56 protein-coding genes (1 of these 56 only partly in view) are annotated in these 53,720 nt (G+C 29.0%); 6 read left to right on the forward strand and 50 right to left on the reverse strand.

All coding sequences use genetic code 11. The annotated features are described in order from the left end of the window. From BUB34_RS03800 to BUB34_RS03820, 5 genes are all read right to left on the reverse strand, one after another. Positions 1 to 275 carry the 5' end (the start) of a DUF975 family protein gene (locus tag BUB34_RS03800; protein ID WP_084120151.1) on the reverse strand. 595 nt of this gene lie to the left of the window's left edge, so 275 of the gene's 870 nt are visible here — the first part of the coding sequence; it begins with the start codon at positions 273 to 275; its stop codon lies off the left edge, out of view. Positions 276 to 332: 57 nt separating this feature from the next. Next, the gene (locus tag BUB34_RS03805; protein WP_073124404.1) at positions 333 to 1,334 is read right to left on the reverse strand and encodes a DUF4003 family protein; all 1,002 of its coding nucleotides are present in this window, start codon (positions 1,332 to 1,334) and stop codon (positions 333 to 335) included. 173 nt (positions 1,335 to 1,507) lie between these two features. Beyond that, positions 1,508 to 2,383 carry a DUF4097 family beta strand repeat-containing protein gene (locus tag BUB34_RS03810; protein ID WP_073124406.1) on the reverse strand — a complete coding sequence of 292 codons (876 nt, stop codon included), beginning with the start codon at positions 2,381 to 2,383 and terminating at the stop codon, positions 1,508 to 1,510. A 2-nt stretch (positions 2,384 to 2,385) separates the two neighbouring features. Beyond that, the gene (locus BUB34_RS03815) at positions 2,386 to 3,069 is read right to left on the reverse strand and encodes a permease prefix domain 1-containing protein (RefSeq protein ID WP_242948821.1); all 684 of its coding nucleotides are present in this window, start codon (positions 3,067 to 3,069) and stop codon (positions 2,386 to 2,388) included. A gap of 18 nt (positions 3,070 to 3,087) precedes the next feature. Next, a complete protein-coding gene (locus BUB34_RS03820) occupies positions 3,088 to 3,408 on the reverse strand; it encodes a PadR family transcriptional regulator (protein ID WP_073124408.1) in 321 nt (106 codons plus the stop codon). 287 nt (positions 3,409 to 3,695) lie between these two features. Here BUB34_RS03820 and BUB34_RS03825 point away from each other — a divergent pair, with 287 nt between their 5' ends. Then, on the forward strand, positions 3,696 to 4,283 hold the full coding sequence (locus BUB34_RS03825; RefSeq protein ID WP_073124411.1) for a hypothetical protein: 588 nt from the start codon (positions 3,696 to 3,698) through the stop codon (positions 4,281 to 4,283). Positions 4,284 to 4,385: 102 nt separating this feature from the next. On the opposite strand, the gene BUB34_RS03830 is transcribed toward BUB34_RS03825, so the two are convergent. The 13 genes from BUB34_RS03830 to BUB34_RS03890 all read right to left on the reverse strand — a co-directional run bounded on the left by BUB34_RS03830 (position 4,386) and on the right by BUB34_RS03890 (position 17,327). Then, positions 4,386 to 5,141 (reverse strand): phosphate ABC transporter ATP-binding protein, encoded by a 756-nt coding sequence (locus BUB34_RS03830; RefSeq protein WP_073124413.1) that lies wholly within the window; start codon positions 5,139 to 5,141, stop codon positions 4,386 to 4,388. Then, positions 5,141 to 5,971, reverse strand: a complete 831-nt coding sequence (locus tag BUB34_RS03835; RefSeq protein WP_073124414.1) for a PstA family ABC transporter permease — start codon at positions 5,969 to 5,971, stop codon at positions 5,141 to 5,143. Before BUB34_RS03835 ends, BUB34_RS03830 begins: the two co-directional genes overlap by 1 nt. A 6-nt stretch (positions 5,972 to 5,977) precedes the next feature. Further along, on the reverse strand, positions 5,978 to 6,850 hold the full coding sequence (gene pstC, locus BUB34_RS03840; protein ID WP_073124415.1) for a phosphate ABC transporter permease subunit PstC: 873 nt from the start codon (positions 6,848 to 6,850) through the stop codon (positions 5,978 to 5,980). Positions 6,851 to 6,913: 63 nt separating this feature from the next. Next, entirely contained in the window at positions 6,914 to 7,804 is an 891-nt protein-coding gene (locus tag BUB34_RS03845; RefSeq protein ID WP_073124417.1) for a phosphate ABC transporter substrate-binding protein, read from the reverse strand. 224 nt (positions 7,805 to 8,028) lie between these two features. Beyond that, on the reverse strand, positions 8,029 to 9,432 hold the full coding sequence (locus BUB34_RS03850) for an alanine/glycine:cation symporter family protein (RefSeq protein ID WP_073124418.1): 1,404 nt from the start codon (positions 9,430 to 9,432) through the stop codon (positions 8,029 to 8,031). Positions 9,433 to 10,035: 603 nt separating this feature from the next. After that, positions 10,036 to 10,806 (reverse strand): formate/nitrite transporter family protein, encoded by a 771-nt coding sequence (locus tag BUB34_RS03855; RefSeq protein ID WP_073124420.1) that lies wholly within the window; start codon positions 10,804 to 10,806, stop codon positions 10,036 to 10,038. Between the two features lie 20 nt (positions 10,807 to 10,826). Next, entirely contained in the window at positions 10,827 to 11,795 is a 969-nt protein-coding gene (gene asrC, locus BUB34_RS03860; protein ID WP_073124421.1) for a sulfite reductase subunit C, read from the reverse strand. A gap of 12 nt (positions 11,796 to 11,807) precedes the next feature. After that, the gene (gene asrB / locus BUB34_RS03865) at positions 11,808 to 12,599 is read right to left on the reverse strand and encodes an anaerobic sulfite reductase subunit AsrB (protein WP_073124423.1); all 792 of its coding nucleotides are present in this window, start codon (positions 12,597 to 12,599) and stop codon (positions 11,808 to 11,810) included. Then, positions 12,600 to 13,604: an anaerobic sulfite reductase subunit AsrA gene (gene asrA / locus BUB34_RS03870; protein WP_073124424.1), complete on the reverse strand. Its 1,005-nt coding sequence runs from the start codon at positions 13,602 to 13,604 to the stop codon at positions 12,600 to 12,602. 141 nt (positions 13,605 to 13,745) lie between these two features. Then, positions 13,746 to 14,411 (reverse strand): Crp/Fnr family transcriptional regulator, encoded by a 666-nt coding sequence (locus BUB34_RS03875; RefSeq protein WP_073124426.1) that lies wholly within the window; start codon positions 14,409 to 14,411, stop codon positions 13,746 to 13,748. 35 nt (positions 14,412 to 14,446) lie between these two features. Then, complete coding sequence (locus BUB34_RS03880) at positions 14,447 to 15,667, reverse strand: EAL and HDOD domain-containing protein (protein WP_073124427.1); 1,221 nt, start codon at positions 15,665 to 15,667, stop codon at positions 14,447 to 14,449. Between the two features lie 167 nt (positions 15,668 to 15,834). Next, a complete protein-coding gene (locus tag BUB34_RS03885; RefSeq protein ID WP_073124428.1) occupies positions 15,835 to 16,554 on the reverse strand; it encodes a sensor histidine kinase in 720 nt (239 codons plus the stop codon). Positions 16,555 to 16,565: 11 nt separating this feature from the next. Then, complete coding sequence (locus BUB34_RS03890) at positions 16,566 to 17,327, reverse strand: MEDS domain-containing protein (protein WP_073124430.1); 762 nt, start codon at positions 17,325 to 17,327, stop codon at positions 16,566 to 16,568. A gap of 385 nt (positions 17,328 to 17,712) precedes the next feature. Between BUB34_RS03890 and BUB34_RS03895 the strand changes: the two genes are divergently transcribed. Continuing rightward, positions 17,713 to 18,687 carry an aromatic acid exporter family protein gene (locus tag BUB34_RS03895; RefSeq protein WP_073124431.1) on the forward strand — a complete coding sequence of 325 codons (975 nt, stop codon included), beginning with the start codon at positions 17,713 to 17,715 and terminating at the stop codon, positions 18,685 to 18,687. Positions 18,688 to 18,785: 98 nt separating this feature from the next. Here BUB34_RS03895 and BUB34_RS03900 read toward each other — a convergent pair whose 3' ends face one another. From BUB34_RS03900 to BUB34_RS03985, 17 genes are all read right to left on the reverse strand, one after another. Next, complete coding sequence (locus BUB34_RS03900; protein ID WP_073124433.1) at positions 18,786 to 19,199, reverse strand: hypothetical protein; 414 nt, start codon at positions 19,197 to 19,199, stop codon at positions 18,786 to 18,788. Further along, positions 19,193 to 19,636, reverse strand: a complete 444-nt coding sequence (locus tag BUB34_RS03905) for a LytTR family transcriptional regulator DNA-binding domain-containing protein (protein ID WP_073124434.1) — start codon at positions 19,634 to 19,636, stop codon at positions 19,193 to 19,195. Before BUB34_RS03905 ends, BUB34_RS03900 begins: the two co-directional genes overlap by 7 nt. 152 nt (positions 19,637 to 19,788) lie before the next feature. Next, positions 19,789 to 20,595 carry an ABC transporter ATP-binding protein gene (locus BUB34_RS03910; RefSeq protein ID WP_073124436.1) on the reverse strand — a complete coding sequence of 269 codons (807 nt, stop codon included), beginning with the start codon at positions 20,593 to 20,595 and terminating at the stop codon, positions 19,789 to 19,791. Beyond that, positions 20,595 to 21,626: a FecCD family ABC transporter permease gene (locus tag BUB34_RS03915; protein WP_073124437.1), complete on the reverse strand. Its 1,032-nt coding sequence runs from the start codon at positions 21,624 to 21,626 to the stop codon at positions 20,595 to 20,597. Before BUB34_RS03915 ends, BUB34_RS03910 begins: the two co-directional genes overlap by 1 nt. Next, positions 21,623 to 22,621 (reverse strand): FecCD family ABC transporter permease, encoded by a 999-nt coding sequence (locus BUB34_RS03920; protein ID WP_073124439.1) that lies wholly within the window; start codon positions 22,619 to 22,621, stop codon positions 21,623 to 21,625. Before BUB34_RS03920 ends, BUB34_RS03915 begins: the two co-directional genes overlap by 4 nt. After that, complete coding sequence (locus BUB34_RS03925) at positions 22,621 to 23,646, reverse strand: iron-siderophore ABC transporter substrate-binding protein (RefSeq protein ID WP_073124440.1); 1,026 nt, start codon at positions 23,644 to 23,646, stop codon at positions 22,621 to 22,623. Before BUB34_RS03925 ends, BUB34_RS03920 begins: the two co-directional genes overlap by 1 nt. Positions 23,647 to 24,041: 395 nt before the next feature. After that, positions 24,042 to 24,377, reverse strand: a complete 336-nt coding sequence (locus BUB34_RS03930; protein WP_073124442.1) for a cupin domain-containing protein — start codon at positions 24,375 to 24,377, stop codon at positions 24,042 to 24,044. Positions 24,378 to 24,380: 3 nt separating this feature from the next. After that, entirely contained in the window at positions 24,381 to 24,719 is a 339-nt protein-coding gene (locus BUB34_RS03935; RefSeq protein WP_073124444.1) for a cupin domain-containing protein, read from the reverse strand. A gap of 222 nt (positions 24,720 to 24,941) precedes the next feature. Next, the gene (locus BUB34_RS03940) at positions 24,942 to 26,156 is read right to left on the reverse strand and encodes a tetratricopeptide repeat protein (protein ID WP_073124445.1); all 1,215 of its coding nucleotides are present in this window, start codon (positions 26,154 to 26,156) and stop codon (positions 24,942 to 24,944) included. A 47-nt stretch (positions 26,157 to 26,203) separates the two neighbouring features. Beyond that, complete coding sequence (locus BUB34_RS03945; protein WP_073124447.1) at positions 26,204 to 26,713, reverse strand: DnaJ domain-containing protein; 510 nt, start codon at positions 26,711 to 26,713, stop codon at positions 26,204 to 26,206. A gap of 155 nt (positions 26,714 to 26,868) precedes the next feature. Further along, positions 26,869 to 28,635, reverse strand: coding sequence for an Hsp70 family protein (locus BUB34_RS03950; RefSeq protein ID WP_073124449.1), 1,767 nt, complete (start codon positions 28,633 to 28,635; stop codon positions 26,869 to 26,871). 13 nt (positions 28,636 to 28,648) lie between these two features. Then, positions 28,649 to 29,074, reverse strand: a complete 426-nt coding sequence (locus BUB34_RS03955) for a nucleotide exchange factor GrpE (RefSeq protein WP_073124450.1) — start codon at positions 29,072 to 29,074, stop codon at positions 28,649 to 28,651. A gap of 350 nt (positions 29,075 to 29,424) precedes the next feature. Continuing rightward, entirely contained in the window at positions 29,425 to 30,177 is a 753-nt protein-coding gene (locus BUB34_RS03965) for a hypothetical protein (RefSeq protein WP_073124452.1), read from the reverse strand. Further along, complete coding sequence (locus BUB34_RS03970) at positions 30,170 to 31,012, reverse strand: ATP-binding cassette domain-containing protein (protein WP_073124454.1); 843 nt, start codon at positions 31,010 to 31,012, stop codon at positions 30,170 to 30,172. Before BUB34_RS03970 ends, BUB34_RS03965 begins: the two co-directional genes overlap by 8 nt. A 56-nt stretch (positions 31,013 to 31,068) precedes the next feature. After that, complete coding sequence (locus BUB34_RS03975; RefSeq protein WP_073124456.1) at positions 31,069 to 31,434, reverse strand: GntR family transcriptional regulator; 366 nt, start codon at positions 31,432 to 31,434, stop codon at positions 31,069 to 31,071. Between the two features lie 321 nt (positions 31,435 to 31,755). Continuing rightward, positions 31,756 to 32,256 carry an OsmC family protein gene (locus BUB34_RS03980; protein ID WP_073124458.1) on the reverse strand — a complete coding sequence of 167 codons (501 nt, stop codon included), beginning with the start codon at positions 32,254 to 32,256 and terminating at the stop codon, positions 31,756 to 31,758. Positions 32,257 to 32,354: 98 nt separating this feature from the next. After that, entirely contained in the window at positions 32,355 to 33,017 is a 663-nt protein-coding gene (locus BUB34_RS03985) for a Crp/Fnr family transcriptional regulator (protein ID WP_073124460.1), read from the reverse strand. A gap of 369 nt (positions 33,018 to 33,386) precedes the next feature. Between BUB34_RS03985 and BUB34_RS03990 the strand changes: the two genes are divergently transcribed. Continuing rightward, positions 33,387 to 34,697, forward strand: coding sequence for an NCS2 family permease (locus BUB34_RS03990; RefSeq protein ID WP_073124462.1), 1,311 nt, complete (start codon positions 33,387 to 33,389; stop codon positions 34,695 to 34,697). A gap of 104 nt (positions 34,698 to 34,801) precedes the next feature. On the opposite strand, the gene BUB34_RS03995 is transcribed toward BUB34_RS03990, so the two are convergent. The 5 genes from BUB34_RS03995 to BUB34_RS04015 all read right to left on the reverse strand — a co-directional run bounded on the left by BUB34_RS03995 (position 34,802) and on the right by BUB34_RS04015 (position 39,725). After that, positions 34,802 to 36,211, reverse strand: a complete 1,410-nt coding sequence (locus BUB34_RS03995) for a sensor histidine kinase (protein WP_073124464.1) — start codon at positions 36,209 to 36,211, stop codon at positions 34,802 to 34,804. Positions 36,212 to 36,213: 2 nt separating this feature from the next. After that, entirely contained in the window at positions 36,214 to 36,933 is a 720-nt protein-coding gene (locus BUB34_RS04000) for a response regulator transcription factor (protein ID WP_073124466.1), read from the reverse strand. Between the two features lie 120 nt (positions 36,934 to 37,053). Beyond that, on the reverse strand, positions 37,054 to 37,812 hold the full coding sequence (locus tag BUB34_RS04005; protein WP_073124468.1) for a hypothetical protein: 759 nt from the start codon (positions 37,810 to 37,812) through the stop codon (positions 37,054 to 37,056). Between the two features lie 2 nt (positions 37,813 to 37,814). Continuing rightward, positions 37,815 to 38,702, reverse strand: a complete 888-nt coding sequence (locus BUB34_RS04010) for an ABC transporter ATP-binding protein (protein WP_073124471.1) — start codon at positions 38,700 to 38,702, stop codon at positions 37,815 to 37,817. A 12-nt stretch (positions 38,703 to 38,714) separates the two neighbouring features. Then, positions 38,715 to 39,725, reverse strand: coding sequence for a hypothetical protein (locus BUB34_RS04015; RefSeq protein ID WP_073124473.1), 1,011 nt, complete (start codon positions 39,723 to 39,725; stop codon positions 38,715 to 38,717). A gap of 261 nt (positions 39,726 to 39,986) precedes the next feature. Here BUB34_RS04015 and BUB34_RS04020 point away from each other — a divergent pair, with 261 nt between their 5' ends. Continuing rightward, entirely contained in the window at positions 39,987 to 40,379 is a 393-nt protein-coding gene (locus tag BUB34_RS04020; RefSeq protein ID WP_073124474.1) for a (deoxy)nucleoside triphosphate pyrophosphohydrolase, read from the forward strand. A gap of 30 nt (positions 40,380 to 40,409) precedes the next feature. On the opposite strand, the gene BUB34_RS04025 is transcribed toward BUB34_RS04020, so the two are convergent. Beyond that, positions 40,410 to 43,220, reverse strand: coding sequence for a DEAD/DEAH box helicase (locus BUB34_RS04025; protein ID WP_084120159.1), 2,811 nt, complete (start codon positions 43,218 to 43,220; stop codon positions 40,410 to 40,412). A gap of 369 nt (positions 43,221 to 43,589) precedes the next feature. Here BUB34_RS04025 and BUB34_RS04035 point away from each other — a divergent pair, with 369 nt between their 5' ends. Then, complete coding sequence (locus BUB34_RS04035) at positions 43,590 to 44,024, forward strand: hypothetical protein (RefSeq protein WP_073124480.1); 435 nt, start codon at positions 43,590 to 43,592, stop codon at positions 44,022 to 44,024. A gap of 303 nt (positions 44,025 to 44,327) precedes the next feature. Beyond that, entirely contained in the window at positions 44,328 to 45,029 is a 702-nt protein-coding gene (locus tag BUB34_RS04040; protein ID WP_073124482.1) for a Fic family protein, read from the forward strand. A gap of 145 nt (positions 45,030 to 45,174) precedes the next feature. Here BUB34_RS04040 and BUB34_RS04045 read toward each other — a convergent pair whose 3' ends face one another. From BUB34_RS04045 to BUB34_RS04070, 9 genes are all read right to left on the reverse strand, one after another. After that, on the reverse strand, positions 45,175 to 45,489 hold the full coding sequence (locus tag BUB34_RS04045; protein WP_073124484.1) for a hypothetical protein: 315 nt from the start codon (positions 45,487 to 45,489) through the stop codon (positions 45,175 to 45,177). Next, positions 45,458 to 45,580 carry a hypothetical protein gene (locus tag BUB34_RS13735; protein ID WP_278276663.1) on the reverse strand — a complete coding sequence of 41 codons (123 nt, stop codon included), beginning with the start codon at positions 45,578 to 45,580 and terminating at the stop codon, positions 45,458 to 45,460. Before BUB34_RS13735 ends, BUB34_RS04045 begins: the two co-directional genes overlap by 32 nt. Positions 45,581 to 45,728: 148 nt before the next feature. Continuing rightward, complete coding sequence (locus BUB34_RS13205; RefSeq protein WP_159430050.1) at positions 45,729 to 45,890, reverse strand: hypothetical protein; 162 nt, start codon at positions 45,888 to 45,890, stop codon at positions 45,729 to 45,731. A 187-nt stretch (positions 45,891 to 46,077) separates the two neighbouring features. Continuing rightward, positions 46,078 to 46,839 (reverse strand): EFR1 family ferrodoxin, encoded by a 762-nt coding sequence (locus BUB34_RS04050; protein ID WP_073124486.1) that lies wholly within the window; start codon positions 46,837 to 46,839, stop codon positions 46,078 to 46,080. Between the two features lie 96 nt (positions 46,840 to 46,935). Continuing rightward, positions 46,936 to 47,202, reverse strand: coding sequence for a phospholipase D-like domain-containing protein (locus tag BUB34_RS13860; protein WP_073124488.1), 267 nt, complete (start codon positions 47,200 to 47,202; stop codon positions 46,936 to 46,938). 2 nt (positions 47,203 to 47,204) lie between these two features. Beyond that, on the reverse strand, positions 47,205 to 47,360 hold the full coding sequence (locus BUB34_RS13865) for a phospholipase D-like domain-containing protein (protein WP_330392739.1): 156 nt from the start codon (positions 47,358 to 47,360) through the stop codon (positions 47,205 to 47,207). A gap of 210 nt (positions 47,361 to 47,570) precedes the next feature. Next, entirely contained in the window at positions 47,571 to 48,992 is a 1,422-nt protein-coding gene (locus BUB34_RS04060) for an EVE domain-containing protein (protein WP_073124490.1), read from the reverse strand. Between the two features lie 532 nt (positions 48,993 to 49,524). Continuing rightward, on the reverse strand, positions 49,525 to 52,860 hold the full coding sequence (locus BUB34_RS04065; protein WP_143153305.1) for a DEAD/DEAH box helicase family protein: 3,336 nt from the start codon (positions 52,858 to 52,860) through the stop codon (positions 49,525 to 49,527). 262 nt (positions 52,861 to 53,122) lie between these two features. After that, the coding region (locus BUB34_RS04070; protein WP_200787851.1) for a restriction endonuclease subunit S at positions 53,123 to 53,720 on the reverse strand (598 nt) is incomplete at its 5' end.

Consider the following 53,720-nt stretch of genomic DNA (forward strand, 5'->3'; position numbering starts at 1 on the left):
AATTTATTAAGTATACTACCCATTCTTCCAGCAAGGGTATTTTTTTCTACATAGTTATTAAGTATTTCCTTTGTTCCGTTAGTATCTTCTGGAGAAATATTTTCTGTAACATTATAATTTTGTTGATTTATATTACTCACACTACCTGAAGGGTTCTTCCCTCCATCTAAAATAAAACCTAACAATGATACTATAAGACAAACTATGACTGAGCTAGTATAAACTCTCTTAAAACTTCGTTTTCCATTTTCCTTTAACTGTGCTCTACTCCACACATTGATCACCTCTTTATTAATTTGTATATTTTTAAAATAAACTAATCACTACATTACCTAATTAATATATGTCGCACTTGCAGTAGATGCCGACATAATAACTAACATCATTGCAATATCAATGGCTATAATGATCTCCAAGAATATATTGTTGCTTATCGTATCTATATTAGTTTCTTGGCTAAAGTAATCAACATATGAAGATGCCACAATAACAGCACTTATCATATTTCTATTGTTTTTGCCTAAAGCCCAATTACCAAAACCTTTTACTTCTTTTAATTTATCTGATACGTTCTTTATTTGTTCTACTAATTGATTTTCATCACAATCTAATAAAGATATCGCTCCTATCAAAGGGTAACCATACCCATCTATCTTGCATCCTTTTGACTCCAATAGCTTTTTAATTTTTACTACTCTATCTAGACTCTCTTCGTTTTTATTTTCATTAAACACCATTATATGTGATAGTGATTGGAGATCATTAGATTTATAAAATCCTTTTGAATTTAGTGCTTCGTAACTTTCTTCCATATACTTCAAGTCATCTTCTAAATTTTTTGAATTTATAGCGATAAGTGCTGACCTACAATAATCATCACTAGATGTTAGGAATGGGTGGTGTTTTTTCATAAAATCATATACATACTTTGTCCTATCAATGGCTGTATCTATATCCATCTTATCTCTATTCTCATAAATTATAATAGCTAAAAATGGCAAATATGCATCATTGAAAAATTTATCTTTTTTTAACTTTTCATATGTATCTAATATTACTTTAAATGATCTTCTCATTTCAGGCTTATACGATAATAGATTTGCCACGTAAAATAAACTATATCCTCTAAAATTTGAAAACATACCTGTGCTTTCTTTTATAATATTTATACCTTCTTCTACCCTAATTGGATTTATATTCTGATTTTTTATAGTGGATGATAAAATACAACTATATTGCATCATCCCCATTTGCCACGATCCTTTTACTTCTTTTATTTTTTCATGATTTTTTATAAATAAATCTAGTTTATTTTTTATATTATACTGCCACATAATATTTTAATCCCCCTTAAACAACTAAATTTGTAGTACTTTTTTTTAGCTCATATATTATTTAAAGTTTATCATAAATCATTATTTTATATATAAAAAGACTATTATTGTAACTACTTTGAAATAAATAAAACTATACTGAACAATTAATTACAGTATAGTTTCATAATTTTCTATCTCTGTTTTAAAGTTATATCTCCTACATTGTTTGATATGTTCAAATTGCAATAAGGCTCTTCTCCTATACTACCTTTTATACTACTACCGTCTTTATCTGTATTATAAATGTCTACATTGCATTCAAACTCTCCTACCGACCATCTTGTAATCAAATTATATCCACTATCATCTAATAATTCTACATCTACATCTCCTGTTTTTCCCTTTATATTTATTGTGCCACTTGGATTTTCTAGACCGCATTCTATATCTCCTACAGAAGATTTTACATTTCCACTTCCTGATAATCTGTCTATATTTATATCCCCTACAGATCCATTTATATCATATCTACTTGCCATTATGTTGTCTATTTCTATATCTCCTACCTTCATATTCAATATAAGTTCATCAACCTTTAAATCTGAATATATTTTTAAGTCACCCACATTAGATTTTATTTCTAAATCTGAGTTGAAATTTTTAGGCAGATATATTTCTGTGGTTTTTGTTAGGTTTTTGATTTTAGAGATCAAATTTCTCTTTTGTGTTAAAGCTGAGTATACTTCTACCTCATTACCTTTTTGGTATATTTTTATTGAATCATACTCCTTCGATTGTTTATTAGAACTTTCTATTATTTTCAATTTATCGTCATCGCTTTCTTTTATTATTACATCGCTAGAATACAAATTGAATTTAATCTTGTCTGTGCCTTCAATATTTACACTATGTTCATCTACTGATTTAGCACTTCTATTTATTATATTTCCACTAAATAAGTTTATCTGGCTATCTCTATTTAAAATAAGGTTTATTAACATCCCTGTAAGTGCTAGCGCTATAAGTGACCAAAGTAAAATTCTAAGCTTGATCTGTTTTCTACCCATGCCTAGTTATCCTCCTTTAGATCAAAATATGCCTTTATAATTTGTTCAATAGCTGATCCTATCAAAAATATTACCCACGAAAATGCCCATGCTCCAAACAAAAAGCTTACCACAAAATATAGTGCTACTGTTATAGACCACATTGCAGAAATAAGAGATTTTCTAGCCCTATGTTTATTCTGACTTTCACTTTTCCATTCCTTAAACTCCTCGACCATAGAACTATCTTCCCCTATATACTTTGGTTTTGACATATAATTATAAACTAATAACCCTGTAGCTAATGCCACAAGTATTAATAATAGTATTACACCTACTTCGTTTTGAATAGTTAAAACACACACAGGACTAATTATATATATCATCACTGCTATTGCAGTTATTTTTGCAGACTTTATTCTTTGACGTTTTTCTTCCTCTCTATATTCATCATCATAATCAATAAGATCATCTATATTTCCTATATTTGCTATTACCTGATTGTACGCATAATCACTATGCATTCCCCCATCTATAAGGTCATTGTACTTTTCAATTAAATTAGCTATTATTTCTTCCTTTAATTCTTTTGTTTTACTTGTTTTAGGCGCATTCTCAAATAGCTTTTTTACATATGCTTCTATTTTATTATGCATTTCTTTATATTCCTCTGATAATTCCCTTTTTAATAGCTTATCTCTATCCATTTTACTCTCTCCCTTACTTTAGATTAAAGTATCTATTAATTTCTTAGATTCTTCCCAATCTTTTTTATTTTTTTCATACACTATTTTTCCCAACTCTGTAATAGAATAGTATCTCCTTCTAGCACCTTTATTTTCACTTCCCCAATAGGATGTTATCATCTCCCCTTGTTCTAATCTTCTAAATGCAGAGTATAATGTTGCTTCTTTTAACTCATATTCATTATTGGTTTTTTGTTTTATGGCTTTATTTATTTCGTATCCGTAACTATCGCCTTCCATTAAATGAGCCAAAATAATAGTCTCTGTATGTCCTCTTATCAAATCAGAAGTAATTGACATATGCTGCTCCTCCTTTTTAAGTACATACCATAAAATTATATTTACTTTTAAAATTATACTTAATTATTTTATATGCTTTATCTCTTTAATTATATATCATTTTAATATACCTCACCTGTAAAGGTATATAAAATAAAAATGTATGTATTCTATTTTTAGAATACGTTATTTTTTAGAACGGATTATTTTTTTGCGAATATTATAAGTATATATCTATTCTTGTATTCACTGCTTAGTTAATATGTTATAGAAAAGTTATATAAACCAAAATTTTAGGGGGTATACCATTGAGTTTTAATACAGAAAATAGGGTTAGAGTAAATTCAAAGTTTATCGATTCATCAGATGTTTATAACGCCATAAAAAAATGTAATAGCAAAAAAATCAATATAACTTACTGTTCATTAGAAATTGACAATGAATGTATAAATACTAGGAGTGTAACTATACAAATAAAAAAAATGCACCAAAACTGTAACTTTATTGAGGGTACTATAATAAGAAATAATAAACCAGTTGAAGATATTATTTTGAAATCTAGTTCAATTTATAGTATAGAGTGTATTTCTGATTTAGAACCTGAGGATACTATGTCCATATACGATACAATAAATTATTGTGATGGCCTAGTAAGAATGACTGTATGCAACAAAATTGAAAAGGGGAAATGTATCCAAAAAATATCTTTTCCTTTTTTAGCTACTTCTGTAGATAGAAGAAACAAACTTATAAAAGGCTACAGAATAAGGGCTAACCAACCTCCAGAGTATATAGTACTGGATGAACGAGTTATACTTGATGTAGATTGTATTACCAGCAAAAACACACCTAATTTCCCATGGTGGATATTACCTGCGTTAATGAAACAATACTAAGTAAAATAGTTAAAGACTATAAGTAACTATGCATATATAGTTTTTTTCTATACACCTCTAGTTAAATATAGCCTTTATACAACCTAACTTAATTTATTTTTTCTAACATCCTCTTAGATATTCTAAAGTTCTGTTATCAAGCGGGTTAGAGAATATATCTTCTCCATACTCAATAATCTCGCCTTCCATCATAAATGCACAATATTTGGAAATTTTTTTAGCTTGAGATAAATTATGTGTAACTATGACAATAGTATATTCACTGCTTAATCTCATAAGAAGATTTTCTATCTTTTCAGTGTTTTTGACATCAAGAGCTGAGCAGGGTTCGTCCAAAAGAAGTACCTTAGGATTTATTGTCAAAGCCCTAGCTATACATAATCTTTGCTGTTGCCCCCCCGATAATCTAAGAGCTGACTTGTTTAAATCACTTTGCACCTCATCATATAAACCACAAATTTCAAGTGTATCCACAACCTTCTTTTCTAAAGTATTTTTATCCTTGATGCCATGATACTTTAGAGCGTAAGTCATATTCTTTATTATAGAAAGTGGAAATGGTGCTGGCGATTGGAATACTATACCTATATTTTTTCTAACCTCATCTAAATCCATATTGTTTATATTTATACCATTAAATAATATATCCCCTTCTACCTTAGCATCTTCCTCTTCTTTTAACATGGCATTTATAGATTTTAATAAAGTTGATTTTCCACACCCAGAAGGACCGACAATTGATGTTATGGTGTTTTTCTTTATATTCAAAGAAATATTATTTAGTATTTTCTTATCTCCATAAGATACATTCAAGTTTTTAATTTCTAGTATATTTTCTGATTTTGATCCAACATCCATTAATATTTTCTCCTCCTAAAAGCATAAATTGTGGCTACAAAGTTTATACCTAATATGATTATCATAAGTAAAAAAGCTGTTTTATAGGCATTTTCTACAGATATTCCCTCATTTATTAAAATATATAAATGATATGCCAACGACATAGATGGCTCCATTACAGTTTTTGGGACTGGTGATACTAAAACTGCTGATGTAAACATAACTGGTGCCACAGCCCCCATAGCAAAACATCCTCCTTGGCATATAGCTGGTATTATATCTCTTTTGCAACTTGGAAGAACTACCTTAAATATAGTATATGTTTTTGAAACTCCAAGTGCGTAAGATGAATATACAACTTCTTTAGATATTTCTCTCAATGATTTTTCCACCCTGACTGCTATAAATGGGAAAATCATAATCGCAAGAACTATTCCTCCTACTAGTGTCGACTTTCCTAGATTAAATTTTAAAACTAGCAATGAGTAACCAAAAAGTCCTAAAACTATTGAAGGTATCCCTGCCGTACACTCTATTACTAGATGAATTATTGCATCAACTTTAGAGCTTCTACAATAGAATACCAAATAAATAGAAGTTGATAATGCCAGTATAGATGCAAATATACTAGCTATAATAAAAAGGTAGATACTCCCTATTATAGCTGGAAAAACTCCTCCATCTACACCTATAGGCATTCCACTTGGAGTAGATAAAATAAATTCTGTAGAAATAGATTTTCCTCCATTTATAAATATAAAAGCAAATATAAAAACTATTATAGACAACACTAATGCTATACTAGATATAGCCCAAAACCTTATTAATAATTGATTTAGTTTTTTCATCCCTAATTACTCCAAATCCAACAATTTTTTCTTAACTATATATAAAATAGAATTTATTATAAGTATCAAAACCATTAAAATAAATCCAGATGCGAATAACCCATGGTAATGCAAGCTGCCTACCTCTGCTGTACCCATTTCCAGTGCTATAAGACCTGATATAGTCTGGACTTTGCCTAATAATTTTGGCATCATCGGGCTGTTTCCTATAACCATCATAACTGCCATAGTCTCCCCAAGAGCCCTCCCTAGTGCTAAAACTACAGAAGCTAAAATACTTCTAAACGAATTTCTAAGTATTATTTTACTGATCATATATTCTTTAGAAACCCCCAAAGCATATGAATAACTTTCATATTTTAATCTTATTTTTAGCATAGACTCATCACAAGTAGATATTATAAATGGTACTATCATTATCGATAATACTATCGCCCCGCACAGAAGTGATTCCCCAGATGCCATTTTAAAATTCGCTTCGAAAAATTTTACTACTATTAGCAGTCCCATAAATCCATAAATCACAGATGGTATTCCAGTGAGTAAATCCAATACAGGCTTTAGTATTTTTCTAGTGTTTTCTGTAGCAAAGCAAGATAAAAATACCGCACACCCTACCCCTATAGGCAAAGATATTATTATCGATAAAACAGATATATATACTGTTGATAATATTACAGGAAAAATTCCTAAAGTGGGTGATTTCGCCAACGGCTTCCACCCTTTTCCTAATACAAATCTGCTCGCACTTATATTTTCAAATAAAGGAGAACTTTCTTTTGCTATAAATACAAATACAAAAAACAATATAAGAATTGATAAAATAGTTAATATTTTTATACTATTTTCAAAAATTTTATCTAATATCTTGTGCTTCAAATCACGACCTCACTTTCTAAAAACACAAAATCTCAGAGAAGAAAACTCCTCTGAGATATTAGTTTATTTAACTGCTATATATCCATTTTCTTCTACTGCTTTTTTACCTTCTTCAGATAATAAAACATCCATGAACTTTTGTTCTTGAGCTGTTAAATCTCCTTTTTTAACTATTAATAAAGGTCTTTGTATTTTATAAGAACCGTCTTTTATTTTTTCAACACTTGGCTCTACCCCATCTACTTTTAATGCAGACATTTTGTTGCTATTTTGGTTTAACATACCTAGTGAAGCATACCCTATAGCATATTTATTTTCTACTATCTTAGTAGCTAATGCACCCATTGATGGAGCTTGTATAACATCTGATTTTACTTCTGTATCGCCCATTACATTTTTTTGGAATACCTCATGTGCCCCTCCACCAATATCTCTTGTAACAACTACTATTTCTTCTTTTGGTAAAGATGCTTCTACTTCGTTCCAGTATTTATATTCTCCAGAGAATATTTTTGCTAATTCCTCTGTAGTTATGTCATCCTTTACTTGTAATATAGGATTCTCTTTATTTACTGATATTGTAAGTGCATCATATCCTATTTGAAACTCTTGATAGTTTTCTATTTTTTCTTTTTCTTCATCCTTAACTTTTCTAGATACCATTCCGAAATCAGAAGTTCCTTCTATAACACTTTTTACTCCCGCACTTGAACCCCCTGATGATACATAAATTGATATATTTTCCTCTGGAAAGCTTGAATCTATTTTATTCCATGTTTCGTTATCTTCTATGTACTTTGTTGAAACACTAGATACTATAGGTGCTATTGTTGATGACCCATTAAACATTATTTGGCTTTTAAACTCATCTGTTTTTTCCTGTGTACTACTACATCCAACAAATACTAAGAATGATGTCAATACAATCCCCATTATTATTGATAATTTCTTCATTCAATATTTCCCCCTTATGATAAATTTTTGTTAAATTTTCAATATAATTGTAGCATAATAGAGAAGAGTTTATATAAGTATAGATAAAGATTATATATCATTATATTTTAATAGTTTTTATCTATAACTAATATTAAATTTTATATTTTAATTTTCCTTTTATATTCTAATTAAATGTATAACAAAATAGAGGTAGCAACTCAAGCTACCCCATAATCAAATATTTATGCTGTGTGATTTTTTTTCTTTTTCTTAGAACTTATTCCACCGTTCTTCTTAATATAGTCTTTATGTATAGACTTAACAGTTCCAGTAAGTGCAAGTAGTGCAACTAAGTTAGGTATAACCATAAGTCCATTAAACATATCAGACATAGTCCATACAATAGACACTTCCCCTAATGTCCCAAGTAATACACAAACACATACTATTACTCCATATATCTTTACAGCTTTTGATCCAAATAAATATTTTATATTTGCCTCTCCAAAGAAATACCATCCAATAATAGTAGAAAATGCAAAGAAAAACATACAAATTGCTATAAATACATCTCCTGACTTTCCAAATACTGATGAAAATCCTGCTTGAGTAAGTGCTGTACCTATAATAGAACCATCTGGAGTTACTGAACGAGTTGTAATTATAACTAAGGCTGTTAGGTTTAATATAACAAAAGTATCTATAAATACTCCCATCATAGCAACAAACCCTTGTTCTGATGGGTGCTCAACTTTCGCAATTGCATGTGCATGAGGTGTAGAACCCATACCAGCCTCATTAGAGAATAGTCCACGTGCAACCCCTTTGCTCATTGCCTTTTGAATAGTAGCTCCTACAACCCCACCTGCTATTGATTGAGGTGCAAATGCTCCTACAAATATTTCCTCAAATGCCAAAGGAATATTTTGGTAGTTTACAAATATAACAATCAATGCTCCTATAATATAAAACAATGCCATGATAGGTACAATTGTTTCGGTAACTTTAGCTATTCTTCCAATACCACCTGAAAACACTAAAAAAGCTAGTATTGCTAGTATTATACCAATTATAAGTGGGTTTATACCAAAGGCAGTATCAAATGCAGCAGCAATAGAATTTGATTGTACTGCATTTCCCATAAATCCTAACGCTAGTATAATAAATATAGCAAATGAACCTGCCAGTATTTTACCGAATTTACCTTTAAAAGCTGCTTCTATATAGTAAACCGGTCCACCTGTTACTGTATTATCCTTACCAACCTGCTTATACTTTTGCGCTATTGTAGCTTCTGCGTATATTGTTGCCATACCAAAGAATGCACTGACCCACATCCAGAATATAGCACCTGGCCCACCAACCGCTATAGCCGTTGCTGCACCTGCTAAATTACCTGTACCAACCTGGGCGGCTATTGCTGTGGCTAATGATTGGAATTGAGACATTCCACTTTCATCAGCCTTCTCACTTTTCTTAAATAACCCTCCAAAAGTTCTTCTGAATCCTTCTCCAAAACCTCTTATCTGGATAAATCTTAGTTGGAATGAATACCAAATTCCTGTTCCGACAAGTAAAAATAGTAGGATATTCTTATCCCATAGAATACCGTTTACTGCACTTACAATCTTCGATAGTACTTCCACTACAAACTCCCCCTTATTATTGAATTTAGTTTGTCTGAGCTTTTTTAAGTTAATTACCCAGCAGGACTTACATTTATATCAAAGAGTTTTTTATAATTATACAAAAACTCTGAGATAGCATAAAACTAATATTCTCTAATTTAATGAATTACCTTGACGAGTTGAATTATGAAGATATGTCTAAGTTGATTTTTAAGTACAAGGAAATTTGATACACCAAAATCTATGTATAACCAATTGGATCTAGTAGCACTAATGTAGCAGTATTTGTAATCTGAATTGACATTGTTATAAATTCTACATACTATTTATATTTATATTGTATATTGTTTTACCAATATATACAATATAAATATAGATAATATCTATATATAAAAATAAATTTTTTTGGTATTTTTTGATAAAACAATAAAAACAAGCTAAATATACTATATTACTAAACAATATTTAAACATTTTCATATTCTTATTTAATATGTTAGCTATATTCTCATTAGACATAATTTGTAATATTAGCTTTATCCAGAATTCTTGTTAATAATATTACAATTATACTCAACAAAATAAGGGCCTAAAATAAGCCCTTACTTTATAATTAACATTTCTATTTTTCACTTCCAAGTATATATACCCCTGCACCCATAAATATTGCTCCACCTACCATATTCCCAAGTGTTACAGCTAATAGATTAAACCCAGAACCTATTAGTGTAGCTCCTTGTATATAAGGTGATAACAAAGAAACTCCAAATATAGTCATATTCGCAACACTATGTTCAAATCCACTAGTTATAAATGTAAACAAACATAAAAATATCATTATTAATTTTGCACTATCACTACCAGTTCTAAATGAACAAAGTACAGCAACACAAACTAATATATTACATAGTATCCCTCTAAAAAATAGATGCATAAATGGAGCAGATGACTTAGCTATTGAGGTACTTGCAAAAAATTCCATAACCGGTCCCTTATTTACAAGCCCAGTCCCTACAAATAATGCAGCAACAATCAATGATCCAATTAGGTTCCCTATAAAGCTATATATCCATACTTTACACATACTTTTAATACTTACACCTTTGTTTAGTGCCCCCGCTGCCATTACCATATTGTTTCCTGTAAACAATTCTGTTCCAGTCATAATTACCAAACTAAGTGCTACTGAAAAAGACAATCCCATCATTATCTTAGTCATTGGAGACTGTGCTGATGACATCAGTCCTCCTACTGTAAATATTAATATAATTCCCAAACCTACATATAGTCCTGCAAACGCAGAAGAAATCAGGTACTTAAATCTACTATTTTCAAGCAAATTTATTTTATTTTTTGCCGCATTAGTTAATTTTTCTAAAGTTTCCTTATGCATACAATCTCCCCTAATATAGATTAATATCTTATACCACTCCAGTATATATTTTCATTTACCTTAACTATATCTTTAAATTCCACTCCCTCAAGAGCCCACTTTTTATACTCCATAAATCCAGTCCTATCAACTATATATCCTATATGCTCTTTTCCATTTGGAGCTTCTTTATCTATATATTCACTTACATATCTGTAGGTATTTAAGATTACTTTTACAATTGAGTCTTCATCTACCCATACTAAGAAATCCTCCGCTAACCTAGGATTTTTTTTACCACTTCTACCCATTATGGCCAATCTATAATATTTTTGAGGATCTCTAGTCCAAGCACTTGTTGGACAGTTAAGTGTACATTCTCCACAACCTATACATTTATCATGGTCTCTAATTATTTTATAATTTTCCATTCTTAGTGCACCTGTAGATAATTTCTTACATTTCTTTACACAGGCTCCACAGGATATACATCTATCTTTTTCATAAATTGGATGTGTCATACCTATTATTCCAAAATCGTGTGTTCTAGCCTTTATACAATCATTTGGACATCCAGTTAAAGCTATCTTGAAATGCAAGTCGTTTGGAAATACTTCCTTTTCTATTCTTTTGGCAAACTCTGTGGTATTATATTGTGCCTTTGGACATACTTTATTTCCTATACAAGCACATATATTTCTAGTTCCTGCCGCTGGGTATCCCTTTCCCTTTTCATCTTGATTTACATCTAACTTTTCTATAACTGGCTGAATAATTTCATTTACCTTCTCCATGTCCTCCATACTTATACCTAGTATCTCAAACCCTTGTCTAGTTGTGATATGAACCTTTCCATTACCATATTCATTGGCAATTTTAGACACTATCATCAAACTTTCTGGATCTACACATCCTCCTGGTATTCTAACTCTAAGAGAAGTCTCATACTTATGCTTTGTTATCCTAAAAGCATTTTTCATTACCTTTCTAGTGTTTATGTCTCTTAACATAGCCTTTCCCTCCTAATCCATAAGATTTTTAGCATAAGAATAATCAAAAACCGGACCATCTATACATATATAAGTATCGTCCATCTTACAGTGACCACACTTACCTACTCCACAGCACATTTTTCTTTCATAAGAAACCCATACGTTTTTCTCAGATAAGTCCCTCTTTAAAAACTCTGCTACAGTAAATTTCATCATCATAGGTGGTCCAACAACTATTGCAGACATATTGTTTATGTCATCTATCTCTAAATCAGGTATATATTTAGTAACAAGACCTACATTTCCCTCGTAATCATCATTCGCACCATCAACTGTAACTAATATATCTAACTTTTCACTCCATTTTTTTATATCATCTTTGAACAATATATCTTTAGGTGATTTAAACCCTACTATTAGTTTAAATTTCTTACATTTATCAGTATTGTTGTAAAAATGCTCTACAATTCCTCTTACTGGTGCCAAACCACTTCCACCAGCAACAACAACTACTTCTCTATTTTCATATAAACTTACATCAAACCCATTTCCATAAGGTCCTCTTATAAAGAAATTATCCCCTATTTTATATTTAAATAATTCTGATGTAACCTTACCTACATTCCTAATTGTAAAATCTATATAATCATCGCCGTATCCAGAAACTGATATAGGACTTTCCCCGTATTTAGGTATAGATATTTCATAGAATTTTCCTGGAAGAACATTATCAGTGCTACAGTTTACTCTGAATGTCCATTCTATATCCGTATGTTTTACTATATCCACTATTTTTGCTGAAACTGGTATATATGGATTCATCTACTTTTCCTCCTCTTTATATATATTGTTTATTTTATCTATACACTCTGAAAGTGATATATATTGTGGACAGGCATCATCACATCTTCCACACCCTACGCACATTTGATAGCCAAATCTCTTATTAAAATCATAAATCTTGTGCATAACCTTAAATCTCATTCTTTCACCTTGCTTTTTCCTAAATGAGTGACCTCCTGCCATATCTGTATATCCATCTACTTGGCATGAAGCCCATACTCTTCTTCTCTCACCTACATTTTCATTTTCCTTGTAGTATATATCCTGCATTGTAAAACAAGTACAAGTTGGACATACAAAATTACATCTTCCACATGCAATACATCTATCATTGTATTCATCCCACATAGGGTGTTTTGATAATTCAACAGGGTTTATATTTTGTGGTATCTCAATAGAAATACGGTTTTCTTTTACGTAATCAACTGAAAAATCAGTTTCCTCGCCCTCAAATATATTTAACTCTTCATCTTTAATATCTAAATAAACTTCATCATCTCTTAAATTTAGACCTATTGAGTAATTTTCACTTTTATTTGATCCCATGCTTACACAAAAACAATTTCTAAAACTTTCCTTACACCCTATAAGGACAAATCTAACTTTTTCTCTTAATCTCTCATAGAAATAGTCCTTCTCTATTCCATTTTTAAGATATATTTCATCTATTCTTTTAATTCCATTTAAATCACAAGCTCTTAAAAACACTAATAGCTTTTTATCATCTATATCACTTGTTTTATATTCTTTCTCCGTAAAATAAAATAACACTTGAGTTATAGGAAGAATAACTTCCTTGGCAGAGAAATTTGATTTTTTATCAAATTCTATATCCTCAATTTTATCTATTTCTTCATATTTTGTTATATCTGTGTCAGAAAACGTACCCTTAAAAGGTGTCGTAACAGGTGCTAATATCTTGTACTCTGACTTTAATTGTTTCAACCCCTCATTAAAGCTTGATTTACTTAACTTTATTTTCATACAATCCTCCTCCTATACTTTATTAAATAAATATTAACATTCGAACAAGCTTATAGTCTGTGATAATTATCACATTTTTAACAAATAATTTTACTTTATATAAAATATCTTCCAATAAAAAAAGCACCTTGTTCAGGTACTTTAATTTGACTTAAAATATTTAGAAAGTTCTTCTTGTTTTATATAAAATTTCTTACCTTGGATTTTGACTAGTTTTTTGTCTTGGAGAACCTTCATTGCCCTTGATAAAGTTTCTCTTTTACATCCTAACATATCAGCTATATATGTTATAGTTAAATCTATATTTAAAAATGTCCATTCACCTTCATCTATGCCAAACTCTTTTCCTATTCTATAAAGTTTAGCGGCCAGTTTTTTATCCATTCTTATCGATATGGAGTTTTTTAGCTGACGATACAACCTTCTGCTTCTATTTTGATAGTGTAGTATGACGTTTTTAGTGAGTTCAAAATCATGTTCCATTATGTCTATAAAAACTTTACTGTCGTATTCTACTAACTCTGCCTCATCAAAAGCCTCACATCCTACTATAGAAGTCCTATTCCTATCTATCAAAATATCATTTACCAGGTCTCCTCGGCCGAGTATAAATATTATCTTTCGTTCTCCACTTTCGTTTATTTTAAATATAGATACTTTACCATTTTTTATTATATACACTTTATCAACAATATCTTTTTCATTAAACAGCATTTCCTTTTTAGCTAACTTTTTTAATTTTCCTATTTCTATTAACCTCTTTTTACTAGCATCTTTTATTCCATCAAATATTTCTATATTATTCATATAGCCCTCTTTGTTTTTTAATATTTATTTAACCTCTATTTATCTTCTTTAATTTTAAACATATCATCTGCATACCTCAATGAATCTAAATATATCAAAGAGATAAGCTCTCTATTTAAATTGTAGTGCTTATTAAATTCATCTATATATTCCCAGTTGCTAAGTTCGTACTCCTTTATACATTCTAATAGTTCATATAGTATACCTTCTTTATTTATTAGTGCCATTTTAATACTATTTGACAGTTCTAAGGTATCCAAAATAGAGACTATATCATCCTCCAATATATTGTCTATCATAGATAATAATCCAAGCATGTATGCTTCTTGAGACATATTATTATATCCTAATTTTTTGATAATCTTTTCCATAAATATAGCTCTAATTAGGGATGTTTTTGCAAACTCATCATTATCGGCACTTGATATATCTCTAAGAAAAATAAGCATTATCCATCTTTTGGTTTCATTTATACCCAGATATACAAGAGCTTTTTTTATTGAATCAATTTTGTGGCCCCTATAATATATAGGTGTCATCATTAAAGAAAGCAATTTATAAGTCAATGCAGCATCTAATTTTATAATATTTGCCAAAGAATCAAAGCTAGGCTCTTCTTTAGATACTTCCCTCCAAAGACGCAAGTAAGTAGATGATGCTATATCAATCCTATTTTTTGATATTATTACTGGCTTACTAAAATAGTAACCCTGAACAAGATTATATCCATCTTCTATTGAATTTTTATAATCCTCTTGTGTCTCTATTCTTTCTGCAATAAGTTTTTTATTATTTTTATACTTTTCTGCTATTTTCTTACACATATTTGATTCCAACAAGCTATATTCAACTTTTATAACATCTATATAAGGTAATATCTCATCATATGCACCATTATCTACAAAATCATCTAAAGCAAATGTATATTTTTTTTCTTTAAGAAATATAATTCTTTCAATTAGCTCCTTATCTAGAGAAATATCCTCTAAAATCTCTATAATTACATTGTCTGGATTAAATAATAAAGGAAGATCTGACATTAATGATTCTTTTGTGAAATTTATAAACCCGTATTTCCCATTTGTTAATGAGTTAAAATCAAATTCAGATAAGACATTGTAGGTTAATTCCCTTGTGGCCTTATCTCCATCGACATTTGGATAGAAATTTTTATCACTATTTCTATATAATAACTCATATCCAAACAATGACTTATCACTATTATAAATAGGTTGCCTCGCTATATAAATTTTCATAAAAACCTCCTTTATCGTTATTTATAACACTATATATACCATATCATAACAAATAATAACACATTATAACCAAAAATAACAAAAATTTCATAAACTTTTGTCATTTTTGCTTAGCTAATCTAGATATTATTTCAACTCTTTAAATCATTATTAAAATTAAAAATTGTCTACGAGTATATATCAGAGAATTCTATATTCAATCTTTCAACATTTATATCTCTTGAACATGTCATCTTATCTTCTATACATATATCACTTTCTATAGTTTTATTTGGCAATTTTATAACAAATTCTGTACCTTCATTTTCATTACTATTTACAGAAATATCTCCTTCATGAGCGTTTACCCATGCCTTCACAAGGGATAATCCTATTCCACTCCCCTCATTAGCTCTATGCTTTAAAGAATTTACCTGCTTAAATCTATTAAAAATTGTGTCTAGCTTATCCTTAGGTATACCTATACCCGTATCTTTAATTGAAATTTCAACAATATCTTCATATGCCCTAAAATCTACTAAGATCTTTCCACCTGGTTCTGTAAATTTTATAGAATTGGATAAAATATTTAATAATACTTTTTCCATTTTCTCAGGATCAAATGCAATTATTAGTTTATCTACATTAGAGACAAACTTCACTTCTAATCCTGCATTCCTAACATAGTCCTCAATAGACCCAACAATTTTCTCTATCAACATTTTTATATCATAATTTTCTAAATTAATACTATAAAAGTCAGACTCAATCTTGCTTATATCAATTACATTGTTAAGTAGCCTTAATAGTCTATATGAATTTTGCTTCATTCTTTTATTAATTTTCTCATAATTATTTACATATTTACTTGACTTATCATTATTTATATATAAATCTTGTAGCTGCAAACTTCCTAATATTATATCTCAATATACCACTCCCAAACTCCATCTCCTGTTGAACCAAGTACATGCTTTAAAATTACAGCATCTCTATTTTTTCTCCAATTATTGGTATCTAGTACATTTATGTCATTGTTTGTATCTAAGTTTAGTCTACTTCTAATTGATTTTTTTAAATTATAGCTTTCTATTTGTTTATTATAATTTAAATGGTGTGGATTTGGTTTAATTAAATCCATACCATTTATAATCACATTATGACTCTGCACAATCTCTTCTAACACAAAACTTGGAAATGATTCTCTATTGAATATACATAAATGAATTTGATCTTCTAAGTTAGATTTATTTGATAACATTTCGTATTCTATCAACTTAGTCATACCGTATTCATCATAAATACCAAATATCATCTCAGCCATTACTCTCATTCCATGGAATCCCTCTTGCTTAAATGTTCTCCCTTTCATTTCCAAGTAATCTAATGTTTCTACAGGGTTAAATCTACTTTCCTCCCAATATACATCATCAACACCTCTTATTTCTAATTGATTTGAAGCCATAAGTTCCTCAACATCTATTCCCTCCTTCCTTAAATCCATAATTAATGTTTCTCTAGGATACTCATAAATTACGCACACTACCTTTTCATTATTATATATACCCTCTTTAATATAACTTAGTGCTACACTTCTGTATTCATCTCTAGTTTGATATAGTAAACAAATATGATCTCCAAAATTTATTTCTTTTAACTTAACATCCCTATATAACCTCACGCCTAGTACCCCCCTATTGTTTGCATTTTAAGATTATTCATAGACTTTAACTTAATAATATATACTGAAAATTATATATTATTAAAAAAGTATGAAAATCATAAAACGACATTTTTTTCTAGTCTAGTTTTATTATAGTTTGTTGTATTAAATGTGTCCATCTCATTAACAATCAACGAGTATTAGTCAAATACTAATTATTATATAGATGTACTCAAACCTATAAGTTTATGCTATGAATATATATTTGTTTTATTTGAAATCATCGTTATGGATATAATAAAATCATATACACGGTTAAAAATTTTTATATCAACTTAATTTTAAATCATGTATTTTTATGGTAAAATTATCCTTATTATACTTGTCTATAGGAGGTCTGTATTTGAATAAAATAGATGCACTTAAAGTAGTAAAATTATCCCTTGGAAGTTCACTTGCTATATTCATGGCATGGCTATTAAACTTAGAGTATTCAATGGTGGCTGGAGTTATAGTCCTACTTACAGTAAAAGATACAAAAAAGGAAACTATTAAGGGAACTCTGGGAAAAATTTATGGCTTTCTCTTATGCACCATCATTTCATATTTATGTTTTAATACCTTTGGATACCATTTGACTTCTTTTTCAATATTTATATTTATAATTATATCTCTTTGTTTCTTTTTTAAAATTCAAGATGTCATTGCTATGTGTGTTGTCATTGGGTCTCATTACTTTCTTCAGGGAGAAATATCTACTAGATGGGTTCTAAATGAGGCTGGTATATTTATAATCGGTGCTGGAATAGGTGTCATAATAAACATGTATATTCCAACAAATATAAATAAAATCTACGAAGGTCAAAAAAAACTAGAAAAAGAAGTAAGTACTGTACTTATAGATATAGCAGATATTATTGTAAATCCCCAAAAGAAGGATACTTATACAAATGATTTTGATATTCTAAATTCACTTATCGATAGCAGTATTTCTGAAGCCTATGATAATATTAATAATAATTTATTAAGCGACACTAGATTCTTCTTAGACCACATGGAAATTATAAAAAGTCAACGTGATATATTAAAAAATTTATACAATCATGTATCTCAATTAAGCTGTATACCAACACAGGCCCATATTCTATCTGCGTTTATTCATAAAATAGGACATACTCCATTTGAAGCCAAGACTGGCGATTTACTTCTCGAAGAATTGAATAGGCTTATCATAGGTATGAAAAAAGAAGAACTTCCTATAAATAGAATGGAGTTTGAAAATAGAGCTATATTATTTTTGTGCTTAACTGAATTAAAACAATTTTTAACCAACCGCAAAGATGCTCAACTACTTAGAGATAGTAATTTTTATAAATAAATTATTTTTTACCTCATATATTACTATACTTCAAAGATTGGTTTAAAATAATATTTTAGCCAGGTAGATAAAAATTAATCTGCCTGGCTTTTGATTTTTTACTTTCTAAGAAGTTTGTTTAGTTCATCAGATTTTTTTTCATTATCCCACTTAGAATAAAAATAAAATCCCATTATATGCCCTAGTATTGTAGCTATAGCAATTAATATTATCCAAGGTCGGATAATATCAAGCATATCTGGGGAAAATAACCAAACTGCTATGATTCCACCTACAAAATTTATTGATGAAGATATAATAATTTTGCTTATAGCTTTAATAGAAGAAAAATTCCAAAGTGCCGGGTACATTACACCGAAAATCATTGCAAATATAGCACTAATACCTACTAGATTCCAAGTATATCTGATTGAAAATGTCACATCTCCTAAAAAAACTGATATTAAAATCAAAATCCATATAAGTGTTGCTGAAAAAGTTTGAAAAAATGGTAATTTAAATTGCTTTAACATGATAATCTCTCCTTTATTATTTTTACATAGTTTCTATTTACAAAATAAGATGATTTGTCACTGAGTAATACCTCTAAGCGCGCATTTGGAGCAGATGAAAATTCTTTGATCTCATTTATATTAATTATTGTCTGATTATTTATTTTTGCAAAGTTTGTTTTATCTAAATTTTCTAATTCCTTTAAACGCTTATTTATTAAATAAAGTTCACCTGATTTAAGTTTTACAGAGCACATATGCCCTTCTGATTGAAAAACTAAAATCGAATGAGTATCTACCTGAACTTTCCTATCATTTTTAGCATTTATGACGGTCACTTTCATCCCATTTTCTAAGTAACTTTTTAAACTCTTAGCTAGTTCACTATTTACAGGGTTTGTTTTAATTATTAAATCTTCTTTATTTATAAGTTTATCTAGTAAAATAGTAATGTTCATAGTCTCTCTCCTTTCTTAATTTAAATATACTATTTGAATATATATTTATCTACAATTTATTGTTTTGTTGCATTTTTTTATAACTATTCTGCACTTTAGATTCTAAAATAATAAGACCACACTGATAAACTTATCAGTGTGGTCTTATTATTTTAGCTATTAACATAGTGTCTTCCCTTGGGTACTATTAGAGGCGAATATGATACTGGATCCTGTATAACAGTACAATCTAATCCAAATACTGTATCAATTAATTCTGATGTTATTATCTTGGATGGTGGTCCTTGATCAATTAGCTTTCCCTTATGAAGGGCAAATATATAATCTGCATACCTAGCAGATAAGTTTATATCATGAAGTATCATTACAATAGTCGTGCCTCTTTTTCGATTTAAATCTGTCAATAAATCAAGAATCTCTACTTGATAGGTTATATCAAGATAAGTAGTTGGTTCATCTAAAAGAAGTATATCTGTTTGCTGGGCAAGTGCCATAGCAATCCAAACCCTTTGGCGCTGCCCTCCCGATAGCTCGTCTACACTACGATTGGCCAAATCCAATATACCCATTATTTCAAGTGCCTCCTCCACAGCATCAAAATCCGTCTGATTCATGCCCTTGAAAAAAGATTGGTATGGAAATCTCCCTCTTGATACTAAGTCCCAAACAGTTATGCCTTCTGGAACGACTGGAGATTGTGGGAGTAGTCCCAATATTTTTGCTAGTTGCTTAGAGGGTATAGATGTAATTTTTTTACCATCAATTATAATCTCTCCTGAATTTGGTTTAATAAGTCTGGCAAATGTTTTTAGTAAAGTTGATTTACCACATCCGTTTGCCCCAATAATAACACTTATTTTATTGCTAGGAATACTTATATCAATATCATCCAGTATAATTTTTTTATCATATCCTGCTACTATATTTTTCGCTTCAAACAATTGTCGCTTTTTACTCATTATGCCTCTCCCTTCCTATTTATACATACTAGTAGAAATAGCATATATGGAGCCCCTAAAATTCCTGTCACTACACCTACTGGAAATCTAGTGCTAAACACAAACTGACCAATCATATCTGCTCCCAATACTAACAATGCCCCCACTAATCCTGATGCTAAAACATTTGGAGCACCACTCCCAACTAGCCTTGATGATATTGGCCCAGATAAAAAGGCTACAAATGCAATTGGTCCTGTAACAGCAGTTGCAAATGCAATCAAAAATACAGAGCTTAAAATCAGCATAATTCTTACTAAATTTATTTTAATACCAAGGGTAATTGCAAACTCGTCTCCCAATTCTAGTATCTGAAGATATTTTGTTAGGCATAAAATAATAACTCCAAATATGATTACAACAATAAATAAACTTGGTACATCTCCCATGTTCATACCGTTTAGGCTTCCGCTTAGCCATCTAAATGCACCTGAAACATCGTGCTGTGAAGATTTAATTAGTAAAAATGATACAAGTGCATTTACCATTGCCTGTATTCCAATACCTATAAGTATTAATCTATTTCCTGAAAAACCTGAGCCTTTAGATAATAGATATATAATACTTGATACTACTAGTCCAGAAATTACTGCAGCTATTGAAACACCGCTTCCACTCATTCTAAGTACTAATATACAAAATACAGCAGCAACACTAGATCCAGAGGTTATACCTATAATATCAGGACTGGCCAATGGATTTCTAAGCATAGTTTGAAATGTATTTCCAGCTAGTCCAAATGCAAAGCCGGCTAAAAGGCCAGAAAGCATCCTCGGTAAGCGTAAAGTAGATATAGTAAATGAAGCACCCTGTATCTGCTCTCCACCTAGAACCCTTATTACTGTATCTAATGAATAATTAGTTTTTCCATATAAAAGCATCATGCCGCAAGTAATAACAGTTAGAACAATAAGCATAGTCGTAACACTTAAATATCGAATCTTTCTTTTGGTATGACCTTGTTTAATAATATTATTTGTGGTTTGCATCATATAGATCTCACCTTCGCTTTCCTAGCGATAATAATAAAAATTGGTGCTCCTAAAAACGCAGTAATAATGCCTACCTCAAGTTCACTTGGGCTTCCAATTACTCTTCCTATAACATCTGATATTGTCAAAAGTAATGCTCCTCCAATGGCGGACATAGGTACGATGCCCCTCATATTTGATCCAAAAATAAGACGCATACTATGAGGTATCATTAAGCCTACAAACCCAATTGGTCCTGCTATTGCAGTTATTGAGCCACACAATATTACACCTGCAGTTGCACATATAATTCTAACAAATCCCGTATTTACACCTAAACCTGTCGCAACCTCATCTCCTAATGCTAAAGCATTTAATGCGGGTGTTAATATTATACTTATCACTATTCCAGCTATAAGAAATGGCAGTATTAAATTAATGCTTTCCCAAGTTGCACCACTTACACTCCCAATTTGCCAGAATCTATAAGCATCCATTACCTCTACCTTAGGAAGTATAATTGCGCTTACTAAAGATGATAGTGCTGCGCTTGTAGCCGAACCTGCTAAAGCAAGTTTTATTGGAGTCATACCTCCATTCCCTATGTATGCTATACAATAAACAAATACAGATGTAATACCAGCCCCTACTAAAGCAAACCATATATATTGATTTGCTGAATTTATATTAAAAAATGCTATACCAATTACAACGAATAAAGATGCACCTGTATTAACTCCTAAAATACTTGGATCTGCTATTGGATTTCTAGTTATTGATTGCATAAGGGCTCCTGATATTGCAAGTGAAGCCCCTGCCATAATGCTAAAAATAGTCCTTGGAATACGTTCTCGAACTACTAACGACGCGAAAGACATATCATCACTATTTAATAAAGCATTTATGACCTGATTAAACTCAATATTTCTAGATCCCCATGCTAAAGATGCAATTATGCATAGGCATATGCAAATAAAACCAACTAAGTATATGCCTATTACTTTTGTAAATCTCATTATTCTTTATCCGCTTTCTCACCTATTATCTTCAGGTATTCATCTATAGTTGCTGGAATAGATAATGCGCTAGGAGTACAAGATGCTGCTAAAGCTGATCCATCCTCTATAATAGCGACTGATCCTTTCTTTATCGCTGGAACTGTTCCTAAGAGCGTATCTGATTGTAATTGTTTTAATAACTTATCACTTCCATAAGTTACTATCACATCTACATCCTCTAATTTATCGATATTTTCAGAACTAATTTCAATAGCAAAACTATCTGAAGATTTGGCAAGTTCATTTACACTTTCAGGTAACTCTAATCCTAAATCCGTTAAATAAGCAGCACGAGGGTCTGTTGGAAGGTATATGTAAAACTTACCTAAATCAGCTGGGTTGAAATAAGAGAATACAACCTTTTTGCCTTTAAGCTGAGGATACTCACTAGTCTTTTCTGATATTAGGTTTTCTAAATCTGAAACTAATTTATCTCCTTCACTTTTTTTACCTATTGCACTAGCATTTATTTTTATTTGATCTCTCCAATATGTCTGCCATGGAAGCTTAGGGTATGCTACAACAGGAGCTATTTTGCTTAATAAGTCATATTCCTCTTGAGTGATTCCTGAATACGCAGCCAATATAATATCTGGATTAGAGTTGCTTATAGCTTCATAATCCAAACCATCTATATCATCAAAAGTAACAGGATTTTCTACACCCAATTCCTTATACTTATCTGCTGTCCATGGAAGTAAACCATTTTTATCTGTCTTGCCATAATTGGCCTTAGATATACCAACTGGTTTTATGCCTAAAGCTAAAGGAACATCATTATTTCCCCAAGAAATTGTAGCTATATTTTTTGGCTGCTTTTCTATTACAGTCTCTCCATACGCATGTTTAATTGTCATTGGATAACTTACAGAACTGCTTTGTTCTACATTCGACTCTTCTTGATTTTCACCTGTCTTGTTTGAGCATCCTGTTATTAATAAAGCACACGCAAGAATAACAGCGCTTATTTTTTTGAATTTCATAATAATCCTCCTAGTTTTTATTTTAGTTATTATTTAATTATCGATATTGATAATTATTATCATATGTATTTCAATATTATTTTATAATTATAATTAAAATATGTCAATATTTTTTATTTTATTTCCATTTAATTCTTTAAATACGATAAACCTAATAATAAAATATAATTATTATATATTATTATTTAACTATTAAATCTCTTAATTCTATTCATTTTTATCTTTTCCTTATCCTGAAACTATAGTTAGATTATCATAAATGATATTTATTTTCAATACATTCTTTATACTATTTGATAATGATTATTATATTTTAAATGCAATCTAAAAAAATACTGTATCCAGATTTATCTTTAAACAAATCCAGATACAGCATCAATATTGATTATAATTTTTTATGCTTTTACAAGTATATTAAATAGTTTTACATCTGTTAGAGCTTCTACTCCATAATCTATATCGGCCTCCATAGCTACAATATCACCTTTATTGATTATAACTTCGTCATTTTCGTTGTATAATATCTTAGCTCTACCCTCTATCATTACAAATAATGTTTCCATCTCATAGTACTCTTTATCTATACTCTCTCCACTAGCAAAAGAGAAAAATCTTATTTCTGTATTATCATTATCTATTAATGCTTTGCTTGCTATAGTATTTCCTGTATGACTTACCATATCAGTCATAGCTATAGCTTCAAAAGGCTTTATATTTCTTAAATACTTCATAGACTAGTCCTCCTTCACAACTACTAAAAGCATTTTCATATCTTCTTTTGCTGTTACTTGATGTTGTATATTAGCTGGCATTACTACAAACTGACCCTTTGTAGCTTCCATTGTTTCTTCTCCTATTTTCACAGTAGCAACACCTTGGTGAATATATATTAAAGCATCACCTTTTGCAGCATGAGGTCCAACTCCTTCTCCTTTACCAAATGCTAATAAAGTTACTCCTACTCCCTTTTTTTGAGCCATAGTTACTGTTTCTATTTGTCCATCTTTACAACTTACTAAACTATCAAAGTCTATTGCTTTTGATTTTTCTATATTTTTTATTAATTCTTGCATATCACTCTCTCCTCTGTTTCAAATTTTTTGTAATATCTGAGTTTAAATCAATCAAACCTATTGTTTACCCTATAGGTTTAATTGATTCATTATAATAGTTATCATTTACTATTAATTCTTATTGTATTACAACATTTTTATCAAATCCGTATCAAATGAAACGCTTTTTGAGTTTTATGAAGAATTAACCAGTATTATTTTAAAAATAAACTGGCCTAAATTCTACAATTTAGTGAATATAGAGAAAATAATATATAAAACTAGTATTATCATAAATAGACTAATACACCCCAGACCAAATTTCCTATCCTCATCAAATGAATTTTTATTTTTTTTCACTTCTTTTTCCAATGGTTTAAACTTTTCTTCTATTTCATCTATTATCTCTGGGTTCAAATCATATATTTTGAAATATCTATTTTTTATTCTTTGTACACTACTATACACTTGTTGTGGTCTTTCTGAATCTAATTCTTTTTTTATTTTCTCATAACTTATGTTATATTGTTCATCTGTCAAATCATCATCCATCAATAATCCAACCAGCTTATATACCCCTAGACATATCTTAACGTCTGTATCCATAGTTGTATACTCTTCTTGAAGCTTATTAATATCTTCCGCTCTTTTTAAAATATCTTCATATCTACTTTTTTTATAATTGAATAATTCGCTGTGGTACTTTTTTAATACCAGCATAGACCTTAGCACTTGTTCTGAAGACTTTTCAATTAATATTTCGATTTCACGGTTTTTTTCGTTTATCAATCTTGTTAATTCATCTTGATTTTCATATTTATAGCTAAATACATAGTAATTTACTAAACTCTTAACCTGATCTAATATTCTAGAATCTTTCTCTAAGCTATTATACAAATCATGAATATTTAATCTATGCTCAGCCTTTCTATATAACTCATTTATTTGTCTGTTTTCTAATAATCTTTTTGATCTAGCAGCTATTAATACAGCCGCTTTATATAATTCCATTTTATAAGAGTCCCTAGCTATTTCATATAATTTATTAGCTAATTCTTTTTCGTCATCCTCATCAACTAAATTGTTTTCTATACGATCAATAACCTGATTAATAGCATCTATCTCCCCTTGACTAATATATACTTTAATCAAGTTTTCACAATATATAGATTTCATATGTTTATTTTCTGTATAATTATCTATCCCGTTTTGTAAAAAAACTATTGCCTTTTTATAATCTCCCGAATATAAATATAGATCTATTAAATATTCAATAACAGTCTCATCCTGTGGTTTCATTTCATTAGCACTTATAAGATATGGTTCTGCCTTTGTGTATTCTTCCTTATTCATGTATAAAGTTGCAATATACTTACAATACTCATATTGTCTAGGACACATATCTACTAATTCAGTAGCATACTTAATAGCTTCATCAATTTTATTGTCATAATACAATGCTCGGCTCAGTTTGTATAAATATTCATGTAAGTTTGCATTTAAAATCAGTATTTTTTACATTCTAATATAATAGTCTTATAATTATCTGATTTCCACGCCTTTGCTATTTTTAGTTTACATTCTCGTATTTCCTCACTAGATAGCAAATCTATGTTGTATTCTTCTCTTAACTCATCATTTATTAAGGTTTCATAGGCATTTTTTATTTTTTGAAACATTTTTGGATTTTTTTCTGGTGAATAAGCTCTTATCTTAGTGGCATATGACTTTTTTATATCCGATTTTTCAGCGTTTACTTCCACACCTAAAATCTCGTATAACGTCTCTTTGTCTTCCTCCACTTCAACTACTTCTTCACTTTTTAATCTAATTCTCTCATCATACTCTTCTCTAGATCTACTATCTACTAATATTTCATAAGCCTTCTTTGTTTTTATGTATTCTTCTGAGTCATTTTCATAAACATGATTTCTAAGCTTCGATTCATAAATCCTCTTTATTTCTTCCTTGGTGACATCCTTTTCTACCCCTAATATTTCATATAAATTTTCCATATTCGTGCCTCCATAAAACTACTAATTTAAAATATTTTCATCTCCAAATTTTTAAAATATATTTTAAAAATAACCTATATTCAAATGATACGCTTAATTTGGTTTACCTGAGCATTTTTGTTACAAAATAATGTATATCTATTGTTTTATATATTTTATATTCCTCTATAGTTAAAAAGTATGTCCGTTAATTTCTCCTCTAATTTATCTACAAGGTCTTTATTTCCACTTATTATTGCTTGTTTTAAATTATCTAGTACAACTGTTATCTCACTGCATTTATCTTTATCTAACTTTTTCATTTTTCTCTCAGCTAATTCTATAGTTTTCTTAGCTAAATCCGCTAATTCATATTCTTTCCATTTTTCTAGTTCTTCTTTATTAACTACTATTTGACTATCAATTAAATATTTCTCTACATTTCCACTACTTTGTTCTACTTTTAAATTGTGAATTATCTCTTTATGTACCTTTCCTACACTAGGTATGCTTACATAAACTTCTAGCACACCATTTAAATTGTATTCAAATTCAACTTCAATCTTTTCTTCTCCTTTAAGCTTTGCCGGGATTCCATCTACCTTAAAACTCGCAATTTCTGTATTATCGTAGACAAAAGGTGCATATCCTTCATAGACTTGTATATTTACAATAGTTTGCCAATCATAAGATGTGTAATACGTCTCTACTTTAGAACATGGAATACTGCTATCTACTGGTATTAAGCAATCAAATACATTTTCTATCTTTTTGCCCCCCTTTATTGATTGCACATTTATACCTATATTATAACTACATCTATCAGTTACTATTAGACTCGTATCAGTGTTAATTTCTTCATTTTTTATTCCTGCCTGTACCGCTGCCCCCATAGCTACAGCTTCATCAGGATTTATTCCCTTATTTATCTTACCTGGGAATAGTGATTCCACTAACTCATTTACCCCAAATATTCTAGTTGCTCCTCCAACTAGTATTACTTTATCTATATCTTCCTTAGTATAATTTGCCGCCTTAAGTGCTTCCTCTATAGTTTTTGCTGTGGAATCTATCAAGTGTTTAGTCAATTCATTAAATTTATCTCTTGTTAATTCTGATTGAAAGTTTACCAAATCATCATTTACAAATGATATAAACGGGATAAATATTTCTGCAGAATTCTTAGTGGACAATTCTTTTTTTGCTTTTACTGCACATTCTTTAATAGTTGTTTTAGCCAGTAAAAGTTGTTCTCTATCAGTAATCTCATTATATAGATCTATTTTATTCTTTTTGTTTATTTCTTCTAATATAAATCGTTCTATTACTCTATCAAAGTCTTTTCCACCTAATGTATTATTACCTCTACTTGATCTTACCTCTAGTACACCACTAAACATTTCAAGTACTGTTACATCAAATGTACCTCCACCTAAATCATAAACTAAAATTTTAGATTCTTCTTCTAAATTATCTATTCCATATGCCATAGCAGCTGCCGTTGGTTCATTTATTATCCTTTCAACCTTAAAACCTGCCATTTCACCAGCCTTTTTTGTAAGCTGCCTTTGATAACTATTGAAATTGGCAGGTACTGTTATAACAGCTTCTTTAACTTCTCTTTCTAAATATCTTTCTGCTATGCCTTTTAGCTCCTTAAGTAATATAGCAGACAATTCATGTGGTAAAAAATCTTCATCTCCTACCTTTATTTTAACCCCACTTTTCCCTATTTCTCTCTTGAATTCTAATGCGACGTTTTCTGGTGTGGCTTTTAGTATGTTCTCAGCAGTGTGTCCTGTATATACTTTTCTGTCCTTTATTGCAACTAATGATGGTATTATTTTGCTAATTTTACTTGATATCATTTCTGGTTTCCCATTTTTTATGTATGCTATCTCCGAAGTTGTTGTCCCTAAATCTATTCCTATAATACTGCTCATAATTATCCCACCTTTATTTAGCTATTATTACAGAAGCATATCTTAACACTTCTCCGTTTAATAAATATCCTTTCTGGATTACTTCAACAATTTCCTCTTTTTGCCTTCCAAAGCTTTCTATGACCTGAACACATTTATGTAGATATGGATTTAATAATTGACCCTTACACTGAATTTCCTCTATACCAATTGAATTTAATTGGCTGCTGACTTGCTTATATGTAATCTCTAATATATTTTTTAAATTCTTATCTTTAACCTCTGTTGCATACCTATTTATAACGTCCAGCTGATCTACTATACTTAATATATTTTTAGATACCTTTATTATTTCCTCTTTTCTCTTTTTTTCTAATTCTTGTTGTTTTATATACAATTCATCACTTAGTTTATTGTATTTTTCTCTTAATTGTTCAATACCTTCGATTAAATCACTCAAGCTATCACACCTTATTATTTATTTTATAACATTTTTTAACATTTTTTAATATTTTTCGCCTCAATTGATATGCTAAATTGTCAGATATGATAAATTGTGGAAAGTTTTATATTGTAGTTCTATTATACGCGAAAAGTTATATTGACTTTAGCTTATATACATTCCAAATACTTGTTATTTACCTGATGAGTATAATAAAAAAAACAAAATAAAAACTACTCCTAGTATAATTCATACTTGAAGTAGTCTTTTAGATTATTTTGAGTAGTATTCAACAACCAAAATATCATTTATTTCTATTGGAACTTCGTTTCTTTCAGGCTTTTTAGTAAGTACACCTGAAAAATTTTCTATATTAAATCATGTGCGTAATCCTTTATCGGAGCTTTAATAAGTAATCTAACTCCTATTAAAATAAATAAAAATATGAAAGTTAAAATTGTCATTACCATCAATGGCTTATTATCTATAAATTTACCAATATTATATAAAACCCTATTTCCCCATACTTCTAATAATACAGGACTTTTTGTAGATGAATTTGCTATATAAGCTCCTAAGGCTGATGGTATACCTGCAAAAAATATCACATTATATATAATTTTAAATCTATACCAAATTGCTCCGATCATAAACCCAAGAGAAAAAACAAATAAATTAGTTAAAGTTATATTGGCTAATCCCAAAATAAATTTAGAAGATTTTATGCTAATTGATGGTATCAATGCATTAGTTTGCACCAATTTGTCTGTGATTGATCCTATAAAAGCTTTGAAACCTGCATCTACAACAATACAAAACACTGCAATACCAACCGATAATATTATTCCCCAAAGTAGGGAAGCTTTAAGATAGCCTACTCTATCTGCCTTTATACTCATCGCATTAGAAAACAACGTTAGTGAATAAAAAAATCCTGAAAGAAAACATAATAAAATTCCCATAGAAGTCAATTGACTACTATATATTATAACTGGCTTATCAGAACCGATTGATGCCCATACGGATATACTTATATTTACAGAAATTATAGTTAATATAATTAAAAACATTCTAATATTAAAATCTCTTATAAATTTAAAATATGGTCTATAATTACTCATATAAACATACCTCCTTTTTATTTATATTTACAAATAATTCTTCTAACTTCATATTTTCAATCTCTATATCTAAGCTTTCTATCAATCTCATATCATTTTCAGGTATATCCCCATAATAGTAGTACATAACTGTATTTCCAAATGACTTAAGTGGATATTTATCTTTTAAAATTGAAAATTTGGATAAATCATCTTTATTTCCACTTATATAATAAGATTTTTCTTTTACTTTTTCTATATAATCATCTACCTCAACTTTGCCATCTTTTATTATAACTACTTTTTCAAGTAATTCCTCTACATCTTTAATATGATGAGTAGCTATGATAACTGTTCTATTTTTTTTCATATAACTCTCTAATAATACATTATAAAATTCTTGTCTATTTACTGCATCTAGACCTATAGTAGGTTCATCAAATATTGTTATTGGTGCATTTGAACAAATACCTATTATATTTGATACTGAAGTTTTCATTCCTCTTGATAGTTTTTTATATTTAAGTTTAGGATTAATTTCAAATAGTTTACAAAGCTTATCTTGTAGTTCATAATCATAATTACTAAAAAAGTAAGAATAAAATCTGAATACCTCCTTTACCTTACATTCTGTATGAAAGTCCTTTATAATATCTTTTTCTCTTACTACACACAAATTATCTAAAACAGAAATATCTTCTTTAGGCGATTTGCCAAATACCTTTATCTCACCACTTCTTGCTATTAGTTGATATGCTATCATGTTTATTAAAGTTGTTTTACCCGTTCCATTTTTACCTAATAATCCATAGATTTTATCTTTTTCAAAGTTTATTGAAACATCGTCACATATAATTTTATCTTTGAAACTTTGATTTAAATTTTTTTACCTCTATTGAATATTCCATTGTATCACCCCTTATAATTAGTTATCATCTCTATTAGATCTTCCTTGTTAATAGAAAGCTTCTTAGCTTCTTGAATCAATTCTCTTATGTATATTTTTTTAAAATTCTCTTTTCTAGAAATTATTATTGTTTCTTTTGCCCCTTTATTTACAAACATACCAATCCCTCTTTTTTTATATAATATATTGTTGTCTACTAATATATTTATTCCCTTAAGAACTGTAGCAGGATTTATTTTATATAATTTTGATAATTCCGTGGTTGAAGGAATCTGTTCTTCTTCTTTTATTCCCTGAGATAGTATCTCATCCTCTATTGCCTTGGCTATTTGTATAAATATTGGTTCATTATCGTTTAATATTAACTTCAAAGCTTCACCTCCTTATTGGTTAGTTACTTAACTAATTAACCATTTATCTATACTATATATATAAATAATTTTATTTGCAAGTAGATTAAGTTAATTTTATATTTACATCACCTTTTTATTAAATAAAAAATCCGCTTCGCTCATGTCGCAACGACTTCGTCCTTTGCTCAAATTTTTTTTACTTGCAAGACCAGTACATTGAAGTATCTAAGTTGTATAAGTTATTGACAGTTTAAAATTAATTATAATTTCCTTATACGTAAAAAAATCTTCCTCCCAAAATGAGAAGAAGATTTTAACATTTATATTTTTATTTTTCATCTATTTTACAAAACTAATATTTAGTTTTGGTTTATGTTTAACACTTTCTAAAACTGGTGACTTTGATAAAGCAATATTTGCTATTTTTCTTATTTCATCTTCAGAAGCTGATGATGCAACGTTTAAATTTATAACTATATTGAAGATTCCACCATAACCTTCTTCTAGTCCTAGAAATACAGCTGCATTCAAATCTGCTTCAACATCAACATCAACCTTTTTTAAACTTATACCGTTTTGACTTGCCATAACCTGAAAAGTAATCGCAAAACAACTTCCTAAAGCCCCTGTCAAATATTCAACTGGATTAGCCCCTTTATCAGTTCCTCCCAATATTTCTGGTTCATCAGTTAAAATAGGTGTAAAATTTCGAATTCCAATCTGATTTTCTACTCCACCCTTCCACTTTATATTGGCAGTCCATCTTTTCATCCCTAACTCAGGATTTTCTTTAATTGCACCAACTGTTTGATTTAATTTTTCTAATGAAATATTGTTCATATCTATACCTCCCATGGATTCAATTAATTTATATTTAAATATTACTTCAAATTTTTAATCGTGTATGTAAGGAGGCTTACTATATCTCAATTTTATTTTTAATTTAATTTACCTAACTTAACCCAAATTCTATCTTTATCTTGACGTATAATGCCCGTTTGTATTAGCTTATTAATTAGTAGTGTTACAGTTTCTCTAGTCGATCCAACCATTCCAGCTATATCTTGGTGTGTTAGAGAGCAAGATATAGGGCACCACCCATCTTCAATATCTTTATTAAACGCTAATTTATTAAATAAAAAAATAAGTCGCTCTTCAACTTTTCCATAAGCAATTTGTGCTAAAGTTTCAACTATCTCTTGGAATTCACATGAAAAATAGCTAAGAAGATTTATTGCTAAAGTAGGTGTATCTTCAATTTTTTTCTTTATCTTTTCCTTTTTTATAGCAACAACAGTAACTTCAGTTAGTGCCTTGAAAACCATACTGCTCTCTTTTTGTGCAAAAATACCAAGTAGATTAATAAAATCCCCTGAAGATAGTAAACCAACAATGCATTCTTTTCCATCAACATGAATATGAAATACACTTACACTACCCTTTTTTATAAGATAAATCTTATCTTTAAACTTTCCTAATTCAGGGATGATATCGCCTTTCTTAAAGTTAAATTCTTCCTCGCAATTCATCCACTCATCAATACAATCTCTAGGAAATAATCCTTCAGTTTTAATAGGAAATAATTGATCATTATAAGACATAAAAACGTCACCTTTCACTTTATAATTCACACCATCGATTAAAATTATTATAACAAACTTCTGTGTATTCTAACATTAAATAAGAAAAGAAAAACAAAATAGTATATGCTACTTTAAATACCCACATTTTAACGATAAACTATTTGAAATAATATTATATAGCATTATTTTCTTGATGTATTATTTCTTACGTATAAAAAAGTTCTTAAGAGATAAAGATAAAGTCAAAGCTTAATTTTTATATAATTATTTTTTATAATAGAACCTATTTAGGTAATTTAATTGTAGACAATAAAAAAAAATGATGATAATATATATAGGCATTAAATTAATGTGGGTGGGTGAGGGAAAAAATAAAGAGGAAGAAAGATGGAACAAAAACTATTAAAAAGTAAGTTAGAAACAATTGCAACACAAGATTTTAAAACAGAAGTTTTGGCAGGAATTACAACATTTATAGCCAGCGTGTATATTATAATGACTAATGCATTGATACTATCTGATGCAGGTATAAGTCAGGATGCGGCTATGATAGCTACAGTACTTACATGTACTATATCTACAATTCTTATGGGAGTAATTGCAAATACTCCATTTATATTAGTTCCCGGAATGGGAATAAATTCTCTATTTACTTATACTATTGTTCAATCAATGGGATTATCATGGCAAGAAGGTCTAGCCGCCGTATTAGTAAGTGGGGTAATATTCACTTTAATAGCAAGTACAAAACTAACTAAAATTCTTATGAACTCTATACCTAATAACTTAAAATATGCAATAACTACAGGAGTCGGATTTTTAATTTTATTTATAGGGCTTCAAAAAAGTGGTCTTGTTGTAGGAAATGAAAATACGATGATAGGTATTGGTAATATCGCAGATAAAGAAACTATTTTAAGTATAATAACCTTAATTATCATATTAATATTAAATATGAAAAACATACCTGGAAACCTACTTATAAGTATAGTAATTGGTACGGTATTATCACTTATTATGGGAGTAACTAATCTAAGTAGTTTAGACTTTGCAGGATTTGAAATAGGTGCTATTAAAGAAGTATTTCTAGGGATGTCCTTTAAAAACATCTGGTCTATACCGTTTATGGTAGCTGTATTTTCTACAACAATCGTAATAGTATTTGAAAATATGGGAATTTTATATGGTCAATTAGGAGCATTGAATAGAGAAAAAGATTTCCAAAAATCCTTTACGGTAACTGGAATATCTAATATAATTGCTGGGATATGCGGAACAAGTCCAACTATAGTTGCAGCTGAGAATTTCTCAGGAATCAGTGCTGGTGGTAAAAGCAAAATATCGGCATTTACATCTGCTTCACTATTTTTATTGTCATTGTTCTTAATACCTGTATTAAAACTTATACCAGATGGGGTCATAAGTAGTGTTCTTATATTTATAGGGATACTTATGATACAAACTTTCTTTGAATTAGAAAAAGGGGATTTGATAGAAACTATATCTATAATCTTGATGATTACAATAATACCTTTTACATATAATATTGTAAATGGTATATCTATTGGATTTATAGTTTATACAATTCTTAATTTATTTATAAATAAAGGCAAAAATGTTTCTATAGCTATGTATGTACTTAGTGGCTTATTTATTCTTAATTTTGTAATGAGTGCAGTTATGGGAACTATTCATTAAAATAAAAAGGCGATCGCTTTAAAAATAGAGCGACGCCTTTTTAACCTTATATTTATATCTAAAATTAACTAAAATATGTCTAATTAATCTCTAAATCTTATATTCTATAATACAACTTCCATATCTGTTCCTTTTCCTAGTTCGCTGTTAAGAATTATCTCTCCACTATGCGCACTTACAATTTCTTTTGCTATAGACATACCTAGCCCCGAACCCTTATGAGCTTCTCCAGTATTTGTTCCTCTATAGTACCTATTGAATATATTCTCTAGATTCTCTTTACTTATTCCCTTCCCATTGTCACTAATCAATATGTGGATTTTATCACTCTTATAAACACTTACAGCTATCTTTACATTCTCATCATTATGAATAAGTGCATTATATATTATATTATTGAAAACCCTTTTCATAAGAACCTTATCTATATCTGTAAATATTTTATCTTCGCTACATTCAAATCGAATATCTGCCTCGCTGTATTTAGAATCATTTAATATATCTATAACCGAGTTTTTTACTAGAGTTACTATATTAACTTTTTCCTTATTTAATATAGATTTATTGTTCTTAAGCTTCATATTCAAATTTAAGTCATCAACCAATTCTTTTATGTAGTTAGACTTATTGCTTATTATCTCTGCATATGTTTTTACCTCTTCATTTGAAAAATCATAATCTTCTTCTAAAAACTCTGCATATCCTTTTATCGATGAAAGTGGAGTTTTTATATCATGAGAAATATTTGCTATCCAATCATCTCTCATCTTATCTATTTTCTTTCTTTCTAACTCATTGTCTTTAAGTTTGTGTGATAGGTTATTTAACTTTTTAAATACATTGGAATATAAGCCTTTTTCCTTGTAGTAAATATCATAATCACCATTATGTAGATCATCTATAGCACCTATAATATTTTTTACTGGTTTGGTAAGATCTTTGCTAAATATATAACCAAAAACTATAGCTATCAAAAAATCTACAACTAGCATAGATATAATAGAATATCTCATTAGTTTAAGCATTGTGTCTGTCTCTTCAATAAATGTATACTTTTGTAAATCCTTCATAGGAAATCCAATAAGGTATGTGTATGTAGTATCATCTACGTCCTTATAGCCTGCCAATATATGTGAATCATCACCTAATCCACCACCATATTTATATCCATTTATTATTTCTATAGGTGTGTGTTTCTCTTTAATAACTTTTGGTTTATTATAGCTATATACTTCCTTATTCTCCTCATCTATTATCTGTATCCATAGCTTTCTTTTATCTATCAACTTCTTGCCACTATCACTTATATAGAAGTTATTATTAATATCCATTTCTATGTGTTCATTGAAGTTTCTAACGAAATTATCTATTTTAATATTTCCACCATAATCATTAGCTTCAGTTATATTTTTGTATGATGTTATCAAAAGAATCATACTAATATTTAGTATTACTACTATTATCGCAATTATTGCTACGCTCAATATATATCTAAGAGTTAATTTTACTTTCATATTTAATTATCCTTTATCTGAAGTTTATATCCTAGTCCTTTTACATTTAAAATGTACTTTGGCTTTGATGGATTTTCTTCTAATTTTTCTCTAAGCTTTCTAATATGAACCATAATTGTATTATCGAATCCAAAAAAATCTTCTCCCCAAACCTCATCACAAAATCTTTCCTTACTTATAATCTGGTTTTTGTGCTTTGCCATATATAAAAACATTTTATATTCTTTAGGTTTCAAGTCTATAATAGTACCATTTTTTCTTACTTCTATTTTTTCCTCATCTATTTCAAATGGAGTTGCAATTATTTTTTCCTTCTCATTGGGTTTATTGTTATTTATCATCGCACTTTTTGTAAGCTGAATTTTCACCCTAAGTGCTACTTCTTTTGGGCTAAACGGCTTAGTTATATAATCATCAGCACCTATTGCCAGTCCCATTACCCTGTCTAATTCTTCTCCTTTTGCCGATAAAAATAATACCGGGATATTTGATGTCTTTCTTATTATTTTGCATATATCATACCCTTCCATATCTGGTAACATTACATCTAATATTGCTAAATCTGGACTATTGTTTTTGAATATATCTATAGCATCCCTTCCATCTTGTGCAGTGTATATATTTTTAAAACCCTCTTTTACTAGTACCATTTTTAATAAATTTAATAATTCTATCTCATCATCTACTACAAGTATTTTACTGTTTTTTATATTTTCATCCATATTATCCTCCTTATTATATTTCATATATTTTCGCTTATATTTAGTATACCAAAAAAGAGAAAAGTAAAAGCTTTTCTCTTTTTTGGTATACTTATTCTGATTTGAGATATCTCTCAACTACTATATCTCTCTTAAAAATCTTCTTTTAGATAGATTGTACAGAACAATATTTAATACTAATACTATACCCATAAATACTATCCAAGAGCTTAAAGGTGCAGCGTATCTGATAAGCTGTTGTGAGTACATTCCGCTTATAGGTAAATTTATTAGAGTTTCATGATTACCTCTCAGTTCTAATAAATAAGGTATTCCCATCATAAGTCCTCCAAATATAAATGGCATAGTAGCCTTTTTACTTATAGATGAAAAGTATAACCCTATTGCTGAAAATAAAAATGACCCCAGTATTACAGTTAAGCTAACTATTAGTATCATTTGAAGTACAGTGATATTAGAACCACTATTCCCAAAATACCATAAGCTCTTTAGTGGTAAATCAAGCCCATTAAATTTAAATGCCAAGATAGCTTTTCCAGCCATAGTCATAAGTATAGATAAATTTATAATACTTGCACTTATTCCAGAACCAATAAATTTAGCTAAAACTAATTGGTCTTTTCCTTTTTTACTGGCTTTTATTAGTCCATCTGCACTAGAATTATATTCTAAAACAAAGCTTCCAGAAAACATTGTAAACATTATAAGCCCCATAATTGGAGCTAGTCCAAAATATTTACTAAATATATCTGCATATACATCATTTATATTAAACGTAGTACGAATAGTTGCATATCCTATCAACAATCCAAACACCCAGGTTGCAAGTACCCCAATTCTTAAATTCTTTTTTATTTCCCACTTTATTAAAGAAAACATTCCTACACCTCCCTAGCATCTTCTAAGTCAAAATAAAACATATATACATCTTCAAATTTCGCTTCTGTTAGTTTTATATTTTCATAATTTGGTTTAACTTCGCTTATAAATCTCACACTTATATTTTCTATTCCACGATTTATACTTACTACTTTATATTTATTTTGTATTTCATTAATTAAATCCTCATTATCAGTATCTAAACTATAAACCTTACCTTCCATATCTTTTAATATTTCTTTATGTGTTCCTTTAAGCAATATCTTCCCGTCTTTTATCATTATAGTTTCTTTTGCAACAGATTCTATATCAGATATTATATGTGTTGAAAGTATTACAATTGTATCCCTACCTATTTGAGACAATAAATTTCTAAACCTTGTTCTCTCCTGTGGATCAAGTCCTGCTGTTGGCTCATCCAATATCAAAACCTTTGGGTTATTTAAAAGAGCTTGTGCAATACCTACTCTTCTTTTCATACCACCTGAAAACTTTGAAACTAGCTTGTTTGAAACTTCAGAAAGCCCAACTAATTTTAATAATTCATCAACTCTTTTTTCACTAGTTTTTTTGTCCATTCCCTTAAGAGCTGCCATATACATTAAAAATTCTCTTGCCTTAAAGTTTTTATAAGCATCAAAATCCTGAGGTAAATAACCAACTACAGCTCTGTATTCACAATCTAAAGTATTTATATCCTTACCGTTATATAATATTTTCCCATTTGTAGGGCTAGTTACGGTTACTATTTGCTTCATTAAGGTAGATTTTCCTGCACCATTTGGCCCTAAAAGCCCATATACTCCACTTTCTAGTACTAAATTTATATTTTCATTTGCATTTTTATGTTTATATGATTTTGTAACATTTATAAGTTCTAATTTATTCATGGTAATTGCCTCCTATTTATTTAAAGCTTTTTTTATACTATAAATACACCCTAATATTGAAAATACTACTATTAACCCGTATACGCTTATACATAGATTTGATATATCTACTGATTTTGATAAAATCTCTATCGTTCCATTATAAATGCCCGTTAGTTTAGACATACCTATAATTACATCTATATAATTTCCTATAGATAAAAGTAAAATTAAGGTCTTAGGTAGAAACTTAAATAAAGTAAGTATTTTCCCAATTACTATAAATCCTACAGACAAACTTATTGATTTTACTGAATTGTCACTAAAGAACGAAATAAGTAGAGAGACTATAGATATTCCCAAAAGCATAAGTATATTAGTTATTATTTTAGATAATGCATATTGGTTTATAGTCATTGCCTTAGAAAGGACTGCTATATCAATTATTCTATAGGCCTGTAGATTTCCATTTAGAGGTTTTCCGTATTGTAAATATGTTATTAAACATGTTCCCCCAGCATATATGCCGTACACTAATATCGGTAAAAGTATAGCTATCATTAATTTCGAATATAGTGCTTTATTTTTTTCTTTTGACGATAATATTATTGGAGAAACGTTGGATACCACTTCATCTGTATATAAATTTGATACTAACATGACTATAATTATTATCATAATAACAATTGATAGTGAAAAATCTAATCTCTCTGTAAATACTTTATAAAAGTCTACATTTTCGTATTTGTTTCCATTATCTAAGCTAATTTTTTCTTTAGATATGCTTATTAATGATTTATCACTATTGGGTGAATCTATTACTGACTGTATGGTATCTTTTTTAATATTCAGTTTTTCGTTTGCGATTGTATTTTTGTCTCTATTATCTATGACGTATTTATTTTTTGCTTCATCCCAATACTCATTTTTTGTCTCTAGCATCGGTTTTACAAAGCTTATTTGTAAAAATAGTAATACTATTAATATAAATGATATTATGCTTGATTTATCTTTTAATATTTTTTTGACTTCCCACTTTATCATATATTTTCTCCTTTCTGTTTGCTATGAGATTATTATATATAAGTAGGTTTAATTATTCTTAAAATTAACCTTAAATAAACCTTAATATTTGCTATGAATAGTAAGGAACTGGAAATCAACTTAAATTTAACTGTAGACAATAAAAATGGTGATAGTATATAAAAATAGTTGTATTAATTAGACTATAGTTTTATTTTTGGCGCTTTACTTATGTAGAAAAAATTTATTAATTATGATATGTTATTTTGTGAGGTGATTTAATTGAAAAAAACAATAAAAGTTGTAGCTGCAATTATAGAAAATAAAAATAACGAAATTCTATGTGCCCTTAGATCCCCAAATATGTCTCTACCTAACCTTTGGGAATTTCCAGGTGGAAAAGTTGAAGAAGGAGAATCTTTGTTTGAGGCAATAGAAAGAGAAATACAAGAAGAATTAAGTTGTAATGTAAAGGCAAGTAACGTATTTGCTGAAAATACCCATGAATATGAAAAAATCATAGTAAACTTAATCGGTATGAAATGCGAATTAATAGACGGTATCCCTACTCCTAATGAACATTCTAAGCTAGTATATCTTTCAAAAGAAAGTTTAAATTCTTTGATATGGGCTCCCGCAGATATTCCTATTGTAGAAAAAATAATGAAAAAATAGGGACATATTATTTTAATATATCCCTACTATCTATATTTTTTCTATGAATTCTCTATATATTTTAACTGGAACTTCTTGATGAAGTTTTATCTTCATTGTTATAGGCTTCTCTCCTTGGTACTCTACCGTATCACCCTTGCCTATATAAATATATGGCTGTGCTTTCTTATCTATTTCTTTATATTTCCTTACAAATAAATGTAAGTTAATTTTTCTATCTTTATTATTAATTAAGTTCTTACCCCTATCAGTATTCTGTCTTGTAGAGTTAGGTGATTGCCACTGAAAATAGCTTTGATCTAAAAACTTGTCCTTATAATTTATTCTTTCGTCTATTCCTCGTTCTTTATGAAGGTCTATAAATAAAAAATACTCATTGCCGTTAGTCAAAAGCCCGCTGCCCCTAAATGCAGAATGAATTTTTCTATAGTTAGAAAGTAGTGCTATATCAATCATTTTGTACTGTTCATACAACTTTAAAAATGGCACTCCATAGTACTCTTCTTGGAACTCTTTTTCATACCTAATGATCCCATAATTAATAGCATCCTCTATATATTTTCTGTATCTCTTATCAGTAATTATTTTAGTGAATTTGTCACTTCTATATAAAGTATCATCGCTATACTCTACTAATTTAATTTTCTGCTTTATCATTGATGAATCCCAATATTGATGATTTAGACATTCAAAAGCATGAATTACACTATCTTTGTCTATTTTATTTATATACTTTAATATTTCATTACTTGCTATTTCTATGTTAATCCTATCATGATTCAATAAATACTTAAGTATAACAAACTCATTTATCCTTTTTAAAGGTAAACTCGTATTTAATTCTTTTAATATTTTTTCAAAATCATCATCTATCAATAATTCTTTAATAGTCTCGTCCTTTTCAGTTTTAGCTACAAAGTTCAGGTAAGTTCCATCTTTATCTATAAATCTAACAGGATCAGGTGCCCCATCATATTTTATATAATCTAATAACAGATATGGTATTTTTCCACCACGTAATATTTTAAACTGATTATATTCATCTCTTAAATACTGTGCAGATCTAAAATTTTCCCCATCAATTTGCATCAAAATTCTTTCCTTAGAAATTTCATCGATTTGAATATGGGTACATCCCGGTATATTGGCAAAATCAGTAGCTACGGCTACTTTTATACTATCCTTATCATAATACCTAGCCCCATTTAGAGCTATAGCTATTAAAAAAGTCTTGTTATGGTTTCCTATAAAATCAAGTACTGTTAAAAACTCTTTATCCCCGCTTTTTCTAAGTCCTCTACCTAATTGTTGAATAAATATTATAGGAGATGCAGTAGGTCTTAACATTAAAACTGTATTTATAGAAGGTATATCAACACCTTCATTGAAAATATCAACAGTAAATATAGCTTGTAAGCTATCCTTGTTGCTTTCTAATTGTCTAATATATTCTTGCCTTTTATCAACAGAATCCTCTCCACAAAGTGCAACACTTTTTATCCCTCTTTTGTTGAACTCCTCAGCCATATACCTCGCATGTTCTATATTAACACAAAATCCTAATAATTTTCTAAACTCTCCATCATGTCCATAAAAGTTCATCTTTTCAATAATAAAATCAACCCTTCTATGTATCATCAAACGCTGAGCTAGCTCTGATTTGTCATCTAAATTAACACCTTCTAAGTCTACACCTTCCACATCTGTCACACCAAAATAATGAAATGGTATTACTAAATCTTCTTCAAGCGCCTCATGCAATCTAACCTCTAACGCTACATTATTATCAAAAAGATCAAATACACTTAAACTGTCACATCTTTCTGGAGTAGCAGTCATACCTAATGTAAACTTAGGTTTAAAGTAATCTAAAACATTTAGATACGATGTCGTAGCACTATGATGTGCCTCATCAACTATAATATAATCAAAATGCTCTTCTTTAAATTCAGTATAATATCTACTCATAGTCTGTATAGTTGCAAATATATAATCTGATTCGTAATCTTTTTCATTACCAGTAAATAAACCTGTTTTTAAACTTCTTCCTCTTAATAATTTATCAAAAGTTTCCTTTGCCTTCTTTAAAATTTCTTCTCTATGAACTATAAATAACAACCTCTTAGGTCTAAATTCCATTACATCAAATGCTGACATATATGTTTTCCCTGTCCCTGTAGCTGCAATGACTAAAGCCTTCTCTTCCCCATGATCCCTTAACCTTTTTAGATTTTCCATAGCTTTTACTTGCATCTTATTAGGTTTAATAGGTAATACACTATCAAACACCATTTTTCTTCTTGATTCAGTTCTTTTTATTTCATTTAAAAATAACATATATCTTTGTAATACTTCATCGTTAAGATCCGAACTCATTTTCCAAAGGTTGTTATACTCCCTCAAGACATCTTTTATAAATGGCTCCTCTTCTTTTGAAACTATTTTTACATTCCACTCTATATTGCTTTTTAACGCACTTTGAGTAATATTTGAAGAACCTATTATAATTTTGTAATCATTCTCGTTTTCAAATATGTATACCTTTGTGTGAAATCCCTTTTCTCTATCTGCTATAAATATTTTCATGTCTATGTTACTAAATTCTTGTATTTTTTCTAAAGCCTTTGGCTCTGTAAAGTTTAGATATGTAGTAGTTATTATCTTCCCCTTTATAGCTTTTTCTTCTAACTCTTTAAATGTATCTAGTAACAACTGTACCCCACTATAATTTATAAATGCTACACTAAAATAGAATGATTTACATTCTTTAAGGCTTTTCTTTAGTTCGTTTAGTAGATTACTGTGCCTTGAATTTATAATTAGTTGTTTTGATTCCTCCATTGTTTTCCCCTTATTTTTTATGAATATGCTTAGATTATAGCATAAAAGAAAAGATGCGTCCCTATTTTAGCTAGTGAGCATCCTTTTATATGATTTTTTGTATATTTTATTGTAATTATTATAATCACAAAATCAATACTCTCATCTTCAGGCAAACATAAACCTTCTTCCACTGTAATATTTAAGATATTATTAATATCTATCCCATATAAAATATCTACACCATTTTTTATATTCAATATAGTTCTTTTGATACTCGATATAACTCTTTTGAGGTCTAATTGCCCTTCATTTTATAGTAGTTCCATAATATTTTGGCAAAATTAACTTTATAACCTACTAAATATTTATTCACTAGGAGAAATAATTATGAAAGATCATAAAGAACTAAAGAAAATATTAAATGATTTAGATCTCTCTCATATCAAAGAAAGTTCTGATCTAAAAAGTATAGATTTAATAGATGTTTTATGGTATGATCCAATTTCTAATCAGATAATAGCAGCCTTCGAGGTAGAAAGAAGTAAAAATTACGATTCTGTACTTAGGAGACTTTCACCCCTTACACATTTCTATCCAAATAGACCATATATAATATGCGTTGGGGATGATTTCGATGGATTTAAAAATACTTTTATGCATGGAATATTTAAGAGCTATTTTGAATCAAGTAACTTAAACTACTTGATGTTAGATGATTTGTATGAAATATTATATCTTAATAAAAAGTATAAAAAATATATTCCTATTGAAGCTCTTTTTGAAGGTAATTTAATTAAAATGAAAAATTTCTATAAAAAGTGACCTAATCCTGATTTAATAAATCAATAGTTCATCTTAAATATTCTTCGGCTTTAGCTGGAAACATAAATGTTTATTATGTTTCAAATTAAATATTAAAAAGTACACAATAGATATATTTTGTTATATAATCATTTTACAAGAGTATGATTTGTTTTAACTTATGGAAAAATATTATAAGAATCCGTAAATATAGAAATTTATCCTATCAATAAGCTTCTCAAAAAAGTGAGAAGTATTCCAGAAGAATCAATTGAGATGGGATTATTTATCATATTAAATACATATAAACTAGGGGGTGATTAAATGAATGATAAATTTTTAAATAGATTAATAAAAACAAGAGATTTTAAAAACTCATTATATAGGGTTTTAAAACATAATTTTCTATATAATTCAAATAAAATTGAAGGAAGCACATTTACAACTGAGGCTTTAGCCCTATTAATAGATAAAAACATAGTTGAAGGAAAACATACTTTAGATGATGTTCAAGAGACCGTAAATTCTAGTTATGTTTTTGATACAGTTATCGATACTTTAGGACAAGATATAAGTCATAGTTTCTTAAAAAACTTACATTCAAGTCTTTTTTTCAATACTACTCTACACTCAAGAGGTTTCTCAGGGATATATAAGACTATTCCTAATATGATTCTTGGAACTGATATTAAGCTAGCTCAACCATTCGAAGTTGAACCACTGCTTGATGAACTCCTTGAGTGGTACTCTAGTATTGATAATGTAACATTAGAATCAATATCAGAGTTTCACTATAGGTTTGAACGTATACATCCATTCCAGGATGGTAATGGACGTATAGGAAGGTTTTTGATGCTTAAACAAATGCTAGAGAATAACCTTCCTCTTAAAATAGTATCTTGGGATAATGAGGATTTATATAGAAGCTCTTTAGCTTCATCTAAAATAGGTGATTATTCACCTATTTTCGCTTATATAAATAACTTAGAAGATTTTAAAGAAATATATAGAGAGTTTTGGGTTTAGAGGTTTTAGTGGCTCTTTGTCAAATAACCGTTGATGAATTCAATATTTAATTTTTTAAGGCAGCATCTAGTACAGTTTTCCTGTATAGATGCTGCTTTTAAATTACTTGTATTTTTTATCTTAGTAATACTCTTAATCTTAAATTTTAAAAACTTCTAAATCCGAAGGATACTCTTTTTAGTATCTTTGATTTTAGAGACTTAAATTCATCTATTCTAAGTACTCTGGAAATCGTACTTGATGATACACAATGTTCCTCTGCAATTAGTTTCATAGATTTGTATTTGCAAAAATCCTGCAATATTGAAATTTTAACGTCCCTGGAGATAAAACACCCTTTGTCTGTAAGTGGATTTTCAGCCATAAATGAATCATTACAGTGCTTACAGTAGAATCTTTGTTTTTTAATTTTAAGCATAAGATGGTTATTATATATAAGTGCTGCATTTAATACACTCAATACCTATTACTTTTTCAATTCCATCTCCTCTAAATACTAAATTTTTATCGCTAATTCCTAGAATATTTGATATAATATCATTTGAGCACATGTCAAACCTCCTCGTTTATTTTGTTGTGGTGACTTAATTATACAACGAGTTTGACATGTGTTCTTTATTTTTTAAAAAATAATAACGCTGATAGTAATTAGTCCATTTTTGTCTAACGACAGTTATGGATTTTTTATTACCATCAACGCTAAATATTATACAGCCGAAATTCTTTTAATATTTTTTCAAAATTCTCATCTATCAATAATTCTTTAATAGTATCGTCCTTTTCAGCTTTAGCTACAAAGTTTAGGTAAGCTCCATATTTATCTATAAATCTAACAGGATCAGGTGCCCCATTAATTTGCATCAAAATTCTTTACTTAGAAATTTCATCGATTTGAATATAAGTACATCCCGGTATATTGGCAAAATCCAGTAGCTACAGTTACTTTTTCTTGTACCATAATTATTACAACTAAGTTTAAGATGTTTTTTATATGTTAAGTAAAGATTAATCCTAATTAACATAACCTATCCATAATTATTTTTTTACATTAAATATATTTTTCTATTTTACATTGCTCATATACTTCTTTCCCTATTAATGTAATTGCTTGTTGAGGACAATTACTTATACAGCGATAACACATGGTGCATTTTTGTCCGCTAATTGATTGCCCATTTTTCATAGATAAGTTTCCCATTGGACATAATCTAACACATGAGCCACATCCATTGCATTTTTCAAGATTTATTTTAAGCTCATCCGTATAGCTTTTAGTTTTTCCGTAAAACCATAATCGCTGACCAAATAACCCTACTAGATGGCAGGCAATTCCTAATCCATCCTGGGTTGCTTTCCCATTTTTAAGACTATTTGATGATTTTTTAATCTTCTCATCCGCTTGTTCTACAAGATTTTTGTTTTCTTCTAATGTTTTTTTTAGTAATTTTACATCACCTATACAATCAGGCATTTTCAAATGGAGACCACCTATAATTTCAGCACCATATTTAGTAAGTAACCTTGCACTACAGCCAGTACCATCACCACTAAATAATCCCATTGTTGTAATGATAAAGATTTTTTTACCTTTAAAGCTTTCTTTATTATCTAGAATAAAATCTCTTACTATTTTGGGTGAATTACTATAATAAATTGGATATCCTAAAACAATGAAATTATTTTTATCTATTTTTTCTATAACTTCTTCATCTTCAATAGAAATACATTTTGCTAATTTATCAAGTTCTTTCACAAATACCTCAATACAATGCCTTGTATTTCCAGTCCCACTAAAATATACTCCCAGCATCTCTTCCTCACTCTTCCTATTTATTTTATTAAGTTCTCTTTTCATTTAATATATTAATTTCAATTATATTTAGCAAAAGTTCCTAAAACCCTTGATTTAAAAGCATTTATTGCACCCATCACTATTATGACAGGTTCCCCATGATCCCTTAACCTTTTTAGATTTTCCATAGCTTTTACTTGCATCTTTTATAAATGGTTCCTCTTCTTTTGAAACTATTTTTACATTCCACTCTATATTGCTTTTTAAGGCACTTTGAGTAATATTTGAAGAACCTATTATAACTTTGTAATCATTCTCATTTTCAAATATGTATACCTTTGTGTGAAAACCCTTTTCTCTATCTGCTATAAATATTTTCATATCTATATTGCTAATGTATCTAGTAACAACTGTACTCCACTATAATTTATAAATGCTACACTAAAATAAAATGATTTACGTTCTTTAAGGCTTTTATTTAGTTCATTTAGTAGGTTACTGTGCCTTGAATTTATAATTAGTTGTTTTGATTCCTCCATTATTTTCCCCTTATTTTTTATGAATATGCTTAGATTATAGCATAAAAGAAAAGATGCGTCCCTATTTTAGCTAGTGAGCATCCTTTTATATGATTTTTTGTATATTTTATTGTAATGATTAACATGTCTTATCAAGAATCATATTTGATATTTACTCTCTAATCAATTGTATGATTAAATCGTCATGTAAAATTTTTCGGTAACAATTATCTATTCTTCAGTCCTAAATCTTGATTTCTCTATTTTAACCAATTCTCCATCTATCTTATATTCAGTATATAATTCATTATTTGATATAAGTTCCACATTACCATAATGTATCTGTCTATGATGATTTGGACATACACAAATTAGGTTATCAACTGATAACTTAGTATTGTCAATTTCATTAACTGGTATAATATGATGGGCTTCTACATAATATTCTCCGTTTTTTTTCTTAAAAGAATATGAATTAAGATTTAAAGCCTCACAAATTTGACATTTAAAACCTATATACTTTTTGAACTCACTCGCTATTCTACCTCGTTCTACAATTTTTATAATTTTTTCTTTTTTCTTAATATCAACTTTTTCATAAAATTTATTTAAAGCTTCTATTCCACCTTTACTATCACCAAAATTATACTTATCTTCCTCAGTCACATCTTTATATATAAATAAACTTGTATTTTTAACTATTAAATTTATAACCTCATCATAAGTATCTTTGAGTAATGACATATCAGCCGCTTGGTGACCTTTTATCAAATATTTATCCTTATTTAAAAAGGCATTATTTTTTTCATTGAATATAATAGGCGTGTTTATTAAATTTTTAATTACCTTTATTCTAACTCTCCATTTAATCTTATTTGCATCCTCAATGTTGGCATAAAACTCACTGTCATCATCTTTTTTGAATTCAGGATCTGACGTAACCTCAACTATTGCATATACACCTGATTCTAATTTATTTTTACCATTTAATTCTTTCTTTGTTCTAGAATCTGAACCAACTCTAAGTACTCCCATATCCCCGATCTTCATTTTATCCTTATCATATTCTCTAATTGAATAATAAATTTCATCATCTACCTTTGCACTATTTAAAAAATCATCTATATACCAATATTTAGGATTAGCTAAAAATGTCCAATGATTTAAGTTTTCACCGAGAGAGATATCCTGAATTTTACTAACTTTAGATATACTATCTACATATTCTTTTCCACTTTCTAATTCTTTTAATGTAAAATAACACTGATTATTTTGACGTGGTTTCTTTGGTTTGTGCGTCAATTCTTTTTCATATTTTAATATATAGAATTTATATGGTATATCTTTAGTTCCAAAAGTAAATCCATTTTTTCTATCTTTTATATAATTAATTAACCTATTTTTAGTATATTCATCTATGTCGTACATACTTATCTCATTTAAATCATCTGGCTTCATTACTATAGTTCTTTCTACTGTAAATATTTTTTCCATTATTCCACCTAATTTTCTAAATGTAAAGTACTCTGTTTTCTTGTAGTTATATGATTCTGTATTTGGATGTGCATGTATACCATATTTATATATAAGATCTATTGTACCAGACGCGGGTATTGAAATAACCTCATATTTATACTTACCGTGCTTTTCCATTTTTATACTCCCCCTGTATAATATAGCTATAACTTTTAATAAATTAGTGAACGTTAACAGCTTGTCTTATTTTTCAGTCTTTTAACAACTCTCTTGTATACTAATATAATTTTTAGACTTGTTAAAATAGATTTAATTATATATTATATTCTTTAACTCATTTTTTCTATATAAAGCATGTACGTATATATGTACACATTTTATAAGTAAAAATCAATATACTATTCTATTCGTCTTTAAAGTAATTATACAAAACTTCTATATTATAGGGCACACTGTCTCAAGCCATGAGTTTATTTTTTACAAAATAATAGCGCTGACAGTAATAATTCCACTCTTGTCTAACGATAATTATGGATCTTTTATTACCATCAACACTGAATGTTATACAGCCTATATTTTCCTAGGTTACTCTTTTGATAACATATAATTATCTGTGTTAAAATGAGATATAGTATTTTTGTCAACATCTCATTTTACTGATTAAGCATTATGATACTATTTATAATATTTCTTTACTACAGTTTTACTATTAACTTATATCTAATGTATTTGCCTTAAGTCCATTTATAGTCATAATCAGTTTATTTCTTTCCTCAACATGATTTTCAAATAAATCAATTATACCACCTACTGTTCTAAATGGATCTTCCATTAGTACCCCATTATCCTCTATAAATCCATTCTTAACAACATAATCAACTATAAGTTTAACAAAATGTATTTGCTTAGAATTAAAACTTTCATTATTTAAAAACTCAGAAAAAGCATCATTTGCAGCATTTCTATCAAGTCCTAATATCTTTCTAACCAGCTGGGTAACTGGAGTATCCCCAAACTCTTTTTGGTAATCAGAAGGATTTCCTAATTGATTAAAAATTATATCTTCTAAAGTTTTTACATCTTGCTTAGTTATCTTCTTATTATTTCTCAGCTTATATATAGCCAGTTCATCTTTATGACTATTTAAATAATGTTCTACCTTCTTTTTATAATCTTTAAGGTCATTTGCATTATACATAGAATTATTAGTTTCCTCAGCTATAATCATATCTGAAAAACCTGTGTAATATATAGTTTGTGCAGATTTTTCAATGTATTTAATAAGATCTCTAAGTGCTATACGTACTTTATCTAATTCAAATATATCTGCACTTTCCCAAAACTCTTCACTCATAGCCTTTTCTATCATATACTTTTGAGCTTGCACTTGTGGTACAGTTCCTAATTTTGATAGCTTTTCAGCTGTATATATTACACGCTTTATTCCCTTAGTTGCGTTATTATTTTGTAAGTATGCAAGAGTTATACTATACATTACGATGTCAAATCTCTTTGCTAATTCATCATCCTCATATGAAATTATCAGTGGTGCTATATGTTTTTTTATATCATCTTGAGCTACTGCCCCTATAGCATTCCATTCACTTTCATTTTTATAAATTTCAACATATTTTAAATGCATCCTAACTAAATAACTGTCCCCATCTAGAGATTTTACAGAAGCGATTAATTCATCTAATAGTTCTTTTCTAAACTTTTCATACTCACCTTCTGTGTATTTAAGATCTTGAAGTTCTTTTACTATACTAACCTTTAAATTAAATAGCTTCTCTGAAAGTGTTTCAGCCTTTCCACCTTCATACCCCTTTGGATTAAACTTGAAAAATTCGATATTATTGCCAAAATCAAATATTAAAAACTTCTCCTTATCTATTCCTACTCCTAATAAATCAGGGCATAATCTAGTACCTCTGCCTATCATCTGCCAAAACTTAGTCTTACTTCTTACCTTTTTGAAGAATACTAGGTTTAAAATCTCAGGTATATCAATGCCAGTATCAAGCATGTCAACAGAAACTGCTATTTGAGGCATTTTATCTTTTTCAGAAAAATCATCAATTATAGAATCTACATACTCTATACTATAATCCACAGCCTTTGCAAAATCATTCCCATACTGTGGATATAATTTATTAAATCTTTCAACTATAGCCTTAGCATGTCTAGTATTTTTAGCAAATATTATAGTTTTCCCTATTTTTTCTTCACCCTCAACTTTTAAACCTTTGTTCATTAGCTCTTTTAAAACTAAGTCTATTGTATTAGTATTAAATAACCATTCATTTATAGCTGTATTCCCTATTTCATTATCTATACTTTCATCATCACTAAATGTTTCTTCAAACTCTAGCTTTTCTTCTTCACTAAGTTCATCATATTTAATTCCATCTTCCATAACCTTAGTTTTAATTTCAATGCTAGTATAATCAACCAAATATCCATCCTCTACTGCCTTGTCATAATCATAAGCATATGTTGGCACTCCATTTTCCATATCAAATATAGAATAAGTATTTTTATCTATATCATCTTTTGGGGTAGCTGTAAGACCTATTAAATATGAATCAAAATAATCAAATATTGACTTATACTTTTTATAAACACTTCTATGAGATTCATCTATAATGATTAAGTCAAAGTGACCAGGTGTAAACAATCTCTTTCCATCCTTAGATTTCGTATCATCAATAGCATTCATCATAGTTGGATAAGTAGAAAATATCATTCTAGCTTCTTCCGGATTATCTTTATTATCTAATAAGTTACATAAAGCTAAATTTGGTAACAACTTAGAAAAGTTATTTTTTGCTTGTTTTACAAGAGCTTTTCTATCAGCTAAAAATAAAACATTCTTTACCCAATTATGCCTTGATAATACATCCACTATAGAAATAGCTGTTCTTGTTTTTCCTGTACCTGTTGCGCAAACTAAAAGTGCTTTTCTTTGTTTTCTTTCAAAAGCTTCACATACCGCTATGATAGCTTCCTTTTGATAATATCTATTTGATATATCATCATTTATTTTAATATTTCTCAAACTTTTTTTAGATGTTCTTCTATCCACCATTAATTGAAGTTCACTCTTTTTGTAGAAACCATATACTCTTCTTTCATAATAATCATCCCATATAAAAGTCTCAAACCCATTAGAGTAAAATATTATAGGCCTTTGATTATATCTTTTTTCTAGACAGTTAGCATAAAGCTTAGCTTGATGTTGTCCAACTTTAGGATCTCTACTTGTCCTTTTTGCCTCGACTATTGCAAGAGGTTTTCCGTTATCACCATATAATACGTAGTCAACGTAACCTAGTCCCGTTTCATTAGGCATTCCCTTAACCTCTACTTCTTCACGGATATCTTTTGTAAACTCCCACCCTGCAAGTTTTAGTTCTAAATCAATATATCTTTTTCTTGTTTCAAATTCATTTATTTCGGCAACTTGAAAATCATAGTTTTCAGCATTAGCCTTTCTCTTTTCAGTTAATTGTTTTCTTAAATTCCCATTTTCCCTTATCATTTCTTCAAGCCTTTTATCTTTAGAACTTAATCTCTCGTAAAGGTCTTTAAGTTCTTCTGGTCTTGTTCTTTTCTCCTCGCCTTGAAGTAATAATGCTTCATCAAAGTCAGTTGCAGTATATTCATCTGAATAACAGTAATCTATCCAACTAACAAATTGATGTAAATTATGAAGAGAAAGTATCGCTTCTTCTCTTTCTATTATTTGATTAGTATGAACAGATACATTCCCTAACTTAACTATATATTTAAGCATAGGCAGCATATCATAATCTATAAGTTCTATAAAAGTGTTGTTATGAATTAGTGAACTAAGATTTTCCTGGTATGGTAGCTTTAGGTCACTATCATTGGTGTATAGCCACTTAACAGCAAGCTCTAAAGCCCTCCTTGTGATAGTTGCACAAGTTGATGGACTTACTAATATACTTTTTTCAGCTTCTATACATGCATTGCCGAAACTATCAAAATTTTTCTTGTTTATCAAAAACTCAAAATTACTCAAGATCCTCCCCCCTTTTTTAAACGTTAACTTCTTGAGTTAAAATATATTTCTATCCTTGATTATTTTTCTAAATAAACGTTACTTCCTCTATATATATAATAGCTTGTATTAACTAAAATCTCATCATATAAATTATTTTTATTTGCTTAATAAACTATTGCACTATAAGATTTACCCTCTTACAGTGACCTTCGCGGACTATATCCCATCTATGTAGATTGGTTTTCATCTTTTTATCTCACAACTTTTTAATAATTTCTCTTTAAATACCCTTTATATTAAAGGAGTTAAGCCTCTCTTCTAATGATTTTAAACTAGTCTCAATTTCAAATTTCAATTTTTCGACTTGTTTGACGAAGTCTTCAAATTGATTTTGAAGTTCTATTGGTGGTATTGGAACTTCAAAACTTCTAAATTCATTCATAGTTACTCTCGGCATTTTTGCACCTGAAACTTTTTCACTTATATAATCTACAAATGATTTATTTCTTAACATATGTGCTAAATAATATCTATTTAATACTCCTCTTACAGGTTGTAATGGAACCATTTCAGATGTAGCATATCCAATTTCATTTGGTATAACTACTTTATTCAAGTATGGTCTTAGCTTTGAGTATAAAATATTTGTCGTATCAAATGTACAAGTTGAATTTCCTATTTCATCTGTTGTTACATAGTTATATCCAATAATATTTCCTGTATTTGATTCAACCATATCTAAATTTAGTAACCACACTTTGCATTTGTTAAAATCACCTTTATAGTTAACTACAGGTGCTACATCATTCATCTTTCCTGTTTTCCAGCCTTTAACGTTTCTAATTGGGTCACCAAACATCTCGATAAATCTTGATTTA

This window comes from Asaccharospora irregularis DSM 2635, from assembly GCF_900129815.1.
Lineage (GTDB): Bacteria > Bacillota > Clostridia > Peptostreptococcales > Peptostreptococcaceae > Asaccharospora > Asaccharospora irregularis.

Coding starts and splice junctions, on each gene's coding strand:
- BUB34_RS04060 (WP_073124490.1), bottom strand. CDS start 48,992: ATGGAAAAGCACGGTAAGTATAAATATGAGGTTATTTCAATACCCGCG.
- BUB34_RS03810 (WP_073124406.1), bottom strand. CDS start 2,383: ATGGGTAGAAAACAGATCAAGCTTAGAATTTTACTTTGGTCACTTATA.
- BUB34_RS03910 (WP_073124436.1), bottom strand. CDS start 20,595: ATGAGTAAAAAGCGACAATTGTTTGAAGCGAAAAATATAGTAGCAGGA.
- BUB34_RS03805 (WP_073124404.1), bottom strand. CDS start 1,334: ATGTGGCAGTATAATATAAAAAATAAACTAGATTTATTTATAAAAAAT.
- BUB34_RS03875 (WP_073124426.1), bottom strand. CDS start 14,411: ATGAATAATATAGAAATATTTGATGGAATAAAAGATGCTAGTAAAAAG.
- BUB34_RS03905 (WP_073124434.1), bottom strand. CDS start 19,636: ATGAACATTACTATTTTACTAGATAAACTTATAAATAAAGAAGATTTA.
- BUB34_RS03965 (WP_073124452.1), bottom strand. CDS start 30,177: ATGAGTAATTATAGACCATATTTTAAATTTATAAGAGATTTTAATATT.
- BUB34_RS03845 (WP_073124417.1), bottom strand. CDS start 7,804: ATGAAGAAATTATCAATAATAATGGGGATTGTATTGACATCATTCTTA.
- BUB34_RS03915 (WP_073124437.1), bottom strand. CDS start 21,626: ATGATGCAAACCACAAATAATATTATTAAACAAGGTCATACCAAAAGA.
- asrB (WP_073124423.1), bottom strand. CDS start 12,599: ATGAATCCATATATACCAGTTTCAGCAAAAATAGTGGATATAGTAAAA.
- BUB34_RS04040 (WP_073124482.1), top strand. CDS start 44,328: ATGAATGATAAATTTTTAAATAGATTAATAAAAACAAGAGATTTTAAA.
- BUB34_RS03820 (WP_073124408.1), bottom strand. CDS start 3,408: ATGTCAATTACTTCTGATTTGATAAGAGGACATACAGAGACTATTATT.
- BUB34_RS03815 (WP_242948821.1), bottom strand. CDS start 3,069: ATGGATAGAGATAAGCTATTAAAAAGGGAATTATCAGAGGAATATAAA.
- BUB34_RS04025 (WP_084120159.1), bottom strand. CDS start 43,220: ATGGAGGAATCAAAACAACTAATTATAAATTCAAGGCACAGTAATCTA.
- BUB34_RS03925 (WP_073124440.1), bottom strand. CDS start 23,646: ATGAAATTCAAAAAAATAAGCGCTGTTATTCTTGCGTGTGCTTTATTA.
- BUB34_RS03980 (WP_073124458.1), bottom strand. CDS start 32,256: ATGAACAATATTTCATTAGAAAAATTAAATCAAACAGTTGGTGCAATT.
- BUB34_RS13860 (WP_073124488.1), bottom strand. CDS start 47,202: ATGAAAATATTTATAGCAGATAGAGAAAAGGGTTTTCACACAAAGGTA.
- BUB34_RS04010 (WP_073124471.1), bottom strand. CDS start 38,702: ATGAATAAATTAGAACTTATAAATGTTACAAAATCATATAAACATAAA.
- BUB34_RS03935 (WP_073124444.1), bottom strand. CDS start 24,719: ATGCAAGAATTAATAAAAAATATAGAAAAATCAAAAGCAATAGACTTT.
- BUB34_RS04050 (WP_073124486.1), bottom strand. CDS start 46,839: ATGCTGGGAGTATATTTTAGTGGGACTGGAAATACAAGGCATTGTATT.
- BUB34_RS03855 (WP_073124420.1), bottom strand. CDS start 10,806: ATGCATAAGGAAACTTTAGAAAAATTAACTAATGCGGCAAAAAATAAA.
- BUB34_RS03990 (WP_073124462.1), top strand. CDS start 33,387: ATGGAACAAAAACTATTAAAAAGTAAGTTAGAAACAATTGCAACACAA.
- BUB34_RS03880 (WP_073124427.1), bottom strand. CDS start 15,667: ATGAAAATTTATATAGCGAGGCAACCTATTTATAATAGTGATAAGTCA.
- BUB34_RS04035 (WP_073124480.1), top strand. CDS start 43,590: ATGAAAGATCATAAAGAACTAAAGAAAATATTAAATGATTTAGATCTC.
- BUB34_RS13865 (WP_330392739.1), bottom strand. CDS start 47,360: ATGGAGGAATCAAAACAACTAATTATAAATTCAAGGCACAGTAACCTA.
- BUB34_RS04000 (WP_073124466.1), bottom strand. CDS start 36,933: ATGGATGAAAATATAAAAAACAGTAAAATACTTGTAGTAGATGATGAG.
- BUB34_RS04015 (WP_073124473.1), bottom strand. CDS start 39,725: ATGATAAAGTGGGAAGTCAAAAAAATATTAAAAGATAAATCAAGCATA.
- BUB34_RS13735 (WP_278276663.1), bottom strand. CDS start 45,580: ATGTGCTCAAATGATATTATATCAAATATTCTAGGAATTAGCGATAAA.
- BUB34_RS03920 (WP_073124439.1), bottom strand. CDS start 22,621: ATGAGATTTACAAAAGTAATAGGCATATACTTAGTTGGTTTTATTTGC.
- BUB34_RS03830 (WP_073124413.1), bottom strand. CDS start 5,141: ATGGATGTTGGATCAAAATCAGAAAATATACTAGAAATTAAAAACTTG.
- BUB34_RS03930 (WP_073124442.1), bottom strand. CDS start 24,377: ATGAAGTATTTAAGAAATATAAAGCCTTTTGAAGCTATAGCTATGACT.
- BUB34_RS03950 (WP_073124449.1), bottom strand. CDS start 28,635: ATGAGCAGTATTATAGGAATAGATTTAGGGACAACAACTTCGGAGATA.
- asrC (WP_073124421.1), bottom strand. CDS start 11,795: ATGTTAAGAGACATAAACACTAGAAAGGTAATGAAAAATGCTTTTAGG.
- asrA (WP_073124424.1), bottom strand. CDS start 13,604: ATGAAAATAAAGTTAAGTAAATCAAGCTTTAATGAGGGGTTGAAACAA.
- BUB34_RS04005 (WP_073124468.1), bottom strand. CDS start 37,812: ATGTTTTCTTTAATAAAGTGGGAAATAAAAAAGAATTTAAGAATTGGG.
- BUB34_RS03835 (WP_073124414.1), bottom strand. CDS start 5,971: ATGAAAAAACTAAATCAATTATTAATAAGGTTTTGGGCTATATCTAGT.
- BUB34_RS13205 (WP_159430050.1), bottom strand. CDS start 45,890: ATGCAAATTAATGGGGCACCTGATCCTGTTAGATTTATAGATAAATAT.
- BUB34_RS03945 (WP_073124447.1), bottom strand. CDS start 26,713: ATGGAAAATTTATATGAAATATTAGGGGTAGAAAAGGATGTCACCAAG.
- BUB34_RS03985 (WP_073124460.1), bottom strand. CDS start 33,017: ATGTCTTATAATGATCAATTATTTCCTATTAAAACTGAAGGATTATTT.
- BUB34_RS03900 (WP_073124433.1), bottom strand. CDS start 19,199: ATGTTAAAGCAATTTAAATTACCATTTTTTCAAACTTTTTCAGCAACA.
- BUB34_RS03995 (WP_073124464.1), bottom strand. CDS start 36,211: ATGAAAGTAAAATTAACTCTTAGATATATATTGAGCGTAGCAATAATT.